At 58.6% G+C, this 57,671-nt stretch carries 52 protein-coding genes, 1 tRNA gene and 1 pseudogene (2 of these 54 only partly in view); 27 read left to right on the forward strand and 27 right to left on the reverse strand.

Going from position 1 to position 57,671, the window contains the following annotated elements; all coding sequences use genetic code 11:
- From yidD to rpmH, 3 genes and pseudogenes are all read right to left on the reverse strand, one after another.
- Positions 1-193, reverse strand: a pseudogene (yidD, locus tag B150_RS23560) (membrane protein insertion efficiency factor YidD); its annotated part reaches 71 nt to the left of the window's first position; the annotation flags it as partial.
- Complete coding sequence (rnpA, locus tag B150_RS21040; protein ID WP_020400405.1) at positions 193-597, reverse strand: ribonuclease P protein component; 405 nt, start codon at positions 595-597, stop codon at positions 193-195. The gene rnpA and the pseudogene yidD, both read right to left, overlap by 1 nt.
- Before the next feature lie 130 nt (positions 598-727).
- Positions 728-862, reverse strand: coding sequence for a 50S ribosomal protein L34 (gene rpmH, locus B150_RS23055; RefSeq protein WP_081611445.1), 135 nt, complete (start codon positions 860-862; stop codon positions 728-730).
- Positions 863-1,239: 377 nt separating this feature from the next.
- On the opposite strand from rpmH, the gene B150_RS0113170 reads away from it, so the two are divergent.
- On the forward strand, positions 1,240-2,556 hold the full coding sequence (locus B150_RS0113170) for a sensor histidine kinase (protein WP_162139701.1): 1,317 nt from the start codon (positions 1,240-1,242) through the stop codon (positions 2,554-2,556).
- A 5-nt stretch (positions 2,557-2,561) separates the two neighbouring features.
- Positions 2,562-3,461 (forward strand): P1 family peptidase, encoded by a 900-nt coding sequence (locus tag B150_RS0113175; protein ID WP_020400407.1) that lies wholly within the window; start codon positions 2,562-2,564, stop codon positions 3,459-3,461.
- Here the strand turns inward: B150_RS0113175 and B150_RS0113180 are convergent, their stop codons facing one another.
- A complete protein-coding gene (locus B150_RS0113180) occupies positions 3,462-3,950 on the reverse strand; it encodes a hypothetical protein (RefSeq protein ID WP_162139702.1) in 489 nt (162 codons plus the stop codon).
- A gap of 201 nt (positions 3,951-4,151) precedes the next feature.
- Here B150_RS0113180 and B150_RS0113185 point away from each other — a divergent pair.
- Positions 4,152-4,228 (forward strand) — tRNA-Arg (locus B150_RS0113185).
- 73 nt (positions 4,229-4,301) lie between these two features.
- On the opposite strand, the gene B150_RS0113190 is transcribed toward B150_RS0113185, so the two are convergent.
- The 6 genes from B150_RS0113190 to B150_RS22500 form a co-directional block, all read right to left on the reverse strand.
- Complete coding sequence (locus tag B150_RS0113190) at positions 4,302-4,640, reverse strand: YciI family protein (RefSeq protein ID WP_020400409.1); 339 nt, start codon at positions 4,638-4,640, stop codon at positions 4,302-4,304.
- Positions 4,641-4,735: 95 nt separating this feature from the next.
- Positions 4,736-6,037 carry a guanine deaminase gene (gene guaD / locus B150_RS0113195; protein ID WP_020400410.1) on the reverse strand — a complete coding sequence of 434 codons (1,302 nt, stop codon included), beginning with the start codon at positions 6,035-6,037 and terminating at the stop codon, positions 4,736-4,738.
- A gap of 190 nt (positions 6,038-6,227) precedes the next feature.
- Positions 6,228-6,746, reverse strand: a complete 519-nt coding sequence (locus tag B150_RS0113200; RefSeq protein ID WP_020400411.1) for a PAS domain-containing protein — start codon at positions 6,744-6,746, stop codon at positions 6,228-6,230.
- Between the two features lie 83 nt (positions 6,747-6,829).
- Entirely contained in the window at positions 6,830-7,855 is a 1,026-nt protein-coding gene (locus B150_RS0113205) for a hypothetical protein (RefSeq protein ID WP_020400412.1), read from the reverse strand.
- A gap of 100 nt (positions 7,856-7,955) precedes the next feature.
- Positions 7,956-9,173 carry a glycosyltransferase family 4 protein gene (locus B150_RS0113210; RefSeq protein ID WP_020400413.1) on the reverse strand — a complete coding sequence of 406 codons (1,218 nt, stop codon included), beginning with the start codon at positions 9,171-9,173 and terminating at the stop codon, positions 7,956-7,958.
- A 227-nt stretch (positions 9,174-9,400) separates the two neighbouring features.
- Complete coding sequence (locus tag B150_RS22500; RefSeq protein ID WP_155860059.1) at positions 9,401-9,979, reverse strand: PAS domain-containing protein; 579 nt, start codon at positions 9,977-9,979, stop codon at positions 9,401-9,403.
- Positions 9,980-10,197: 218 nt separating this feature from the next.
- Here B150_RS22500 and B150_RS23060 point away from each other — a divergent pair, with 218 nt between their 5' ends.
- Positions 10,198-10,389: a (2Fe-2S)-binding protein gene (locus tag B150_RS23060; protein WP_081611447.1), complete on the forward strand. Its 192-nt coding sequence runs from the start codon at positions 10,198-10,200 to the stop codon at positions 10,387-10,389.
- Positions 10,390-10,483: 94 nt separating this feature from the next.
- On the opposite strand, the gene bfr is transcribed toward B150_RS23060, so the two are convergent.
- Positions 10,484-10,963 (reverse strand): bacterioferritin, encoded by a 480-nt coding sequence (gene bfr, locus B150_RS0113220; RefSeq protein ID WP_020400415.1) that lies wholly within the window; start codon positions 10,961-10,963, stop codon positions 10,484-10,486.
- Between the two features lie 316 nt (positions 10,964-11,279).
- Between bfr and trhO the strand changes: the two genes are divergently transcribed.
- The 3 genes from trhO to B150_RS0113235 all read left to right on the forward strand — a co-directional run bounded on the left by trhO (position 11,280) and on the right by B150_RS0113235 (position 13,455).
- Entirely contained in the window at positions 11,280-12,236 is a 957-nt protein-coding gene (trhO, locus tag B150_RS0113225) for an oxygen-dependent tRNA uridine(34) hydroxylase TrhO (RefSeq protein WP_020400416.1), read from the forward strand.
- A 2-nt stretch (positions 12,237-12,238) separates the two neighbouring features.
- Complete coding sequence (locus B150_RS0113230; protein WP_020400417.1) at positions 12,239-12,877, forward strand: glutathione S-transferase; 639 nt, start codon at positions 12,239-12,241, stop codon at positions 12,875-12,877.
- Positions 12,878-13,026: 149 nt separating this feature from the next.
- Positions 13,027-13,455 (forward strand): OsmC family protein, encoded by a 429-nt coding sequence (locus B150_RS0113235; protein WP_020400418.1) that lies wholly within the window; start codon positions 13,027-13,029, stop codon positions 13,453-13,455.
- Positions 13,456-13,460: 5 nt separating this feature from the next.
- Here B150_RS0113235 and B150_RS21050 read toward each other — a convergent pair whose 3' ends face one another.
- Entirely contained in the window at positions 13,461-14,174 is a 714-nt protein-coding gene (locus tag B150_RS21050) for a metallophosphoesterase (RefSeq protein WP_155860060.1), read from the reverse strand.
- A gap of 28 nt (positions 14,175-14,202) precedes the next feature.
- Positions 14,203-15,993: an aminopeptidase P family protein gene (locus tag B150_RS0113245; RefSeq protein WP_020400420.1), complete on the reverse strand. Its 1,791-nt coding sequence runs from the start codon at positions 15,991-15,993 to the stop codon at positions 14,203-14,205.
- Between the two features lie 181 nt (positions 15,994-16,174).
- Between B150_RS0113245 and B150_RS0113250 the strand changes: the two genes are divergently transcribed.
- Both B150_RS0113250 and B150_RS0113255 read left to right on the forward strand, forming a co-directional pair.
- On the forward strand, positions 16,175-18,241 hold the full coding sequence (locus tag B150_RS0113250; protein ID WP_020400421.1) for a S9 family peptidase: 2,067 nt from the start codon (positions 16,175-16,177) through the stop codon (positions 18,239-18,241).
- A 92-nt stretch (positions 18,242-18,333) separates the two neighbouring features.
- Entirely contained in the window at positions 18,334-18,852 is a 519-nt protein-coding gene (locus B150_RS0113255) for a cupin domain-containing protein (RefSeq protein ID WP_020400422.1), read from the forward strand.
- Here the strand turns inward: B150_RS0113255 and B150_RS0113260 are convergent.
- From B150_RS0113260 to B150_RS21055, 7 genes are all read right to left on the reverse strand, one after another.
- Entirely contained in the window at positions 18,849-19,655 is an 807-nt protein-coding gene (locus tag B150_RS0113260; protein WP_020400423.1) for an alpha/beta fold hydrolase, read from the reverse strand. The genes B150_RS0113255 and B150_RS0113260 overlap by 4 nt on opposite strands.
- Before the next feature lie 4 nt (positions 19,656-19,659).
- On the reverse strand, positions 19,660-20,103 hold the full coding sequence (locus tag B150_RS0113265; protein WP_020400424.1) for a protein tyrosine phosphatase family protein: 444 nt from the start codon (positions 20,101-20,103) through the stop codon (positions 19,660-19,662).
- Between the two features lie 19 nt (positions 20,104-20,122).
- Entirely contained in the window at positions 20,123-20,761 is a 639-nt protein-coding gene (locus B150_RS0113270; protein ID WP_020400425.1) for a DNA-3-methyladenine glycosylase family protein, read from the reverse strand.
- Positions 20,762-20,795: 34 nt separating this feature from the next.
- Entirely contained in the window at positions 20,796-21,056 is a 261-nt protein-coding gene (locus B150_RS0113275) for a hypothetical protein (protein WP_020400426.1), read from the reverse strand.
- 168 nt (positions 21,057-21,224) lie between these two features.
- Positions 21,225-22,850, reverse strand: coding sequence for a serine hydrolase (locus B150_RS0113280; protein ID WP_020400427.1), 1,626 nt, complete (start codon positions 22,848-22,850; stop codon positions 21,225-21,227).
- 71 nt (positions 22,851-22,921) lie between these two features.
- Entirely contained in the window at positions 22,922-23,797 is an 876-nt protein-coding gene (locus tag B150_RS0113285) for a MipA/OmpV family protein (protein ID WP_162139703.1), read from the reverse strand.
- A 159-nt stretch (positions 23,798-23,956) separates the two neighbouring features.
- Entirely contained in the window at positions 23,957-25,327 is a 1,371-nt protein-coding gene (locus tag B150_RS21055; RefSeq protein ID WP_020400429.1) for an MATE family efflux transporter, read from the reverse strand.
- A 151-nt stretch (positions 25,328-25,478) separates the two neighbouring features.
- On the opposite strand from B150_RS21055, the gene B150_RS0113295 reads away from it, so the two are divergent.
- The 5 genes from B150_RS0113295 (at position 25,479) to B150_RS0113320 (ending at position 31,101) form a co-directional block, all read left to right on the forward strand.
- Positions 25,479-27,218: an OPT family oligopeptide transporter gene (locus B150_RS0113295; protein ID WP_020400430.1), complete on the forward strand. Its 1,740-nt coding sequence runs from the start codon at positions 25,479-25,481 to the stop codon at positions 27,216-27,218.
- Between the two features lie 14 nt (positions 27,219-27,232).
- Positions 27,233-27,778, forward strand: coding sequence for a hypothetical protein (locus tag B150_RS0113300; protein WP_020400431.1), 546 nt, complete (start codon positions 27,233-27,235; stop codon positions 27,776-27,778).
- A 159-nt stretch (positions 27,779-27,937) separates the two neighbouring features.
- Positions 27,938-28,402: a RidA family protein gene (locus tag B150_RS0113310; protein ID WP_020400433.1), complete on the forward strand. Its 465-nt coding sequence runs from the start codon at positions 27,938-27,940 to the stop codon at positions 28,400-28,402.
- Positions 28,403-28,508: 106 nt separating this feature from the next.
- On the forward strand, positions 28,509-29,792 hold the full coding sequence (locus tag B150_RS0113315) for a Xaa-Pro dipeptidase (protein WP_020400434.1): 1,284 nt from the start codon (positions 28,509-28,511) through the stop codon (positions 29,790-29,792).
- Between the two features lie 25 nt (positions 29,793-29,817).
- On the forward strand, positions 29,818-31,101 hold the full coding sequence (locus B150_RS0113320; RefSeq protein WP_020400435.1) for a M24 family metallopeptidase: 1,284 nt from the start codon (positions 29,818-29,820) through the stop codon (positions 31,099-31,101).
- Positions 31,102-31,267: 166 nt separating this feature from the next.
- On the opposite strand, the gene B150_RS0113325 is transcribed toward B150_RS0113320, so the two are convergent.
- Positions 31,268-32,401, reverse strand: coding sequence for a phospholipase D-like domain-containing protein (locus B150_RS0113325; RefSeq protein WP_020400436.1), 1,134 nt, complete (start codon positions 32,399-32,401; stop codon positions 31,268-31,270).
- Positions 32,402-32,525: 124 nt separating this feature from the next.
- Between B150_RS0113325 and B150_RS0113330 the strand changes: the two genes are divergently transcribed.
- Entirely contained in the window at positions 32,526-33,227 is a 702-nt protein-coding gene (locus tag B150_RS0113330) for a class I SAM-dependent methyltransferase (protein ID WP_155860062.1), read from the forward strand.
- A gap of 84 nt (positions 33,228-33,311) precedes the next feature.
- Here B150_RS0113330 and B150_RS0113335 read toward each other — a convergent pair whose 3' ends face one another.
- Positions 33,312-34,865 (reverse strand): MFS transporter, encoded by a 1,554-nt coding sequence (locus tag B150_RS0113335; protein ID WP_020400438.1) that lies wholly within the window; start codon positions 34,863-34,865, stop codon positions 33,312-33,314.
- A gap of 270 nt (positions 34,866-35,135) precedes the next feature.
- Here B150_RS0113335 and B150_RS0113340 point away from each other — a divergent pair, with 270 nt between their 5' ends.
- From B150_RS0113340 to B150_RS22505, 4 genes are all read left to right on the forward strand, one after another.
- Positions 35,136-36,584, forward strand: coding sequence for an oligosaccharide flippase family protein (locus B150_RS0113340; RefSeq protein WP_020400439.1), 1,449 nt, complete (start codon positions 35,136-35,138; stop codon positions 36,582-36,584).
- Positions 36,585-36,611: 27 nt separating this feature from the next.
- A complete protein-coding gene (locus B150_RS0113345; RefSeq protein WP_020400440.1) occupies positions 36,612-37,169 on the forward strand; it encodes a PAS domain-containing protein in 558 nt (185 codons plus the stop codon).
- A 127-nt stretch (positions 37,170-37,296) separates the two neighbouring features.
- Positions 37,297-38,877: a response regulator gene (locus tag B150_RS0113350; protein WP_020400441.1), complete on the forward strand. Its 1,581-nt coding sequence runs from the start codon at positions 37,297-37,299 to the stop codon at positions 38,875-38,877.
- Entirely contained in the window at positions 38,877-40,601 is a 1,725-nt protein-coding gene (locus B150_RS22505; RefSeq protein ID WP_020400442.1) for a sensor histidine kinase, read from the forward strand. Before B150_RS0113350 ends, B150_RS22505 begins: the two co-directional genes overlap by 1 nt.
- A 47-nt stretch (positions 40,602-40,648) precedes the next feature.
- Here B150_RS22505 and B150_RS0113360 read toward each other — a convergent pair whose 3' ends face one another.
- The 4 genes from B150_RS0113360 to mobA all read right to left on the reverse strand — a co-directional run bounded on the left by B150_RS0113360 (position 40,649) and on the right by mobA (position 46,878).
- The gene (locus B150_RS0113360) at positions 40,649-42,382 is read right to left on the reverse strand and encodes a dipeptidyl-peptidase 3 family protein (protein ID WP_020400443.1); all 1,734 of its coding nucleotides are present in this window, start codon (positions 42,380-42,382) and stop codon (positions 40,649-40,651) included.
- A 29-nt stretch (positions 42,383-42,411) separates the two neighbouring features.
- Positions 42,412-45,684 (reverse strand): S41 family peptidase, encoded by a 3,273-nt coding sequence (locus B150_RS0113365; protein ID WP_020400444.1) that lies wholly within the window; start codon positions 45,682-45,684, stop codon positions 42,412-42,414.
- A gap of 208 nt (positions 45,685-45,892) precedes the next feature.
- A complete protein-coding gene (locus B150_RS0113370; protein ID WP_020400445.1) occupies positions 45,893-46,099 on the reverse strand; it encodes a cold-shock protein in 207 nt (68 codons plus the stop codon).
- Between the two features lie 224 nt (positions 46,100-46,323).
- Positions 46,324-46,878: a molybdenum cofactor guanylyltransferase gene (gene mobA / locus B150_RS22510; protein WP_020400446.1), complete on the reverse strand. Its 555-nt coding sequence runs from the start codon at positions 46,876-46,878 to the stop codon at positions 46,324-46,326.
- Positions 46,879-47,524: 646 nt separating this feature from the next.
- On the opposite strand from mobA, the gene B150_RS0113390 reads away from it, so the two are divergent.
- The 4 genes from B150_RS0113390 to B150_RS0113405 all read left to right on the forward strand — a co-directional run bounded on the left by B150_RS0113390 (position 47,525) and on the right by B150_RS0113405 (position 53,391).
- Positions 47,525-48,127, forward strand: a complete 603-nt coding sequence (locus B150_RS0113390) for an RNA polymerase sigma factor (protein ID WP_020400449.1) — start codon at positions 47,525-47,527, stop codon at positions 48,125-48,127.
- Between the two features lie 35 nt (positions 48,128-48,162).
- Positions 48,163-49,161 (forward strand): FecR family protein, encoded by a 999-nt coding sequence (locus B150_RS0113395; protein WP_020400450.1) that lies wholly within the window; start codon positions 48,163-48,165, stop codon positions 49,159-49,161.
- Positions 49,162-49,215: 54 nt separating this feature from the next.
- Positions 49,216-52,425, forward strand: coding sequence for a TonB-dependent receptor (locus B150_RS0113400; RefSeq protein ID WP_020400451.1), 3,210 nt, complete (start codon positions 49,216-49,218; stop codon positions 52,423-52,425).
- Between the two features lie 63 nt (positions 52,426-52,488).
- Positions 52,489-53,391, forward strand: a complete 903-nt coding sequence (locus tag B150_RS0113405; RefSeq protein WP_020400452.1) for a LysR family transcriptional regulator — start codon at positions 52,489-52,491, stop codon at positions 53,389-53,391.
- Here B150_RS0113405 and B150_RS0113410 read toward each other — a convergent pair.
- On the reverse strand, positions 53,388-53,747 hold the full coding sequence (locus tag B150_RS0113410; RefSeq protein ID WP_081611465.1) for an energy transducer TonB: 360 nt from the start codon (positions 53,745-53,747) through the stop codon (positions 53,388-53,390). The two genes, B150_RS0113405 and B150_RS0113410, sit on opposite strands and share 4 nt — an antisense overlap.
- Positions 53,748-53,962: 215 nt before the next feature.
- Here B150_RS0113410 and B150_RS21070 point away from each other — a divergent pair, with 215 nt between their 5' ends.
- The 4 genes from B150_RS21070 to B150_RS21075 form a co-directional block, all read left to right on the forward strand.
- Positions 53,963-54,508: an NAD(P)H-dependent oxidoreductase gene (locus B150_RS21070; protein WP_020400453.1), complete on the forward strand. Its 546-nt coding sequence runs from the start codon at positions 53,963-53,965 to the stop codon at positions 54,506-54,508.
- Positions 54,501-56,297 carry a glutathione-regulated potassium-efflux system protein KefC gene (locus B150_RS0113420; RefSeq protein WP_020400454.1) on the forward strand — a complete coding sequence of 599 codons (1,797 nt, stop codon included), beginning with the start codon at positions 54,501-54,503 and terminating at the stop codon, positions 56,295-56,297. Before B150_RS21070 ends, B150_RS0113420 begins: the two co-directional genes overlap by 8 nt.
- Before the next feature lie 71 nt (positions 56,298-56,368).
- Complete coding sequence (locus B150_RS0113425; RefSeq protein ID WP_020400455.1) at positions 56,369-56,641, forward strand: hypothetical protein; 273 nt, start codon at positions 56,369-56,371, stop codon at positions 56,639-56,641.
- Positions 56,642-56,823: 182 nt separating this feature from the next.
- Positions 56,824-57,671, forward strand: the 5' portion of a protein-coding gene (locus tag B150_RS21075) for a SulP family inorganic anion transporter (RefSeq protein WP_020400456.1). 706 nt of this gene lie beyond the right edge of the window; only the first 848 of its 1,554 coding nucleotides appear in the window; the start codon lies at positions 56,824-56,826; its stop codon lies off the right edge, out of view.

Genomic DNA, 57,671 nt, shown 5'->3' on the forward strand with positions numbered 1-57,671 from the left:
CGCCACGGAGCGCGCCGTGCGTGCGAATGGCTTCAACCGCATAGGCGCTGCAGGTTGGCTGGAACCGGCAGTTCGGCCCCAGAAGCGGCGAGATAAATAGTTGATAAAACTTGATAATGCCGAGGAACAGCCACCCGAGGGGGGAGGTTTTCTTGGGCGTGCGCACAGGCTTGTCTGTCTTGCGCTCAGCCATCAATTCCCTCTCGTCCTGTGTTTGCGCGGCGCGTCCCCGCGCGGCCGGTTGCCTGACGATAAATCGGCCCCTGATGCCAGTTTTGCAAGGGCCCAGCGCATATCAGCCTGCATTTTCTCGAAATCGTAGGAAATGGCGGCCTGCCGCCCGATAAAGACATAGGCCCAGCCACGGCTGCCATGTCCGTCCAGCGTCAGCCGCGCGGCTTCCTTGAGGCGGCGGCGCGCGCGGTTGCGTTCAACTGCTTTGCCAACTTTCTTCGATACGGTGAAACCGGCGCGTGGTGGGCTGTCTGATTCGCCAACACTGGCTTGCAGGATGAAGGAAGGGGTTACCCATTTGCGCCCTGTGGCGGCAATGGACAGATATTCAGGTCGTTTCTTGACGCGCTCAAGCTTCGTCATGATGTGCCTGTATCTCCCGGTCAGGCGTGCGTTCGTGCAGGGGCCCAAAAACAACGAAAGCCGACCGGATATCTCTCGGTCGGCATTTCATCGTGTGTGGTTGGGTGCGCAGAACGCCCCCAAGAGACCTTTACGCCGAAAGGCGTTTGCGGCCACGGGCGCGACGTGCGTTAAGCACTTTGCGGCCACCAACAGTCGCCATACGTGCACGGAAACCGTGACGACGTTTGCGAACGAGCACACTCGGTTGATAGGTCCGTTTCACTTGTCTTACTCCAGCTTATCGCCTAGCCCAATAGTCATCTGTCTGGCCCGGCGTCCAAATTTCGAGCGCGCTGTATAACCGCAGGTCGGACCCAAGTCAACAGCGCATGGGGGCCCCTCTTAACATAATTTCGTCCCCTTTTCGCGAAATTTTGGTTGTAGACGCCGAATTTGTTGCCAAATTGAGGAATGGGGAGGGCGTCAGCCCATATAGTTTGATCATTCGCGTGCCGATTCGCGGGGTGCGCCTTAGTTTACTTGCAATTCCCTACGGGATGGGATTCAAGACTTTTTATGCCCGAGCATTACAGACCGTTTACATCCAGTCTCAGGTCGCGCCTGCTGATTCTCACCTTTATCTTCGTGATGGGGGTGTCGGTGGTCGTCTATTTGCCGTCGATCGCGACATTCCGGCAGGACTATATAGAGACACGGCTTGAGAACGCCCAGATCGCGGTGCTGGCGCTTGAAGAAGCGCCCGGCAACATGGTGAGCCCCGCGCTTGAGCAGCGGCTTCTCAGCCAATCGGGCGTTATCGCCATCATCGTGCGGCGTGAGGACAAGAGCCTTGTGCTCGGCTTCGACGTGATGCCGGACGAAGTGAACGCCACCTTTGATCTGCGCAACCCGTCCCTCGGTATGCTGATCATGGATGCTTTCGATACGCTGGAGAATGGCGGCAACCGGGTGATCCGCGTCATCGGCGATCCCATGCTGCCCGGCACGCGCCTGCTTGAGGTGACGATGGACGAGGCGGGGCTATACCGCGCGCTCGCCAACTATTCCAATAATGTGCTGGTGCTGGCGATTCTCACATCGCTTTTTACCGGCATTCTCGTTTACCTCGCACTGCACTGGTTGCTGGTGCGCCCCATGCGCCGGGTCAAGGACCGAATCGTTGCCTTCCGCCGCAAGCCGGAGGCAGTGCCGAAACGCTCCCGCGAATCGCGCAGGCCTGACGAGATCGGCCTTATTGAACGGGAACTTGTGCGCATGCAGGATGAGTTCCGCCAGAACCTGAAGCAGAAATCCCATCTTGCCGCCCTCGGCGAGGCGGTGGCCAAGATCAACCATGACCTGAGGAACATCCTCGCGACCGCGCAACTGGCGTCAGATGCGCTGCAACGGGTGGATCACCCCGGTGTGCAGAAGGTGTCGCGCCGTCTCGTGAGCGCGGTCAGCCGGGCGGTGGCGCTGTGTGAAAGCACCATGCGCCACGGCAAGGCCGATGACCCGCTGCCGGAGAAACGCTGGGTCTCCCTCGCGGACGTTGTGCGTGATGTGGCGATGTCGCTTGGCCTGATGGACGATGAGAATTTCACCTTCGAGTTTGGTGTGGCGGAAGACCTGCGCATATATGCAGACCCGGAACAGCTTCACCGCGTGCTGCTGAATCTGTGCCGTAACGCGCATGAAGTGCAGGGGCCAAGTGGCCGCATTGAAGTGAACGCGATGGCGGACGATGACGGCACGGTGCATGTGCGCGTGCGCGACGGCGGCCCCGGCATTCCTGAGCATGTGCGCCCAAGCCTGTTCAAGGCTTTCTCAAGCGCGCGGGCAGGCGGTACCGGCCTTGGCCTTGCCACCGCGCGGGATATTGTGCTGGCCCATGGTGGTCAGATCGGGCTTGAAGATACCGGGCCTGAAGGCACCACCTTCGCCTTCTGCATCCCCGGCGAAGAAGCCGAGGACTAAGGCGCATGCGCATCACCGCCAAGCCCGGCCCCAGCGATTCGCTCACCGATGTGGGGGCTATCAAGGTCGGGCAGGTGCATGACGCGGAGGGAAACACCGGCGTTACGGTCATTGTGCCAGATGCACCCGCTGCCATGGGCGTCGATGTGCGCGGCGGTGGCCCTGGCACGCGCGAGACCGACGCCCTCAACCCAACCTGCCTTGTTGAAAAAGCCCACGCCATCGTGCTGTCGGGCGGGTCTGTTTTTGGCCTTGCGGCGGCGGACGGCGTTGCGGCTGCGCTGTCGGCGCGTGGTATCGGTTTGCCGGTAGGGCCAATGCCGGTGCCTGTGGTGCCGGGCGCGATTCTCTTTGACCTCAAGAACGGTGGCAATAAGGACTGGGGCATGGAACCGCCTTACCGCGCGCTTGGCATCAAGGCGGTTGAGGCGCTCTCCCGCGAGATGGTCCAAGGCCGTGTGGGCGCAGGCTATGGCGCGCGGGCGGGTGGCGTGCAGGGTGGTGTGGGTAGCGCAAGCTATCAGCTTGAGGATGGCAGCATCGTCGCGGCGCTTGTGGTGGTCAATTCCTTCGGTAGTGCGGACGGCGCGGCCGGTTTCACGCCCGGCACGCTTGATATGCCCAAGGTGGGCTTTGTTGGCACCAACACGACCCTTGCAGTGATTGCGACCAATGTGGCGCTCGGTAAAGCTGCGTGTGAGCGTTTGGCGACCATGGCGCATGATGGCCTCGCACGTGCCATCAAGCCGCTGCACACACCTTTTGATGGCGACACCGTATTTGCATTGTCGACAGGCGAGAGGGAGCCCACGGATGAGCTCCCACGCTGTTTGACAGTGCTGGGTGGTTTTGCGGCAGACGCGCTTGAGCGCGCAGTTGCGAAGGCGATCAGCGCGGCGCAGTAATTACTTTGGTTCGCTGTCCGTCAGACGTTGGCGTTCACCCACCACGAATCGTTCGATGATTTCTGATTCCGATGCCACATCGTCATGGATGTTCGGCAGGTCCATCTCCAGCAGCGGATCAAGGCGCGAGGCTGTGCGGCTGAGGCGCGTGAGCGCAAGCTGGGCACTGAACCAGGCATCCTGAAGCTCATCCCCCGTGACGGCGGCAAGTTTGGCAACCGCCTGACGGTACGCGAGCGTTTCTTCACGCAGTGCTTTTTTGATATCCTCGAACAGCGTTTCAGCTTCCGAGGGCGTGTTCGGCAGCGGGTCACCGGCAGGCAGCGCGGCCACATCACCCGATAGGGCAGGGCGCACCGGCACAGGTGGTTTTTGCGCTGGTGTCACGGCACTTTTATCGACCGTTTCGCGCTCTTTTGCATCCGGGATAGGGTCCGAAAGATTCGGCCATTCCTTGTCACCGCTTGAGCAGGCTGCAAGCAAGGTCATTGCGCTAAAAATAGAAACATATTTTAGGTCAATTTTCACAGTAAAAGCCTTATTTTCCGGGCGTTTGCGGAAGCCAAGCTACGCCGGATTTGTGGCAGAAACAAGAAAAACAGATTTCTCTCTTGCAATATAAATTTAATCTGATTAGGTTGCGCCCCACACCGAAACCGGCAGCGGTTGAGGTGGCCGACTTGATGGCATGCGCCGGTAGCTCAGCTGGATAGAGCACCAGACTACGAATCTGGGGGTCGGGGGTTCGAATCCTCCCCGGCGCGCCACTCAAAAAACAAGGGCTTAGCTGAAAAGCGAAGCCCTTTTTTGTTGCCTGAATTTCTTCGCAGAACAATCAGCCTAGTGGAACGGTCGCACCTCAACTGGTGCCCGGCATGCTTTTGCGGCTTTGCGGCCCCATTCGGTGGCTTCTTCCATGTTCGGCAGCTCCAGCACCCAGAAACCGCCGATATGCTCTTTGGTCTCGAGATAAGGGCCATCGGTGATGATAAACTCGTCATCGGCCCCAAGGATGACCGAGCGTGCTTCGCGGATTGATTTGAGGCCGCCGACAAAAACACGGATGCCTGCCGCGACCATGGCGTCGTTCACGGCGTCAATATCGCGCGCCATGGCGTCGTCTTCCTCGACCGAGGGGTCGTAGTTGGTGCGGTGATGAATGGCGACAAGATACTGCATGGTTCTCTCCCTTTCCTTGCCTGTTCCGCCCAGAGGACGAACGGGCCGGGTCAGCCCCGACAGGCTAGCCGCATTTTATGCGAAAAGAGAGAAATTTAGTCGCGCGTGTGCACACATTCGCCCGCCACATACGTGTGGCTGACCGTGCGGTCATCGCCGAGCATCGAGAGCACAAACAGAAGCTCGTCAATCTCTGACGTATTCTTCAACCGGCGTTCGAGAAGCGGTGTCGCGGCGCGGTCGAGCACAATGAAATCCGCCTCCTTGCCGGGGGTGAAGTCCCCCACTTTGTCGGCCATGTTGAGCGCCTTGGCCCCGCCAAGGGTGGCGAGGTAGAAGGATTTGAACGGGTCCAGTCGGTGACCGCGCAGGTGACAGACCTTATAGGCCTCGTTCATGGTCTCCAGAAGCGAGAAGCTGGTGCCGGCGCCCACGTCGGTGCCAAGGCCGACCTTCACGCCATATTTCTCAGCCTCGCGCAGGTTGAAAAGCCCGCTGCCGAGGAAAAGGTTCGATGTCGGGCAATAGCTGATCGCGGCATCGGCCTCGGCCATGCGCTGAAACTCTTCACCGTCCAGGTGAATACAGTGCGCGAACACGCTGCGGTTTGTCAGCAGGCCAAAGCGGTCATAGACATCCAGATAGTTTTTGGCCTCCGGGTACAGCTCTCGCACCCAATCAATCTCCGCCGTGTTTTCAGAGAGGTGCGTGTGCATCAGCACATCGTCATGCTCCGCCAGCAGTTTGCCTGCGAGTGTGAGTTGCTCATCCGAGCAAGCGGGCGCGAAGCGCGGGGTGATGGCGTAGCCAAGGCGGCCCTTGCCGTGATAGGCGGCGATCAGGTCGCGGTTATCGCGGTCGCTGCCCTCTGCCGTGTCGCGCACAGCGTCGGGCACGTTACGGTCCATCAACGACTTGCCGGCCACGATACGCATGTTGCGGGCGTATGCGGCGTCAAAAATTGCTTCCACCGATTGCCGGTGCACGGTGCAGTAGACAAGTGCGCTTGTGGTGCCCGAGCTCAGCAGCTCGCGGATAAAAAAGTCGGCGGCATCAGCTGCGTGAGCTTCACTGGCGAACTTGGCTTCTTCGGGGAAGGTGTAGCGCTCCAGCCAGTCGAGCAGCTGTTCGCCATATGACGCGATCATATCAAGCTGCGGAAAATGGATATGGGTATCAATGAAACCGGGCGTGATGAGCTTGCCGCGATGGTCGGTGATTTCCGTGCCGTCCTTCAGGGTAGGGGCGAGTGCGTCATAGCTGCCGACCGCTTTTACAAACCCGTCCTCAACCACCAAGAGGCCGTCCGGTATATAGCCGCAGGCGTCTTTGGCCCCCACTAGTGCCGGGTCGTCCGTCATATGGAAAAGGTCAGCTCTGAAAGCGACTTGTGACACTGGTGTTCCCTCATCCTTGGCTCAGGCCCGCAGTCTAGCCTCCCGTTTGTGACAGGTGAAGCCGGGGCGGTTTGTTGGCGGAAATGTCAGGGCTGCTCGCGGTACGGTAATCCTGACCATTTGGTCAGCTTATTGTGCCTGAACGAGCCTGCCAAGCCTTAATGTGGTGAAATGTATCGCCGGATACTGCTTAGCGAAAGAGCGAACGCACATCCACGCCGACAAGGATCTTGTCGGTCCGGCCCTCAGCGTCATAGAGCGGCATATAGAGCGCATAAGCTTCCATATACTGCCGGTCGGGCGAGAAGGCTGGTGTGACGGTAAGATAAGGTTCGCCGCTCGCAATCACCTTGGCGCAAATGTGATAGATGCGCTCGGCCGCGTTCTGGTTTTTGAGGTCATGGATATCATGGCCGGTGATCTCACCATAGAAGGTGGTGACATGGGTGCCAATGAGCCTGACCTTGAGCGCGAAGCTCTCGGCCCCGCCGTCAATGTCCATAATCACCGCATGGTCGATAAAGCGGGAGATTTCCATCGGTCGGATATCGGCGCGGGACGGTTTGTGCCCGCCTTCACATTTCGATAGCCAGTAGGTATAGAAAAAGTCCGTCACCTTGTTCTGGCCGCGGATCGCATTGCCACGCAGCTCGGTAAAGTCGCCAAGTTCCGTCTGGGTTATGAGGTCGATTTGTTTTTTTCTAAACACCGGCTGGCACCCTGAACATCTGGAATGCCCAATTTTAGTGCCGAGGTCTCAAGGATTGGTAAACAAGCGGGCAGGCGTTCACCCTAGCTAGACTTTGCAGGAACGGGTTCCTCATCCATCGCCAGATCGCCCGTATTTTCGTCCTCATCCTGCTGCGGGTATTTGTGCCCGCGCCCCACAGGTGCATAGAGCCTGACTGAGGTGGCCAGGAAAGCGGCCAGGTTCATGGCTTGCGACAGGGCACCAGCCGCCAGGAACATGCTGGCAAGCGTTGCCTGCGGTGCGTCCACATAGCCCATGAGCGTGAGGCCAAGGCCCGCAACCAGTAGGTCGGTGTTCGGCAGGAACGGCACGCGGGTGAGCACAAGCTGCGCGGTGAGGAACAGGAACCACATGTTAAAGGGCACTTCGGGTAGCACCACGCTCCACTGCAGTGTCTGCAGGAGGAGCAGGAGGATCATGCGCGCGAAGTGAATGGCGAACACCTTCTTCGCGACTTCGGGTTTCAGCGAAATGATATGCTTGCGGAAGCGCAGCACCACCGGCACGAGGATCACGCCCACCATCACCGCAAGGATGAGGTAGCTTTTATAGTCCGGGTCCGCGTCGGTGATGACGCTCAGCTGCCCGGTCATGAAGAAGATCGCGAGCATCACAACGGTGAAGCTGTTGGACGCAAGGCCCGAGAGGATGTTGCTGTCCTTGATGGTGGAGAAAATCACCCGATCGCGGATATCAAGGCGGCGGCGTGCCCAGAAGGCCATATAGGCCTCGCCCGAATAGCTGAGCACTGCATAGTTATAGACGCGCTTGCGTACAAACACGCCGAACTGGCCTTTGAAATCCACGTTCCACATCAGGCGGTACACCATCAGTTCCGCTATCGGGAACGCGAAAAACATGACGATGAAAATGATATAGAACCAAGGCGTGGTGGGCAGGGCGTCCCATACCTCCCGCCAGCCGACGACGGTAAGTTTGCTGACGAGGTAATAGACCACCGCCCCCATGAAGAGAAACTGCAAAGACTTGAGCGCAATCATCAGCGGCTTGTTGTCTTTCGCCCGTTCGAACGTTTCGGTCGACAGCAAATTCTTGATGGATTGCACGTGGTTACCTTCTCTCGCGCAGGAGCGTTTATTGTCTAAAAATTGCACGCCTTATGGCGGAACTGGTTCCCGCCGTCAAATTGCGGGGCTTTGCCTCAGGTCATTCGGCGGCTGAAAAATCCTGCCGCTGGGCACCTTTCCAGGCTCTGTCCGGGTATTTGGCGACCGCCTCACCGTAGTTTTCCAGCAAGCGGTTGAGTACCGCATCCCATGTGCGGTCCGCACTCATGGCAAGGCAGGTTGCAGACATTGTCTCACGCAGTGCCGTGTCTGTAATTAGCGTCTGAAGCCGGTCCGCGAAGGCCGTGATGTTGCCGGGCTCCACCAGATACCCGTTTTCGCCAGAGGAGACGAGCGAGCGGCTGCCGGTCGCGTCCGCGCACACGGCGGGCACGGCGCAGGCCATGGCTTCAAGGGTCACGTTGCCGAAAGTCTCGGTAATGCTGGCATTAAAGAAGATATCGCTGCTCGCGTAGGCGCGGGCGAGCGCATCACCCTGCAAGTAGCCGGTGAAAACAGCCTCAGGCAGGCGTTCGCCAAAGCGTTCCCTCTCCGGCCCGTCACCCACGATCAGCGCCTTATAGGGCACCCCGCGGCGCTTGAGCTCATCAAGCGTATCGGCGAACACACCAAGGCCTTTTTCAAGCACGAGGCGACCAACGAAAGAGATTACCACATCGCCATCCGCAATGCCGTTTTCGCGCCGCCATTTGGTGTCGCGCCGGCCCGGGTTGAATTGTTCGGTGTCCACACCCCGGCTCCAGATGCGGAGGTCAGGCGCCATATCCTGTTCCGCGAGGATTTCTTTCATACACTCGCTCGGCACATAAACCTGCTCACAGCGGTGGTAGAATTTGCGCATCAGCGCCGTAACATATTTTTCCAGCCAGCCGAGGTGATAGTAGCGACCGTAGGTGTCAAAGCGGGTATGGAAGGATGCAACCGCAGGCACTTTGTGTTTTTTCGCCCACGACAGTGCGCGCCAGCCAAGTATGTCGGGTGCCGCAAGGTGCACCAGATCAGGCTGGAATGCCTCAAGCTGGCGTTTCACGCGCCGCGGCAGGCCAAGGCCAAGGCGGTATTCACTGCGGCTGCCCGGCAGTGCAATAGATGGGATCGAAACCAGCGTGCCCTTGTGCCGGAATGCAGCCTTTTTTGCAGTCGGCGCAAAAACCAGCACTTCGATGCCTTGTTCCTCAAGGAAGCCCACCAGTGTGTTGAGGGCCCGGACGGGGCCATCCATCACATAGTTGTAGTTCCCGGAAAATAGGGCAATTCGTTTTGGACGCAGGTTATGGGTGTCGAAGGGCATATCCATTTCCAAGTGCCAAAGGGCGTCTAACATTACCGCTTCAGCAGTCTAACACATTTTACAGCGCGAGACGGGTGAATAAGCAAAACCATCACTCCCTCCTCGCAACAAAATTTGAAACTTTAATGAACCATACAAAAGAAGCTTTGGGCTGACTGTTCAGTCAAACATGGGGGCATGGCAAAAATGGGGCAAGGGGGTAGCGGGAAAGTTGAGCGAAAGTTTAGGGCTGACTAGGTTTCAGGCCAGCCGAAACCGACATCAATGAAGCCGAAACTATCGATCTGGCGGTGTTCAATCACCGCGCCAGATTTTATCTTGTCTGCCTCAAAACCGTGATTGCGCACCGCATATTGCCCGATGGTGAACCGGGCCTCGCCGTCTTTGGCGGCCAGTGGCAGCACAAGTGCCGCGAGCATGTATTTTTTTCCGCCGTCCGCGCGCAGGGACTCGCTGATGAAAAAGCCGCAGGGTTGCTTCAGCAGGTTGGTGTAGACATTCGCAATCTCTTTGCGCTGCGAGGGCGGGGTGAGGTTAAGCAGGTTCATGCCGGTCAGTGGCCGACCGATGGTTTCTTCCATCGCCGTGCCGGCAAGGCGGATCATCACTTCGTCCTCGCCCAGGCGTTCGCTGATCACGATATGAGGTAGGATGGCACCAAGGCCACTGATGCGGATCTCGGATTTGGCGGGAATCGGTGCATTGCCTTGGGTTTTCAGCCGCAACCAGTAGGACCACAAGCGGTCCAGCGGCGGCACGATGGCCGCGGGAGGTACTTCCCCCATGATGACATTGCTGCGGTTGACGTTCATAAAACCCTGTTCTGCGAGCTGCCCTTCCCGGCAGGCTTTCACGAAGAATAGCAATATCTTAGCAAAAGATCACGGTTCTTTACGCCCATGTGGCGATTTGTGTGCCGAGGACAGATAGCGCTGAGGCCTGCGCTCACTCTCACTTTCGCTTGACCGGGGGTGATAGCTGCGGTATTAATACTGCGAATTGTTCGCAATCGCAGAGAGTTCTGACGTCGATGTATGTTTGCTTGTGTAATGGCTATACTGACCGTGACATCCGCACCGCCGTGCGTGAAGGTGGCGTAAGTAGCGCTGAAGAAGCCTATATGTCCCTCGGTAACGGATTTTGCTGCGGCGCTTGCCGCGACTGCGCAACCAGCGTCGTCGAAGAGGAACTACCCTCGCGCCGGTTATTGGCTGCGGAATAGGATTTACGGCATCAACACCCGCGCGGTGTATGATTGGGGAAAAGAAAAGCCACCGCTTGCGGTGGCTTTTTCTCTTTCAGGTTGAAGGTGCTCCTCAGTCCTCGGCAGGCGGGGTCTGAAGCTGCACATAATTCTGGTAGCCCATTTTCTCAATGAGGCCGAGTTGGGTTTCCAGCCAGTCGATATGCTCTTCCTCGGATTCGAGGATATGCTTAAGGAGATCGCGGCTCACATAGTCGCGTACTTCCTCGGCGTGCTGGATGGCGTCCTTGAGGTCCTTGTGGCCCGCGTGTTCCATCTTGAGGTCGCACTCAAGAATTTCCTTCACGTCCTCGCCGATCATCAGCTTGCCAAGGTCCTGCAGGTTGGGCAGGCCTTCAAGGAACAGGATGCGCTCGATCAACTGGTCGGCGTGTTTCATCTCGTCGATGGATTCTTCATATTCCTTGTCCGCCAGCTTTTTCATGCCCCAGTCCTTGAGCATGCGCGAGTGCAGGAAATACTGGTTGATCGCCGTGAGTTCGTTTTTCAGAATCACGTTGAGGTGCTGGATTACCTTTTTGTCGCCTTTCATGACGAGCCTCCTTCAGTATGTCGTGCAGATCGCAAGTAGCGCTTGGCCCATACTATAGGCCCGCGGGGTCATATTTCCAAGCCTTTTCCCTAGTTGCTAACTCTTCTTAGTATCATGAAAACAAAGGACTTTTTCCTCCATTTCTGCCATTCAGTCTGACAATCATTCGCAAGTTATTAACCATGTTCCGGAACGCTGGTGGGCCAGGTGAAGCGCCACTCGTGGGGGCGGGTTTTACAAAGCCGGTCATGCGGTATATAAGGCGCACGATTTTTGGACCCGGCTTTGCGAGCCGGACAACTGAAACGGAAATGACATGTCGAATTATCTCGTTGCGGCCCTCTACAAATTTGTGAGGTTGCCGGACTATGAAGCGCTGCAAGCGCCCATCGCTGAAATCTGTAACGAAAACAACGTCAAAGGCACGCTCCTCCTGGCGGCTGAAGGCATCAACGGCACCATCGCCGGGCCGGAAGCGGGCCTACGTAAAGTGCTGGCCTATCTTGGCAACATCCCGGCCTTCAAAGGCCTTGTGCACAAGGAAAGCTGGGCCGAGAAGGAACCTTTCCTGCGTATGAAAGTGCGCCTCAAGAAAGAGATTGTGACCATGGGCGTTGAGGGCATCGACCCCAACAAGGTGGTCGGCACTTATGTGAAGCCCGAGGACTGGAATGCGCTGATTTCGGACCCGGACACCATCCTTGTCGACACCCGGAACGACTATGAAGTCGCCATCGGGACCTTCAAGGGCGCGGTCGACCCCAAGACCAAATCCTTCCGTGAGTTCCCGGCCTGGGCTGAAGAGAACAAGGATCTCCTCAAGAAACCCAAGATCGCCATGTTCTGTACGGGCGGCATTCGCTGCGAAAAATCAACAGCTTACATGAAAGAACAAGGCTACGAGGAAGTCTATCACCTCGAGGGTGGCATCCTGAAATACCTTGAGGAAATCCCCGAGGATAAGAGCCTGTGGGAGGGTGACTGCTTCGTGTTTGACGAGCGGGTTTCCGTGCGCCACGGGTTAGAGGAAGGCGACTATCACATGTGCCGCGCCTGCCGCCGTCCGGTCTCCGAAGAAGAAATGGCCATGCCTGAATTTGTTGAAGGTGTGAGCTGTCCTTACTGCCACGAAGAGACCACGGAAGAGCAGAAAGAACGCTTCGCCGAACGCCAGAGGCAGATCATGCTGTCGAAAAAGCGCGGCGAAAAACACATCGGCATCACCCGGCCTCGGCTCGAAAAAGCCGATGCCGAGCAAGCGGTTAAGGAGTAGCTGTGGTTGCCGCGCGCCCCATCCTCTATAGCTTTCGCCGCTGCCCGTACGCCATGCGGGCGCGGCTTGCGATCAAGGTGTCGGGTGTGGCGGTGGACCTGCGCGAGGTGGTGCTTCGGGACAAGCCAGAAGCGATGCTGGAAGCCTCGCCCAAAGGTACGGTGCCGGTATTGGTGCTTGAAAATCAGGTCATTGACGAAAGCCTCGATGTCATGCTTTGGGCGCTGGGGCAGGGTGACCCGGAAGGGTGGCTCGCGCCTGACAAGGGTGACATGCTGGGCCTGATTGCCGCGTGTGACGGACCTTTCAAACACCATCTTGACCGCTTCAAATATGCCACCCGCTATGAGGACGCCGACCCCCTTGAGCACCGCGCCGGGGCGGAGGTGCTCCTCAGGGCACTGGAAGGCCGTCTCGCGCAGAATCGCTGGCTTTTTGGGCAGGAAGCAAGCCTTGCTGACTATGCCATCCTGCCCTTCATTCGCCAGTTTGCGGCGGCTGCGAAGGGCTGGTGGGAGGCCGCGCCATACCCCCATGTGCGGGGCTGGCTTGATGGCTTTACCGGTAGCGATTTCTTCCGTTCCATCATGAAAAAATATCCGCAATGGCAGGCGGGTGAGCCGGGTATTCCCTTCCCCTAGGTGTGTGCGGAACCTGTGCGGAAAGTGCGCGGGATCTGTGCGAAATGTGTGCGGGAAATGGGCAGGTTTTGTGCGGAAAGTGTGCGGGCATTGCGCGGGCGCATCCAAGCCGCTAAAAGCAGATAAATCATAGCATCAGGAGCGTTCAAATGGCAGCAAAAACCGCACGGGTAAAATGGGCAGGCGACATGACTTTCATCGGCGAGAGCCCGTCAGGCCACGCGGTGGTGATGGACGCGGGTGTCGAAAGCGGTGGCCTTAATCACGGCATCCGCCCGATGGAGATGCTGCTTCTGGGCGCTGGTGGCTGTTCGTCCATCGACGTGATGATGATCCTGCAGAAAGCGCGTCAGAAAGTGACCGACTGCTGGGTGGAGCTTGAGGCCGAGCGCGCCGAGGACCACCCCAAGTATTTCACCAAGATCCACATGCATTTTGTCATCACCGGCGTTGGTGTTGACGCCAAGCACGTGGAACGCGCGATTTCGCTCTCGAAAGAAAAATACTGTTCGGCATCGGTGCAGCTTGGCGCGCTTGCCAAAATCACCACGGACTTTGAAATCCGCGAAGCCGAATAGGCATCTCAGTAAAGCTGCGCGATATTGCTGCCGAGGGCGGGGTGCCGGAGCGCTTGGCTGACCGGCATCAAGGTCAGTTGCCCGCCCAGTACCGCGCCAGTGTCAATAAACAGCGCGGTGCCCAGTCGGGTCGCAGATTTAAGTGGCGTGTGGCCATGCACGGTGAGGGCGGCGGACCTGTCCGCCTTTTCCTTGTGTTTGAGAAGCACGGTGCGGCCCCATAACATCTGGTGCTGCATCCAGGGCACTTCCGTGAGGTCCGCCACGTCAGCCCAGTCGTCTCCCGGCCATTCGGCGTGGCAGATGCCGATGCTGCCGCCTGTACGTAGTTCAAGCGTGATGGCGACAGGCAGCGCGGCCGCGATCTCAAGGCAGGTGGCCTGCTCACCCTCGCTCAGTTCATAAAACCACTCACCGCCGTTTTGCAGCCACATCGCCCGGGTGCGTGGGTTCTCCGCTTCCAGCATCATGATCTCATGGTTGCCGAGGGTGGAGAAAAACCAGCTTTCGCGCGCCAGCAACAGCGCGTCGTGTGAACGGGGCCCGCGGTCGATCAGGTCACCGACACAGATGATGCGGTCACGCGCCTTATCAAAATGCGCGAGGGCCATGGCGTTTTCGAGCATGTCGACACAGCCGTGCAGGTCACCCAGCAAAAAGTCCCGCCCCTCAAAGTTGGGAGGCAGGACCATGTGCTGTCTATAGTCGGTGTTGTTCAAGCCAAACTCCTCAGAGGGGAGACAGCCCTTACATCACCATGATCGGGGCTGTTTGTACCTGCAGCCATTCACGTGTGGCATCATCCACATGCGGGCTGACAAGCTCAAATACCTTGGCATGATAGTCGTTCAGCCACTTGAGTTCCACATCATCCAGCAGCGAGGGCTCAATCAGGTTGCGGTCGATCGGTGCCCAGGTGAGGTTTTCAAACTCGAAAATCTCGCGTTCGGTCGGCTCATCCACCTTTTTCACGAGGATCAGGTTTTCAATGCGGATGCCGTATTCGCCTTCCTTGTAGTAGCCCGGCTCGTTCGAGAGGATCATGCCCGGCTCGAGCCAGATATCGCTTGAATATTTGGCGATACGCTGTGGCCCTTCATGCACGGCGAGGAAGGAGCCCACACCGTGGCCGGTGCCGTGGTCATAGTCACAGCCAATGGCCCACAACGGACGGCGCGCCATGGCATCAAGCGCCATGCCCGGGGTGCCCTCAGGGAAACGCACGGTCGAGAGCGCGATATGGCCTTTGAGTACGCGGGTGAAACGGTCTTTCATCTCCGCCGTTGGCGTACCCACAATCACCGTGCGGGTGATGTCGGTCGTGCCGTCCAGATACTGCCCGCCGCTGTCGACCAGATAAATCTCATCCATTTTGAGCGGGCGGTTGGTTTTCTTGCTCACACGGTAGTGCGGGAGGGCCGCGTTTGGCCCCGCGCCTGAGATGGTGTCGAAGCTTTTGTCCTTCAGGCCGCCATGGCTTTCGCGGCATTCCCACAGCTTGGCAACCGCAGTCAGTTCATCCACCGTACCTTTCGGGGCCTCATTGGAAAGCCAGTGCAGGAACTCGGACACCGCCGCGCCGTCGCGGATGTGGCAGTCGCGCGCGCCCTGCTGCTCAGTCGAATTCTTGATCGCCTTTGGCAGGATGCAGGGGTCCGCGCCTTCAACCAGCTTGGCGCCAGCGTCACGCAGCGTTTTGAAAACCTTGGCGTTGTTGGTTGCGGGGTCCACCAGCACGGCTTTGCCCTCCGCACCGAACTTGGCGAGCGTTTCATAGAAAGCTTCACGCGGTTCCACCTGCACGCTGTTGCCAAGGTGTTGTTTGAGTTCAGACGTTACCTTTGCTTCATTGATGAAAAGCGTGGCACTTTCGTCTGCATTCAAAATGGCGAAGGCGTGAGTGACCGGCGTGTTCATCACATCCTTGCCGCGGATATTGAAGGCCCAAGCCACGCTATCGAGCATGGTCACCACAGCGGCATCTGCGCCTTCTTCCCGAAGCGTCTCGGCCACTTTTGCGCGTTTGTCGCGCGCGTCAACACCGGCGTATTTGCTGTCATGCGGTACGGCAGGTGCAAGGGGTGCCTCCGGCTGGTCGGCCCACACAGCGTCAACGGGGTTGCTGTCCACCGCCACGAGCTCAACGCCCTTGCGTGCGCAGGCCTTCAGCGCGTCCTTTTCCCAGCCCACGGTCGCAAGCTCAGGGTCGTAGCCAAGGCGTGCGCCTTTCGGCAGGTTATCGGTCGTCCACTTCAGCAACGGGTATTTATTGAATAAGTGATGTTCAAAAAGCGCGGGGTCCAGCTCGGCCGCGGCTTGAATGGTGTAGCGGCCATCGATGAACACGGCGGCTTTGTCCTGAAGTACCACACCGTTACCGGCAGAGCCGGTGAAGCCGGTCATGAAGGCGAGGCGGCCAGCGTATGCGCCGACATATTCGCTCATATGCTCGTCCGTGAGCGGTACCACAAAGCCGTCCAGATTACGGGATTTCAGCTCGGCACGCAGGGCGGTCAGGCGGTCCTTATAGTCACTCACGGTCTTGTCTCCTTCGGTCTTCACTCACACATACTCAACTATCTTGGCGTCTACATGGCAGGCGGCACCGTCTTTGACAAGGGGCAGCTTTGATGCACTGCGGCAAGAAATCTTCGCCCTTTACAGCCCCAACCCATAGCCCTAGAGCTTGATAACAAAATAAGAGGACGGACCCCATTTTATGCTGAAAACACCCGCAAGCCCAAAAGCCCCTATCGCCGCANGCAAAGACTATACGGCAAGCCACCACGGCTTTGAGCTGAAGGACCCTTATTTCTGGCTCAAGGACCCCGGCTACCCGGAGGTCACGGACGAAGAAATCCTCGGCTACCTCAAGGAGGAAAACAGCTATTTCGAGGCGGTGATGAAACCGCAGGAAAAGCTCTTGGACGCCGTGTTTGAGGAGATCAAGGGCCGCCAGAAGGAAGACGATGAAAGCGTGCCATGGAAGAACGGTGCGTTTGAATATCGCTGGGCTTTTGCGAAGGGCGCGGAATACCGCACTTGGTACCGCCGTGCCGTGGGCGCAGATACATGGGACGTGCTTCTCGATGAAGTCGCGGAAGCGGAAGGCGCGGAGTTTTACCGCCTTGGTGGCCTGAGCGTCAGCCCTTGTGGGCGTTACCTCGCCTATAGCGCGGACAAAAACGGGTCCGAGCGGTTTACAGCACAGGTGAAGAACCTTGAGACCGGCGAGCTTCTGAAGGACGAGATCATTGAGACCTCGGGTGAGATTATCTGGGCGGCGGACAGCAGCGGCTTCTTTTACACTCAGGTCTCGAAAGAGTGGCGACCCTACAAGGTGTGGTTCCACCCGGTTGGGCAGACGACTGACCGCGCGGTGTTCGAGGAAAAGGACACCAGCTTTTTTGTGCATATCAGCCGCACCAGCGACCGGAAATATATGGTCATCAGAAGCGCCGACCATGTGACGGCAGAGAACCATATCCTCGCGCTTGATGACATCGCTGGCACGCCCGTCGTCGTCGCCCCGCGCCGTGACAAACACGATTATACCGTCGAGCACGGTGATGAAGGTTTCTACTTCCGCTCCAACCGCGAACATAAAAACTTCTGCGTTTATCGCGCGGAAGATGGCGCGTTTGGTGAAGACCGGTGGCAATTGGTGCTCGCAGGCGATGACCGGCATTACCTCACCGGCATGCAGGCGTTCAAAGGCTTGCTCGCCATTGAGGAACGCAAGGACGGGCTGGACCAGATTCGCTTGATTGGCACCGATGGTAGCGACGCGTACATTGAGTTCCCGGAACCGGTTTATGAAGTCGGCCTCGGCACCAATGCGGAATACGCGCAGGACCACCTGCGGCTTGGCTACTCAAGCCTCGTCACCCCGCCGACGGTGTTCGACTATGACCTGAAAGCGAAGTCGCTGATCCGCCGTAAGGAGCAGGAAATCCCCTCGGGCTACGACCGCACTGAATACGCATCCGAGCGTTTGATGGTCAAGGCGCGGGACGGTGTGATGGTGCCCGTCAGCGTTGTGTACAAAAAGGACTGGAAGCAGGGCAGCGGTGCGCCCCTCCACCTTTATGGCTACGGCGCCTATGGCCTGGGCATGAGCCCATCCTTCTCCGCCTCCCGCCTGTCGCTCCTTGATCGGGGTTTCGCTTATGCCATCGCGCATATCCGTGGTGGCGATGAGCTTGGTTACGGCTGGTACGAGGACGGCAAGCTTGAAAAGCGCACCAACACCTTCAATGACTTTGTCGATGTGGCTCGCCACCTGACGGACGCGGGTTATGCCGCGAAAGGCGGCATCTCCATCTCGGGCGGCAGTGCGGGGGGTGAACTGATGGGCGCAGTGGTCAACCAGGCGCCGGAACTGTTCGCGGCTGCTGTACTGCATGTGCCCTTTGTGGATGTCTTGAACACCATGCTGGATGCCGACCTGCCGCTCACGCCTATTGAGTGGCCCGAATGGGGCAATCCGATTGCGGACAAGGCGGCCTATGAGACCATTGCCAGCTATTGCCCGTATTCGAACATCGAGGCGAAGGCGTATCCGCCCATGCTGGTCACGGGCGGCCTCAATGACCCGCGGGTGACCTATTGGGAACCGGCGAAATGGACCGCGAAGCTCAGGGCCACCAAGGCCGATGACAACCTGTTACTCATGAAAATCAACATGGGCGCAGGCCATGGCGGCAAGTCCGGCCGGTTCGAACGCTTCCGCGAAGTGGCGGAAGAATATGTGTTCATCCTGATGGCCTTCGGGCTCGCGGGATAACGGCACCAGCCAAGGGTGGTGATGGGGTTCACCTGCTCAAACGCAGTACTGAATATTGTTCCGTATACGAAACAAATGAGGAAAAGCGACAGATGAAACCCATCATCAACAAGGATAGTGCCGAAAGCACAAAGGTGCAGCACGGCGAGCATTTTGAAGCCACCATGACCCATCTGGCCTCCGCCGTGGGGGCCAGCACCATTGGTGCCAATATCACCACGGTGCCGCCGGGCAAGGCGGCCTTCCCGCTTCATCACCACTATGCCAATGAGGAGCATTTTTACGTGCTCTCGGGTACGGGCAAGGTGCGCATAGGCGAAGATGTGTTCGACATCCGCCCCGGCGATTATGTTTTTAACGCGCCCGGCGGGCCCGAGCATGCCCACCAGATGATCAACACGGGAAGCGAGGATCTCGTTTACCTCGCCATCTCCACCAAACAGGTGCCTGAGGTGGTGGGCTATCCCGATAGCCATAAGACCGGCGTGCGCATCAAACCCACGTTTGAGGACGATGCGAGGTTCCTGATTGAAGATGCGAACAAGAACACCGTCACCTACTGGGACGGGGAAGACGGTGCCGAGGTCGTGAAAGTGCTGAAGGGTCGCTAAAGGCCACCAAGGAACGCTGTCAGCGCTTCACCAAAATAGGTGGGGCGCTGCAGCGGCGCAAAATGGGTGACGCCCTCAAGCCAGACTTGCCGGGAGTGCGGGATGGTGGCCGCCAGATAGTCGGCATGCTCAGGCCGGATGAACTCATCATCCCGCGCCTGCGCAACGGTGACAGGCACGGTGATGGCACGCAGGTCATCCGCGGTGAAATTGGGCTCGGTTTTCATCATCAGGCTGACGGCAGCAAGGAGATCCTCAAAGCCGTCCGGTGTGGGCGATAGCGCCTTATAGTCAGCCACATGGCGGCTGAAACAATTCTCAAGCGCTTTGCCGGAAGGCTCGGTATCCAAGGTGCCGGACGGGTCCATATTGCAGGCAAAGAAGAACACACCGCGCACACGCTCGGGCCACAGGCTCGCGAATGTCAGCGCGGTGCAGGCACCGTCCGACCAGCCGATGAAAGCGGCGGTATCAAGCTCAAGCGCATCCATTACTGCGCGCACATCATGCGCCATCAGGTGATAGCTATAAGGCTGCTCGTCGCGGCTGCTGCGGCCATGGCCGCGGCTATCGATTGTGATGACCTCATAACCCGCACGCGTGAGCAAAGGCACCTGATGCGCCCAGTTGCCGCTGTGCCCCAGCCCGCCGTGCAACAGGGTGACGGCAGGCCCCGCGCCAAAACGCGCATACCATATATCCGCCCCGTCCGTGCTCACCTGGCCGCTTGTGTTCGCCGCGGGCAGGGTCGCCCCGCGCTTGGCAAACAGGCTCAGGTCGTCATCGGTGAAGGGGCTAGGCATGGGGCTATTGTGGCGGGTTGGCGCGCAGGCCCGCAAGCGTGGGGGCCATGTGGGTGAGGTCATAGCCTGCGCCCGCGCCGGTGGCGATGATCTCTTCCACCGGCATGTCGCCGCCCATGGCTTCCGCGAGTGACCATACGGTGCAGGAGCGCGTGCCGGAACGGCAGTAAGCCAGTACCCGGCCATCCGCATCCGCGAGGCAGTGCCCCATGGCTTTCACGTCATCAAGGCTCAGCGAGCCGCCGATGATCGGGATGTGCGCCCACTTGATGCCTTTCTCGGCCGCATAGGCCATCAGCTCATCATTTGTGGGCTGGCCCGCTTCCTCACCGTCCGGTCGGTTGTTGATGATCATGGTCACGCCCATGGTCGCCGCCATGTCGATATCGCTTTTGCCGATTTGCGGGGAGACGGAGATATCGTCGGTCAGGATGCGGAAGTCGGTCATAAAAATCCTTCTGCCCGTGCTAGATCGCCGGGGCGTTTGAATAATAGTGCCACGCCAGAAGCGCCATGACGCTGCGGTGCGGACGCCAGCGTTCGCCGATGTCGGCGCACTGTTTCTCGGTCGGCCTGTCTTCAAGCCCCATGATGCGCCCCACACCCACACGTACCGCAAGATCACCCACAGGCCAGATGTCGGGACGACCGAGCGAGAACATAAGATACATGTGTGCGGACCAGACCCCAAGGCCTTTGACCGCCGTGATGGCACGGATGGCTTCTTCGTCGCTCATGCTTGGCAGCGCCTCGATCACCAGTGTGCCGTCATTGACCACATCACAGAGCGAACGCGCGTAGGAGATTTTCTGCCGGCTGAGGCCCGCGGCGCGCAGGTCCTCGTCCGCCACACGGGCGTATTCCTTGGGCCCGGCGCCGGGCCCCACAAGCGCTTCCACCCGGTCACGGATGGTGGCGGCGGCCTTCACGGAAAGCTGCTGGCCCACAATCACGCGCATGAAGGTGTGGAAGCTCTGTTCGCCTGCGGGCCGCGTGTCGGGAATGCCGACAAGGTCAAGCGCACGCGCCACATGGTCGTCCCGGTTCGCAAGCTCACGCAGGCGGCTTTCAATGCCTTCCGCATGCAGGTGGAAATTATCGGTCATGCTGCCCCTCGCTGATGCGGCCGGGGCATATGCCTCACGGCCAGAAATGTTCCAGCCGGGCGTCCATCACCCGGTCATTTTTCTTGAGTGCATCGTGGATAGCACGGGCGTCATCTTCGGCCAAGCGTTCGACGATCACTTTGACGGCAAGCGTTCCGTCCCGGTGGCGGCAGGTGCGAACGGTCGAACGGTCAAGCGGGGTCTGGTCAAAATGGGTGAGGACGGCCTCAAGCGTATCCGGGTTGTGGCCGATCAGAATATCAAAGCGATTTGCAATCTCGGTGAGCGCGGTCATGGTGCGCTGCTCCTATAAACGTATTGGTAATGTCGTGAACAAACGTGTCCCGGCCCCTCAGGGAAGCCGGGGTGATCATTCGACACCACATTCGTTTATAGATGCTGCAATCTGTCATGAGCGCGACCCTAATGCGGCACCATTGTGAACGCAAGGGGGATAATGGGCTTAAAGCGCGGTAAAATTACCAGCAAGCCCTAGAGCGACCGTGATGAGGAAAAGCGCCAGCGCCGCGAAGGTCAGGAGCGCGAGATGCGGCCCTGCGAGCAGGAAGGCTATGCCGCGCTCCGGCATCACACCGCGCCGGGTGAAAGAGATGGCGAGCAGCGGGACCGAGAGGATGAGCATCAGCCCGATATTGAGCGCCACGCGCCAGAGCGTGACGAGCACGGGCAGGTCCCATGTGTACATCACAAACGGCCAGACGAACCATTCAAGCGCCATGGCACCGGTGATAAGTGCGGTGCCCGAAAGTGTGAACCACGCCAGCCGCCGCCATGGCCGCCCGACCGGGCTTTTGATATGAAACACAGCGCTTGCAAGCGCAATCAGCACCCATGGCAGCAGGCTGCCGATCAGCGCCATATGCCCCAGGGGGCCGGTGAAGTGATAGAGTACGCCATTCAGGTAGGCATAACCGCCCATGCGGTAGGGACTGAGGGTCAGGATATCGCCGGTCTTGTTGGCGTAGCGGTAGGGTGTGACCTCATGGAAGGTGCGGTCGAAAGCTTGCGGCGCGTCGCCCACCACTTCGGGCAGGCGTGCGAGCGTGAGCACAAGCGCGCCGTCCGAGTTTTCCTCAAGCATCATCCAGTCGTCACGCATGGCGACCACGCGCTCCCTGAGCCACGCGGACGGCCGGCCCGAGCGCGTGTAACGCCCGCCAAGGTCGCTCACCCGGGCGAGGCGGTTTGCCTCCGTGCGGGCAGGGTCAAAATTGTGCGGCGGGAAATTCTCCCGTGCGACGCTGAGCACGGTGCGCTCAAACGCGGCGGCTTTACCGTCCGGCAGGTTTGGCGCCATGAAGATCACACCTTCGCGCGGGAAGGCGATGATGCCGGGCGCGACCGTCAGCCAGCCAAGGCCGTGGGCGAGGCGAATGCGCCCGACCGCGGTGGCGCTTGGCCCCATGGGATGCAGCCGCCACAGGGTTTCCGCCGCCACAAAGCGGAAGGTATCCGCGCTCAGGAACGCGCCGCCATCTGCCGCTTCGTTGGTGAGCAGCACCCGCCCAAGGGCAGGCAGGGTTGGGCCCTGGAGTCGGGAGGTGACCTCGCGGGTGAGAAGGTCGGCGAGCGGCACGCCAGTTGATTTTTCGAGGAGCGCGGCCAGCACGGCATCGCCTATCAGGCTATCAGCTGCGACCTGCCCCGGTGTGCGCAGGCCAATGGCGTAGGAGCGCAGCGGAATGGCAGGGTTGATGCTGTGGCCGGGAGGTGACGCAAAACCCGATGTGCCGGTCAGCAGGTGACGAAGGGTGAGCGCCACTTTGAACGGGTTGTCGTCCACCACGTCCGGCAGGATGCGCGCCACCGGTTCGTCGAATTGCAGCACACCCGCATCCACAAGGCGCAGCGCCGCCAGCCGCAGCATCAGCGCCCGCGCGCTGGCGTCATCAATTTCGCTATCCGGGCCTTCAAAGCCGTGCACCACCCTGCCGTTCACGAAAAAGGCCTCGGCGTGCACGTCCTTGAGACGCGGCAGCACATCGGTCGCACGCAGCACAACCGCCTGCGCCCCAATGCTGGTGCTGACAAGAAAGGCGGCAAGGATGGCAAGCGCGGCGCGTATCAACGGGGTAAAGCCTTGAAAGGGTTCAGGTTCCGGGCCTGATTAAAACACGGAACGCGGCCTTGTGCTACACCTCAGAACTTGAACTGAATGCCGGTGCCGCCAATGAACTGCGTGGAAGAGCCGTAGCCGCCGCCGGTAAGTGGGCTGTCGCCAGCGTCACCCAGCAGTTTGCCGATAGAGGTAAGCCCCAGCACCCGCACGGAAGGGGTCAGTTCATAGACACCGATCACGTTAAGCGAGATATCAGATACACCGGCACCGGCATCAAAGGCATCAAGCCCACGCGCCGAATTGGCGGCCTGTTGCGGTGTGATGCCGAAGTTGGTTTGCATGGCTTTCTTTGACATCCATTTGGCGCGGATACCCGCCCCCATGGCGAAACTGCCGGACTTGAAAATGCCGTGCCCCGCGGTCAGGCGAATTTGCGTGCCTTGGCCCGCGCCAAGCGCGTGGCGTACGTCCCCGCTGATCAGCATGGCTTTGCTGGAATAGCGTGCAAACACGCCGACATCGAAAGTGGTGGAGATATCACCAAGGCCCTCAAGAGCCTTGTTGGTATCTTCACTGCGGCCGCCATGAAGGTTGAGAAGCGGCCCTGCCTCAAACTCGCCCTTGCGGATCAGGGAGTACGTGAGGTTACCACCATTGAGGCGCCACACATCCTTGTAGCGGATATCAATGAGTGGAATGGCGCGGAAGCGGTAGTTGTTGGAGCCTTCATAATCAGGCGTCCAGCCGATACCGGCACCAATGCGTGCTTTCACGTCTGTGCTGTCAAGATCGCCGGGCAGCAAGAGGTCAATGCCTTCCTGCACAGCTTCAAGCGCGTTGTTGAAACGGTCGGACACGTTGAAACGGTCCGCCGATGCGCCGGTGGTCACTACAAATGGCAGTGCAGCTGTCGCCAGCGCCGCCATCATGCGTCTTGATAAATGTCTGTCCTTCACTTCAGGTCCCCAAGTTCCTGTCATGCGTGCCCGAGCGAGCCTAGCGCAACATCCTGTCCTGACTAAATATTTTCGCAGACAAAAAGGTAAAATTAAGGCGCCTTTGTGCCCGGTTGCGGTCACTTTGCCACGCCGTTGCCGCGAATAGCGTGGTGCCCGTCAGGGTTTGCTGCGGGCGAGGAAATAGAAACGTACCATCTGCAGGATGAAAGAGACAATCACGCCGATGGTCATGCCTTCCATCAGGCCCTGCATGCCACGCTCGAGCGGGAAGGCCAGCCAATAGCACACCGGCAGCATGACAAAGGCGAAGGAAAAACCCTGAAGGGCGGTGGGCCACCATGTTTCGCGGTAGCCGCGCAGCACGGCGGAAGCCACCATTTGCGCGGCGTCAAACACCATGCCCACGCAGTAAACGGCAGCAAACGGCAGCAGCAGCATGACCACCCGGTCATCCTTGGTGAAAATGCCCAGAAGGTCGCCGGTATAAAGATAGATGAAAACCGCAAAGACGCCGGTGACAAGGAAATTGAGCGCGACACCCGAGATGCCTGCGAGTGCCGTGTCAGCCCGGTCACGGCGCGAATAGGCAATGCCGGTGCGCACGCTGGTGGCAACACCAATACCGATGGAGATCATGAGCGGGATACCCAGCACCTGATAGACCACGCCGTGGGCGGCAAGCGGCAAGGTGCCAAGCCAGCCCGCGAACACGGCAAGGGCCGAGAAGGCGAGCACTTCAGCGGCGAGGGAGACCGCGCTTGCATACCCCATATGGCGCTGGTCGCGCCATTCGGACCATTTCTGGCCGTGCGGCTGGCGCGTGCCGTAGCCGCGCACGCTGGGCGCATACCAAACATAGGCGAAGGCCGCACCCGCGAGGCACCAGCGAATGACGGTTGATGTCCAGGCGCTACCCGCCGCGCCCATTTCCGGGAAGCCGAAGGCACCGAAAATAAGCGCATAGTCGAGGACGAGGTTGAGCACATTGGCGCCCATCATCAGGTAAAAGCCCACTTCCGCGCGTTTGATGCCTTCAAGGAACATGGTGGAGTTGAGGAACAACAGGTGCCCCGGCACGCCAATGGCAAGAATGCGAATGAGGTAGCCTGCCTCGCGTGCTTTCTCCTCCGTCTGCCCAAGGAGCTGGAGCCAGAATTCAGCTGGCCAGATAAGCGCGAGGATCACAAAGCCGATCACGAGCGTGAAAGGCAGGTTCCTGCGCCACACACGGCCAGCTTCGCGCGGGTTATCCTCGCCAATCGCATTCGCGACATAGACGGTGATGCCACCCAGAAGGCCAATACCCACCACCAACGCAAACATGATGACCGACTGGTTGGCAAGGTTCAGCCATGCAAGGTGTTCGGTCGCATAGTGGCCCACAAGGGCTGTATCGACCATCGACAGGCCCATAACGCCAATGCGCATCATCACCGCCGGCAAGGCAAGCCGCGTCAGCTCACTGAAGTGCCGCTTCAAGCGGTCCTTCAGCCATTCGGCGCTGACAGGGGTGTTTGCGTCGGTCATTTCATGTGCCTAAACGAAGGGTAAACCTTGGCCGGATCATCTGGACGGTGGCCCGAAAATACTGCTAGGCTTGTTTTAACGTGCATGCAAGTGCTTGCGCATGTAGGGTCAAAAAAAGAAAAAAACTAACCAATCCTCGGGGGAGATTGAGGTGTCTCAAGAAAATCTTGCTAGTCAGGGGCCTATTACGCACGGCGCGTACCCTGAACTTTCGCTCCACGCGATCTTTGTCGGTTATTTCCTTGGCGTGATCATCGCCATGTCCATCGGTTTTGCGGCGCTCAAGCTCGGTTTCTCGATCGAGGGGTCTGAGCTTGCGGCCATTCTCGGCTTCGGTATCCTGCGCGGGCTTTTGCGCCGCCGCTCCATCGTTGAGAATAACGTCACCCAAACGGTGGCAAGCGCCGTCAACGGTGCATCATCGGGCATGATGTTCTCTGTTCCCGCCATTTTCATTCTGGGTTTCGGTAACGACTTCAACCCCTATGTGCTGACGTTCGGCGCCATCGCGGGTGCCTTCCTCGGCATCGCCTTTATCATTCCGCTTCGTAAGCAGATGATCGATTTCGAGCGTCTGACCTATCCGGGCGGGGTGGCGGTTGCCACCATTCTCAAGTCACCGGGTGCGGGGATCGAGAAGGCGAAGCTTCTGGTTATCGCCATGCTGATCTCAGGCTCGCTCCATGCTGTCAGCCTCGCGACCGGGGTTGAGAACTTTGCGCTCTTCGAGATGATTGGCCTGCCTTCCTATATGAACGGTACATGGTACCTGTCGCTCATGACTGTGGGTGTGGGTTATATCGCCGGTCGTGGCGGTGTGGCTTTCATCATTGGTGGTTATGTCTGTTACTTCGTGCTTGCGCCGCTCCTCTCCGCCACGGACCTGTTCCCGGTTGTGAACGGTGTGCTGGTCAATGAGCCGGGGCCACTGCGCACGCTGCTGTTCCGTCCTGTGGGCATTGGTATGCTCATCGGTGGTGCCATCATCGGTGTGATGTTCGCGCTGCCGCTTATCCGCTCCGCAGTCTCTTCCATGCAGTCGGCCGCGAAAGTTGAAAGCGCCATGAGCAAGGATGAGATGCCGATCAAGCTTCTGTACATCGCCATCGGCGGTGCGGCGGTGCTGCTGGGTATCATGGCCGTGACCTCAACCGAGCAGGTGGGCATTGTGCGCGGCCTGATGATGGCGGTGCTTGGCACGCTCTGGATCTGGATGGCGGGTATTATCCTCTCGGAAGCGGTGGGCCGGACCAACTGGTCGCCGCTGTCGGGCATGACCCTTGTGGCAGTAACGCTCCTGATCGTCATCACCCAAAGCTTCGGCGGCATGGACAAGATGCAGTCCATCGTTGCGGCCATCACAGTGGGTGCCGCAACCTGTGTGGCCATGAGCCAGGCAACCGACCTGATGCTTGATCTCAAGACCGGTTACCTTGTGGGCGCAACGCCGCGCATGCAGCAGCTTGGCCAGTTTGCCGGTGCGTGGCTTGGGCCGCTTGTGATCATCGTGCTTGTTTACGTGCTCAACGACGCCTATGGCCTCGGCTCCGACAAGCTGCCGGCACCGCAGGGCCAAGCGCTTGCCAGCATGGTGAACGGTATTCTGGGCGGCGATGTGCCGACCGAGAAATACATCGCCGGTGCGCTCATGGGTGCGCTGCTCTCTGCTGTGCAGGGTGGGCTTGGCATCACTGTGGGCCTTGGTTTTTACCTGCCGTTCAACATTGTGCTGACCTACTCGATCGGTACGCTTTTGCGCGAGATTTCAGACCGCAAGGCGGGCCGCGACTGGTCGGACAACAAGGGTATTCCGATTGCCGCAGGCTTCATCGTGGGTGAAGCGCTTGTGGGTGTGGGGTATGCCGTCAACATCATTGTCAGCGCGAACTAGGGGAGGACAGGACCATGAAAACCATTGCTTATCTCATCGTAGTCCTCGCGTTCCTTGGCGCGGCTTTTCTCGCCAGCCTGCACCCGACCATGATGGATTGGCCCACCTTCCTGCCGGTGATTGCCGCTGGTGTGATTGGTGTGGTGCTGATCAAGCGCACGGAACACGCGGAAGCGCGCTCAGGCGAGAAGCTCGCGCGCAACCGTGTGGTGCTTGAGACCAGCCTCGAGAATATCGTCACCAACCTCAAGGCTATTGATGGCCGCAAGGACAAGGTGCCGACCTACGAGATGCGGTTCGAGATCGACAAGCTGTTGCGGGCGGACCTCACCAACTTTGCCGATGCGCGGGACAGCATGAAGCACCTTTTTGGCCTGCAGGCCTATGCCGACATCATGTCGAGCTTTGCGGCGGGTGAACGCTATATCAACCGCGTATGGTCGGCCTCGACCGACGGGTATGTGGACGAGGTGCTGACTTACGTGGAGAAGTCCCTCAGCCAGTTCGAACACGCGCGGGAGGAATTCCGGACAGCGGCGGCGAAAGCAGCTACTGCCTGACCTCAGCTAACATCAAGCAAGTCAAAGCGGCGGGCCTCGGCTCGCCGTTTTTTTGTCGCATGCCATGGGCGTTTCACCGCATGGCGCTTGTGTGCCACGCCCCGCGCATACAGGGTGCGCTTGCTTTGAAAAGCGTAGTAAATAATGACGAGGACAATCATGAAATACCTGACGACAGCCCTGACCCTTATGGCCCTTGCGGCCCCGGCCTTCAGTATGCCTGTGGCGGCTGACAGTGCACGTGAACGCGCTGATATCATCGTGCCCAAATTCTGGCAGCGCTCCTATGACGACTGGCACTATGCACCGGCGGTGAAGGTGGATGGCCGCATCTACCTCTCTGGCGTGGTGACCCTGCCGCAGAACGGTGACATGAAAGCCGCCTACCGCGGTGCATGGGGGCATATTGACGCCATCCTCAAAGAGGCAGGCGCGAGCCTTGATGACATTGTGGATATCACCACTTTCCACACCAACCTGCGCCCGGACTTTGATGAATTCACCGCAGTGAAGGATGAGTTTATCAAGAAGCCCTACCCGGCCTGGACCGCGATTGGTGTCGACAGCCTCCTGATGCCGCAGGCCAATGTGGAGATCAAGGTCATCGCCCACCTGCCGCAGTAGACGTATCGCTACAGGCAAGGTCGTGACCCGGCGATAATCAGGTTGGACAAGCCCTGATTTTCGGCCTACGGTCACGGCCTGATTTTTTGCATAAAAGGGGACGTTTATGCGTATGTTCATGAAGGCAGCAGTGGCCGCTGCCAGCATCCTTGGGGTGGGTGCATCCGCTATCGCGGCAGAGACCGTTATTACCGCAGACGCCATGGTTGACGTGGTCAAGGGCAAGCTGATCGAGAAGCCGATGATTGTGGTGCGCGATGACCGCATCGTGGCGATTGGCAAGCAGGGCAGCTTCACACCGGGCGAGGACGCCACCTATATCGCGCTGGACGGTATGACGCTGATGCCCGGTTTCATGGACATGCATGTGCATATCTCGGGCGATGCCGAGACACCCTTTTACATGACCATGGGCTACTCCATCCCGCGCCAGACCGTTGTGGCGGTCAAGAATGCGGAGAAGACCCTGATGGCCGGTTTCACCACCATCCGCGACCTTGGCGATGACGGCTATTCCGTCATTGGCGTACGTGACGGCATCAACGCGGGCGAGATTGTTGGCCCACGTATCTATTCGGTCGGCAATGCGCTTGGTATCACTGGCGGGCACTGCGACAACAATTTCCTCGCGCCCGAGATGAAATCCAAGTCGAACGGCGTGGCTGATGGCCCATGGGCTGTGCGCGAAAAAGTGCGCGAGAATATCAAATACGGCGCGAACGCCATCAAATTCTGCGCGACCGGTGGTGTGTTCTCGAAGGGCACCAAAGTGGGTGTGCAGCAATATACGCTTGAAGAGATGAAAGCGATTGTGGACGAAAGTCACCTGCGCGGCCTTGTGGTTGCGGCCCACGCGCACGGCACCAGCGGTATCAAGACCGCGATTGTTGCCGGTGTGGACTCGGTTGAGCACGTGAGCTTCGTGGATGACGAAGCCATCGCGCTCGCGAAGAAGTTCGGCACCTATTTCTCGATGGATATTTATAACACTGAATACACGCTGACTTACGGCGCGGAAAACGGTGTGCCGGAGGAGAATATCAACAAGGAGCGCGAAGTATCCCAGCGCCAGCGTGAAAGCTTCAGCCGCGCGGTCAAGGGCGGCGTGAAGATGGTCATGGGCACGGACGCAGGCATCTATCCGCACGGCGACAATGCCAAGCAGTTCTCCCGCATGGTCGAATTTGGCATGACACCGATGCAGGCGCTGCAGGCCGCCACCATCAATGCCGCGACGCTCCTCAAGCAGGAACGTGACCTCGGTGCGCTGCAGGAAGGGTTCCTTGCTGATATCGTGGCCGTTAAGGGCAACCCGCTTGATGATATCACGCTCACGGAAAATGTGACTTTCGTCATGAAAGACGGCGTGGTCTATAAAGGCGGAAACTAAAAACAGCCAAATGGGAGGCGAGGGCATGACTTTCTCAAAACGTGATTTCCTGAAACTGGGTGCAGGGGTGGCGGCAGGTGGCCTGATGGCCAGTGCGGCGCACGCATCGGGTGAGGGTGGCGGCAGCAGCAAACCGGCAGCGGGTCTCAGCCCCATCACCGGTGACGTCAAGCCGATCACGGTTGAAGAGAGACAGGCCCGCGTCGCCCGCGCGCAGGAACTGATGGGTGACATGGGCATCAGCGCACTGCTGATAGAGCCCGGCCCAGCCATGCTGTATTTCACCGGCATCAGCTGGTGGCGCAGCGAACGGCTGACTGCCGTCGTCATTCCGGTGCGCGGCGATATTGCCGTTGTCACCCCCTATTTTGAGGAGCCGAGTGTGCGCGAAAGCATGACATTCGGTGACGATGTGCGCCCGTGGCACGAACATGAAAGCCCGTTCGAGCGTGTGGCGGGTATTCTGAAAGACCGTGGCCTTGCGGGCGGCAAACTCGCGTTTGAAGATACGGTCCGTTATTTTGTCGTGGAAGGCATGAAAGCCGCTGCGCCCGATTTTGCCATTGTGAGCGCGCTGCCCGTCACCCTTGGCTGCCGCATGTATAAAAGCGCCGCTGAAATCGCGCTGATGAAAAAGGCCAACGAGGTCACGCTCAAGGCTTACGAACATGTTTGGGGTACCTTGCAAGCGGGCATGACGCCAAGTGACATTACCGCGCTTATGGACTCAGCGCAGGCGGCGCTTGGTGGTGGCAGCATCTGGAACATGGCACTTCTGAATGAAGCCAGTGCGTACCCACACGGCACCAGCCAGCCGCAGGAACTGCGCGAGGGCAGCGTGGTATTGATGGACTGCGGCTGCGCTGTTGAGGGTTACCAGTCTGACATCTCCCGCACCTTTGTGTTTGGCGAGCCAACCAAGCGCCAGCGCGAAGTGTGGAACACGGTGCGCAAGGGCCAGGAAATCGCGTTCGAGACCGCCACCATCGGCACGCCAGCGGGCAAGGTGGATGACGCCGTGCGCGCCTACTATGAAAGCCTTGGCTATGGCCCCGGCTACCAGACCCCCGGCCTCAGCCACCGTACCGGTCACGGTATCGGCATGAAGGGGCATGAGAGTGTCAATTTTGTGCACGGTGAAAAAACGCCACTCGCCGCTGGCATGTGTTTCTCGAACGAGCCGGGCATCTATATTTTTGACGAATTTGGCGTGCGGCTTGAGGACTGTCTTTACATGACGGAAAACGGCCCGGCGTGGTTTACCGTGCCGCCTGAAAGCCTTGAAAAGCCTATCGGCAAAATGGGTTAGCGCACGCGCCCATACCCTTATTGTCATGCGTACCTAAATTTTTTCTAGGTAGGCGTACCCCCTAAATCGGGGCACAGTCCTGTCCGTCGACTGGTGATCGACAGACTGCATCTGGGGCGTGCCATCGATGGGGGTGGCATGTCCCGTTTTTTATTCTCCAAAATCGCTACAGATATTTCCGGAACGGGACCAGCAGTGCGCCGGTAAGCTTCTCGCTAAGGGGCCGGTTTTTCCAGTTCCTCATGGTGAAGGCGCGGCTGTGCATCAGGTCACGCTCGAACTGCTCCTGCAGTTCCGCGATGAAATTGCTGTCGCCTGTGGTGACCATCACTTCCTCATTCTGTCGCATGCTGAGGCCATCAAGGTTGAAGCTGCCGATGGCGCACCAGCTGTCGTCAATGACCACCTGCTTCAGGTGCAGCATGGACGGTTCATAATAATAAATCTTTGCACCGCGTTCGATCAGGGCCCCCGCGAGCCTCTTGCCCACCACATAGGGCGCGTATTTTGAATAGTCGGAGAGGATGATCTCGAGGCTCACACCACGGTCGAGCAGTGCATACAAGGGCTCAAGTACGTCGGCCACGGGCGCGAAATACGGCGTGACCAACCGCACCCGGGTGTGGGCATTCTCAAGCTTCTCAATGAACACCTTGGTGAAATCCACATTGTTGGTGTGCGGCGCATTGGCGATGACCGCATAGGCATGCCGGTCGGTAAAGTCCACACCGCCTGCCTCAACGGGTGTGCCCTTGGTGGTGAAATTCCAAGTGGTTTCAAACAGGCGCGATAGCTGGCCGGTGACCTCATGGTCATATTCCACCATGCTGTCGCGCCAGTCGCTGATTTTGTCCAGAATGCAGACACCGCCGGCAAAGCTGCGCTCGCCGTCCACAATCAGCACCTTGCGGTGGTTGCGCGGGAAAAACTTGAGCGGCGCGAATGTCTTGGCCGATGGCGGGCGGTAAAAGCTGACCTCCACGCCGTGCTTTCTGAGGTTTTCCACCTTGTCCGACTTCATCAGTTCGCGGCAACCCCACCAATCGAGCAGCAGGCGCACCCGCACGCCCGCATCGGCTTTTGTTGCCAGCACATTCATGAAGCGGTCGCCGATGTTACCGGGCAGGAGAATGAACTCCTCAAGCTCGATGGAGCGTTCGGCACTGCGGCAGGCGTCCAGCATGGCGTCCCAAGCGCCGGTGACGGTGTGGTGGAATTTATACGGACGGCTCATGCTGTCGCTGCGGGGGGCGGTCATCGCGGGGCCGTTCTCAGCCTCAATCTTGCCGCTGGCGTTCATGTCAAAACTCTCCTGTTTGGATATGGAGGAGTATGCCCGAGAGCGTCATAAATTTTCGATTGGGGCTTGTAATGGCGAAGGTGAGTTTTAGTTATATAGTAACATTTTAGGTAGGGGATTTTTTGTGAGCGATAAAACAGGCGTTATCCAGATGGCTTTCGCGGGCGACCATGCCAAAAACTATGACAGCGCCCGTAAGCGCATGATGCCAATCAAGGGCGCGCTGCATCTGTGTATCGAAGCCGTGCTGGCGGACCTGCCCGAAGATGCGCGTTTCCTTCTGGTGGGGGCGGGCACGGGGGATGAACTTTTGGCGCTCGCCGTCATGTTCCCGCACGCCACCTTCACGGTGGTTGAACCCTCGCCCGACATGATGGCGGTGTGCCGCGAGAAGGCGGAAGCGGCGGGCGTTGCTGCACGCTGTGACTTCCACACCGGTTTCCTTGATAGCCTTGCGGACCAAGGCCCCTATGACGCGGCGACGAGCATCCTTGTCTCCCAATTCTGTGTCGAGCGCCCGGACCGGGTCCAGTTCTTCCGCGAGATGGCCACACGGCTCAAACCCGGTGGCTTTGCCATCACCGCGGATTTGAGCGCGGACCTTGAAAGCAATAATTTCAAACAGATGTGGCCGGTGTGGGCGGCGTTTCAGCACGGGGCTGACATGCCCGCAGGCATGGCGGAAAAATTTCTCGCTGCTGTGGGTACCCACCTTGCGGTCGCGACCGAGGCGGAGATGGAAGAACTGTTGCTGGAGAGCGGCCTCAAAGCACCTGTGCGCTTTTTCCAGACCCTGATGATCCACGCCTGGTTCGCGCGGCGCTGATATGCGCAAGTGAAAAGCCGCCCCAAGCACAGGGGCCAGGGCGGCTTTAGTGATAGGCTGCGCGGTGTGGCGCTGGTCTTTCGGTTAGCCTGTTTTCTGCGTCGCGATGCGGTAGGTCCATTTGCCATAGGCATAGAGCCCGATCGCCGAGACAATGCCTACCGCCGCCATCAGGTACCAGACGGTGCCGATATCATTGGCGGCATACAGACGGGCTGTGAGAGCCTCTGCCGTCTGGCCGGTCACGTCAACAAGCCTGTCGAAGGCTTCGCCGTTCGGGATGGCGGCGATCTGGTCCGCGCTCATGCCCTCGCTCTCGAGCACCCGGCGGGAGATCTGCTCCTTCGACGCCAGCTCACCATATAGATAAAAGCCGATGAAGCTTTCGCTCATCCAGCCGATGGCAAGCGGCAACTGACTGAAGCCCAGATACATGGCCTTTTTCTGCTCGGGCGCGATATTGCCGATATATTCGCTGGCCTTGGGGGCCGCGAGCATTTCCCCGATGGAGAAGCTGACGATCCCGAGGACGATCAGCCAGGCATAGTTGAAACCACCGAAGATCAGGAGCGCAGCGGACGCACAGAACGTACCCACGGCCATGGCGTTCGCGGCCTTGAAACGCGCGCCGACACCCGCCACGAGGAAGCACACAATCATGATCAGAAGCGAGTTCAGGTTGACCATGCCTTCGGGCATGATGCGCGTGCCTTCGTTATTCATGGCGAAGAAGCGGATTGCCCAGTCGCCGGGCCCTTCCGCGCCCCAGACATCGCGGACAATCACGCTGGTATCAACCCAGTCGCGGAAGAAAAGCGGCCCTATATCCCAGAAGATATAGAGCATGAACCAGAAGCCGGAGAAGAGCACGATGTACCAGATCAGTACCGGGTTCGCGAGCTCGGAGAGACTGTCCCGCCACAGGGCCTGCTCGGTGATCTCACCGCGTTTCACTTTCTCGCGGTGGGCAAGACGCGCTTCCTTGTCCACTTCCTTATAGGTCAGCAGCAGCAGGAAATTGAGCGAGATAATGCCCGCGCAGGCATAGAATACATAGGCCCATTCCATTTGCCTCATATAGGCGGCCAGCACGGGCCCTAGGAAGCCGCCGATATTGACGGTCTGGTAAAAGACCCCCCAGGCAATCGAGCTGTTTTGCCTGTTCGTGGCTTTCACAATCGTACCCTGCAGGCCCGGTTTGAAGATGCCTGTCCCGAAGGCGAGGACTACGGCCCCTGCCATGAAGCCCCAGAAGCTGGGGAAAAATCCCATCAGCAGATAGCCGATGATCTTGATCACGGTGGAGGCGAAAATGGTTTCCTTGTAGCCGACCCGGTCGGAGATACCGCCGGTGAACACCGGGACAAAGGTCTGGGTAATCACCCAGACAGTCATGATGATGCCCACCTCGGCCTCGACAAGGCCCAGCCCGCCATTGGAAGCGGCGTCGGTGCCGTATAGCCCCGCCACCTGACGGGTGCCGTAAAACGCCAACCGTTCCACCATCTCCATGCCGCCGCAGATCCAGAAAACATAGGATAGGCTTGCGATGGCGGCGAAGGTGCCCAGTTGTTTGACGTCGGTGATTGAGTTTGTGCGGAGGTCCTTGTCGGAATCGCCGGAAGTGCCTGCTGACATTCCCTTCCCCTTTATATTTTGTTGGCCCACGTGTTGTGTGTGGCTTTTTTATTCATGGCAGTTATCCCGCGGTGCCCAAACCGCCTGCCAGCCCAAAACCGCGCTATTAGGGCCAGACAGAGCCGCAAGGTCAACGCAAAACAGGCAAGGGGAGGGTATCGTGCGGCAAGGCGACACGCTGCAAGTGGTTTTCAGCCTTGTTGTTTGTGCGCGAGCTATCTAGGCTTCACGCCAGTCGCGCATGGGAGCGCAGCATCGCAGGGGCAATATGTGGGTGAGGTGAAACAACATTCGGTCGGCAAGTCCGTTTCATGGATGTTTGCCGCTCGTTTCCTGCAGGCACTGGTCCAGATTGGTGCGTCCGCATGGGTTGCGCGGCTGCTGACACCAAGCGAGATCGGACTTTTTGCGGTGTCCTTTGCTGTCCTCCTTGTACTCAATGGGGTGCGGGGGCTCGGGGTAAACCAATACCTGCTGCAGGTCAGGGACTTTGATACGCCTCACGTTCGCGCGGGTTTTACGCTGGTGTTTGCATTTGGTGTCGCTGTTTGTCTTGCCGTCAATCTTGTTGCCACGCCCGTCAGCAGTTTCTATGGCGAGCCCCATATGGCGGGCATGCTGCACCTGCTCAGCCTCAATTTTATCCTCTATCCTTTCCATATGATCATGCAAACGCGGGGCTCGCGGGAGCTTGCTTTTTCCTTCCTCGCGCGCGTCGAGGTGATTTCTAGCATTGTCTCCGCCGCAGTGACCTTGGGCTGTGCCTATCTGGGCTTTCGCTACTACGCCCTAGCCCTTGGTAACATCAGCTTCCTCGCGGCGACGATCATGCTTTATATGCCGCGCTATTGCCGGCTGTCGGACTTTGCCCTCAGCCGCACCCATACGGGCGAAGCGCTGCGATACGGCGGCTGGATTGCGGGCTCAACTTTTCTGTCCATGAGCGGGAACGCGCTGCCGGATCTTATTATCGGGCGGGTGCACGGCATTCGGGCCGCAGGGCTTTATGACCGGGCTGCTGCCATCAACCGCATGGTCTGGGACCAGCTCTATAGCGCCATTGGTGCGGTGCTTTTCCCAACCTTTGCGGCTGAGAAAAACCGGGGTGACGCGATGGCGCAGGCCTATATGCAGCGGCTGCGCGGTGTTGCAGATTTCCTGTGGCCCATGTTGGCGTGGTTGGTTGTAGTTGGTGATCAGGCCATTCTGTTTCTCTATGGTGATCAGTGGCAAGGTGCCGGCGGACCAGGGCGTGCCCTTGCGTTCGCGGCCATGGCGTCCGCGCCCTTCTTCATCTCGCGCGAGATGTTTTTTGCCCTTGGCCATACCCGCCTTTCGTTCCGGGTTGACCTGATCGTTTTCCTTGTGCGCGCGGCCACACTTCTGATCGCGGCGCCCTACGGGATCACGGTTATGGCGCTCAGCCTGTTTGTGCCTAACCTTACCTACACACTTGTGTCCCAAATCGCGCTGGCGCGGCTGGTGGAGGTGCCGGTTTTTGCGCTCGCGCGGGCAATAGCCGCGCCGTTTTTCATGACAGTGGTATACGGTGGGCTGCTGGTTGCAGCCCGTGAGGTTGGCGTATCCATGGGGGTCGTGGGCACCATGCCGATGCTGATTTTAAGCGCGGCTGTCACCCTTGTTGCGGCCCCCGTTTTGCTTTCGCTCACCCGGTCGCCATTGATCGAAAGCGTGAAAAGCTTCCTGCCGGGGCGCTGATGCGCTATCCTCAGGCTATGGGGAAGAGTGAAAGGGAAGACCGCCATTAATTCACTCAGCGAAAATACGGTAGAAGGTACGCGGGTCGACCGCGAGCTTAGCAACTTCACCATCACCGACGCGGACAATATACGCGCGGACAGCCCGCGCATAGATGAACTGCTCGACTATTTCACCCAAAAGACTGGCGGCAGCCGCCTTGTGTGCCGCGCCGATGTCAGCCCGCGTGATTTGAAGAAATTCCTGCCGGAAATCTTCATGTTCCAGATCATTTATGACGGCAACAAACTTGAGGACCTGCTGGTGCAGCTCATGGGCACGACGGTGGCCAATTTCTATGGCGAGATCACTGGCATGACCGTGCGTGAAGGCGCGCCAAGCCCGCTGGTTACCGAACGCATTCTGGCGGCATGTCACCGCATGCTTGAAACACGCAAACCTGTGGTCGCAGAAGCATCGAGTCTTTCTGAAGAGAAAAACCACCTGCGTGTGCGGGTGCTCTATATCCCCATGTCGGAAGACGGCATCCACATTGACCGCATCTTTGGTCACGCGCATGTTTCGCTGCGCTCCGCCGCGGAATAGTCATTAACACATCGTAAAAGGGTTTCTGTCACGCTTACCTCGGGTGTCGAGTAGTGCTGCGCTACTGTCTCATAGGGGCATGGGACCATGGGGCCGCACGGAAAAACCTCTTTTCCAAGAGATCACAATGTCCGATGACTTTTTGATCATTGAAGACGACGAAACCGATGACGAGGGCAGCCCTTCGCCCCTTGAGCCCCATACACCTTGGCGTATCCTGATTGTTGATGACGAGCCCGATGTGCACAGTGCAACCAAGCTGGCGCTGAAGGGTTTCCATTTCGATGACCGGCCGCTTGAATTTGTCTCCGCCATGTCGGGCGCGGAAGCACGTGAGCTGCTGCGGGGCGAATCGGGGTTTGCTGTTATCCTGCTGGATGTGGTGATGGAGGCGGATGATGCGGGTCTCAAGCTGGTCGAGTTCATTCGCGAGGAGATTGGCGACCACAGCGTGCGCATTGTACTGCGCACCGGCCAACCGGGCCAGGCACCTGAGCGCGACGTGATCGTGCGCTATGATATCAATGACTATAAGGAGAAGACCGACCTTTCGGCCACCAAGCTCTTTACGCTCATGTACGCCACACTCAGAAGCTTCCGCGACATCAATATCATTGAAGCCAGCCGGCGCGGGCTCGAGCGTGTGATCGGCGCGTCGGCACAGATGTTCAAGGAACAGTTCCTTGATAACTTTGCCCGCGGCGTGCTGGAGCAGGTGTCGTCCCTCATCGTCGGCGGGCTTGATGTCGCCTTTACGCTGGAGGAAGCCGCGGCGGCGACCCACGACCGCAAGGAAATGACGCTTGTGGCCGGCACCGGGCGCTTCAAGGGCAGCGTCGGCCACTCCGCCTGGGGTGTGTTCCCGGCACGTATTGCAAGCGCCATTGAAGAACACCGCGAACGCGGCCGCGGCGAATACGGCTTCTGGGTCGACGGGTCCTATGTGGGCATGGTGGTCGGCAACTCAGGCCGTGCCAGCATCCTCTATCTGGTGGGTGAGGGTAAGCCGAAGGAGATCGACACCCAGCTGATCCAGATTTTTGTGCGCAACGTGCTGATCGCAGTTGAGAATCTGTACCTGAGGAACGCGCTTGTGGATACGCAGCGCGAGGTGGTGTTCCGTCTCACGGAAGCAGTGGAGACACGCTCGAACGAGACAGGCAACCATGTGAAACGTGTGGCTGAGCTGTCGCGCATTCTGGGTGAAGCCATGGGCATGAGCCAATATGATGTCGAGATGCTGAAACACGCCTCCCCGCTTCATGATGTCGGCAAGATCGGCATCCCCGATGCCATTCTCAATAAACCCGGCCGTCATACAGACGAAGAACGGGCGATCATGATGACCCATGCCAAGCTCGGCTACGAAATCCTTGAAGGATCAGACCGGGAGATGCTGCGGGTTGCCGCCAACATCGCGCGCGACCACCACGAGAAATGGGACGGCAGTGGCTACCCAAGCGGCCTGAAAGGCGAAGAAATCTCCATGGTCGGGCGTATTACGGCGATTGCGGATGTGTTTGACGCCCTGTTATCGGTGCGCTGCTACAAGCCTGCGTGGGCGGAAGAAGACGTGATCAAGCTCCTCAAGGAAGAGCGCGGCAAACACTTCCAGCCTGAACTGGTGGATGCGCTTCTCGACCACTTGCCTGAAATCCGCGAACTATACGTAAGGTACCGGGACGAGCCAGCCGCGGGAGAAGCCTGATGCTGTCCGGCGATGTGGCGGATGGGCGCTTGGTCGCGGTCTCGGTCGCCTATCTGGTGTATGGTCCCGACAACCGGCTGAAATTCTATAATGAAGGCGCGGCGAAAGTATTCCCGGTTTTTCGCGAACGGGACGTCATTGGCCTGACGCGAGATGACGTGCGCGATATCCTGCGCTCGCAGGATGACTTCCGTGACACCATTGATGAACTGACCCGGCGCTCCGCCGGTGGCAAGCGCCTGACATCCGACATGGGCGGCTTCCGCTTCGGCAAAGACGGTGTGTTCGCGCTGGACGACCTGCCGCTGCCGGACGGCACCACGGTGACGGTAATCCGTGACCTGTCTGGCAAGAAACGCGCGATGGACGCGGTGGAGCGGCTTGATGCTGCGCTCACCCGTTTGGGGCAGGAAGAGGCGATCTATAACGGCACCAAAGCCCGCGCCTATGAAATCCTGACGGAGGTGGCGTGCGGTGCCCTCGGTGCCTCGCGCACCGATGTCTGGTTATTGAATGTGGACGGCACCGCGCTGTATGCGCAGGAAAGTTATTGGGATGCGGGCGGTGAACACCGCGACATGGGCCGGGTGGACGAGGCTGGCTGTGCGCCGCTTTTCTGCGCGATCAAGGGGCTTGAGCCGCTGACACTGCTTGAGCCCGCGGACGCGCCGGAGCTTAAGGGCTTTGACCTTGCAGGGTATTTCCGTTCGGTGCTGCTGGTGCCCATTTGCCGCGGCCCGCGCGCTATCGGGGTTATTCTCGTGGCACAGGCCGACGAAGCGCGGGACTGGAACGCAAGCGAGATATCGTTTGTTTCCTACCTGTGCGGCCTTGTCATGCGCATGCTGGAAGCCCACGACCGGCAGGTGGCGGAAGAGGGGCTGCGCGGTTTCAATGAAATGCTGGAAAAGCGGGTGAAGGACCGCACGCGCGAGCTTGAAGAGGCAATGGAAAACCTGCATCTGGCGCAGGGCGAACTGGTGCGGTCGGAGAAAATGGCGTCGCTTGGTGGGCTGGTGGCTGGCGTCGCGCATGAGATCAACACGCCGCTTGGTGTCGCGCTCACGGGTATCACCCATATGGCGGAAGAACTCACCGCGTTCCGACGCGCGGTGGAGAGCGGGCAGATCAAACGCTCTGACCTGAATGCCTTTATTGAGGCGGTCGCTGAAGGCACCGCCATGGCGGAACGCAACCTCGACCGTGCCGCACATCTTGTGCGCAGTTTCAAGATGGTGGCGGTGGACCAGACAGCCGACGACGTGCGGGAGCTCGATCTCGCCGCCTACCTTGGCGAGATCGTGGAAAGCCTGAGACCCACACTGCGCAAGACCGGGGTGATGGTGGAGGCAAGTGCGGAAGGAGACCTGCATATGCAAACGGTGGCGGGCGATATTTCGCACGTGCTGACAAACCTGATCATGAATGCGGCCCTGCACGCCTTCCCCGAAGGCTGGACGCGTGAGAAGGTGATCAAAGTGCAAGCGCGCCGCATGCCGGACCGGGTCACCATCGAAGTGATAGACAATGGCGCTGGCATCCCCGAAGCCATCAAGGACAAGATTTTTGAGCCCTTTTTCACCACAGCGCGCAACAAGGGTGGCTCGGGCCTTGGCCTCAATATCGTGTTCAATACCGTCTACCAGAAACTGAAGGGCGGCATTGCACTATCGGACGCGGCGGGCGGCGGTAGCCACTTCACCATCCAGATACCCCTGCAATGAAAAAGGCGCCTGGTGAGGCGCCTTTTGTGTTTTGTGACTGAACGCGGTTACAGCTTTTCAGGATATTTCGGCTGGATGTCCACCGGGATATCGGCGGTGCGTTTGATCGCGTCTTTAGCGTCGTCATCCAGTTTGCCGTAGGTGTCGAGGAACGCTTTAGCCGCTGCATAGTCACCATTGCCCTGCAGCACGACCACGTCATGCACAAGGTCGGTCACAGCCTCGGCCAGCCTGTCATAGTCGAGCACATAAAGGCCGGTGTCTTCATCGATTGAGAAAGCACCAGCCTTTTTAAGCCGTGCATACTGGAACGCAGCACCTTGGCCGTGTGCTTCATCGGTACCGAAACGCATGGCGCGGAACATACCGACAAAATAGGTGGCAAGCATGTTGTCACGCTCGGCAAACGGCAGTTCGCACTTCTCCATCATGAAGAGGATATTATAGACGCCCATGACATCTGCCTTGCCTTCTTCAATGGCGGAATAGAGCTCCTTGAGTTCCGCATTCACCGTGGTGTCTTTGCCGTCCTTGGTGATGGTGCCCGGGCCGAGGCTGTGGCTCAGCTCATGGAACAGGGTCTCAAGCGCCATATATTTCGCCATCATCTGTTCGGCCTGCTCAGGCACCAGAATATGCTCTGCCATCGGTGCGAGGATCAGTTTGAACTTGGCCTCAAGCACGTTATTCAGCAGCACCTTCTTGGCACCCTTGGCTTCGCGCACACGCTCGTCATTCGGCAGGTTGAAGGCAATGGTCTGCACGCCCGGCACGTTGTCGCCGCCGCCATGGATTTGTGTGGTGGCTGCAATCGGGCTTTCAAAACCGCGTTTGAAGTTCTTGTAGCTGTCGTCGACCGGCAGGTTGGCTTCCATGTCCTTCAGATAATGTTTGTAGCGCGCGACCGCCTCGCTCTCCTCAGGGTTCTTGATGGTGATGAAGGCTTCGTACGCTGCCTTATAGCCAAAAAGCCCGTCGGTATAGACCTCATAAGGCCCGATCGCGACTTCAATAGGTGTGCCTTCAAGGTCCATCCATGCGATTTCGCTCTCGAAATACTCATCCGACAGGAAGCTGTCCGCACGCTTGGCGAGGAAGTCCTTGAGGCTCGGGTTCGTGGTGATCTCGGACGCTTCGCGCAGCGCTTTGGCCGCTGGCTCCAGCCACTCTTTATAGTGTTCGCGGTAAGGGATGGCGACCAGCTTGTCGCCGTCGCGGCGGATCACGGTATAGAGGCTGGTGAAGGCTTCCTTGTCTTCTGGGTGCGCTTCAATCCAGGCCTCGAATTCTTCTTTCGTCATGTCCTCGGGGTAGAAAGCCGCGCCCACCGGCATTTCCTTATCCCCATAGAAGGGGTGATTTTCATGCAGCGTGTCCCATGGCCCGAAGTGCAGGTCGAACATGTCGAGCACAAGGTCCTTGTTCGCGAGGTCTGAGGACGCGATCTCGGCCCGGATTTCCGGGTTCTGCTCGTAACGCTGACGCAGGTAAATCTCGGACATATAGTTGGCGGCAACAATCAGCTTGTTGATAACCGCCTTTTCTTCGGCCGTCAGGAAGCTGGTGTCGCTTTCCATGTCGATGCGCGCAATCTTGTCGCGCTGGACCTGAATGTCGTAGCCAGCTTCTTCCATAATGGCTGGCTCTGCCGTTTGCGCCATTTCCTCAGCGTGACGTGCGGGTTCCGGCGCACAGCAGGCCTTCTGCGATTCCTGATAATAATAGTAGGCCCCTGCTGCCACAGCGGCGACAGCGACAAGCCCGAGTACGGCTTTAGCCATGATGTATTCCCTTCAGTGTTTACCCGTTTTTATTCTTTTTTGGCGTCTAGGTCCTTGAGCATCACCTCAACCGCTTTTTCAAGCTGGAGGTCACGACCTTCATCGAGGCTGTCCGGGTCGTTCTTGACCTTGATGGTCGGCTCAAGCTGCTTGTTCTCCATATAGTCGCCAAAGCGGTCCTTGATACCAAGCTGCGGGATGCCGAACACAAGGTCACCGCTCATCAGCCGCTCCCACCAGACGTAGGAACAGGTGCCCGGCACCGGCATGCCCACGGTCTTGCCCATTTCAAGCGAGGTGTAACCCGCCGGGAAACAGTGACCGTCGGAATAGTTGCCTTCGTTCATCAGCACGATGGACGGTTTGGTCCAGCGTGTCAGCGGCTCGCCCTGCGCCTCGCGGCCATAGGGCATGTTGGTCATATATTGTTTGCCGCCCAGAAGCTGCACAAGGTCGTCCGTCAGGTCGCCGCCGCCATTGAAGCGGGTATCAACCACGATGGCTTCTTTCGACATGCCGCGGCCAAACATCTCGCGGTAGACAGCGCGGTAGCTCTGGTCCGCCATGAACGGCACATGCACGTAAGCGAGGCGACCGTCAGACAGCTTGTCTACAAGCGCGCGGCGGCTTTCAACCCAGCGGTCATACATCCAGCCGCTTTCATCACGCAGGCTCGCAGGCTTGACCACAATGTCGAAATCCTCGCCCACGCGTGAGGTGAAAGTGAGGCGGGTGCGCTCACCGGCTTTGTTATTCAGCAGGGCGTAGTAGTTGGTCTCGTCAGTAATGGCCACGCCGTCGATGGCTTTCAGCACCGTGCCAGCTGCTACTTTTTTGTCAGCGTCCGCCACCGGGCTTTTGCTCAGCACTTCAGCAACCTTGAGGCCAGCGCCCATATGCTCCGGCTCAAACAGGAGACCGAGGGACGCGGTGCGGTCACCGCCCAAATTCGGGCGGTAGCGACCACCGGTGTGCGAGGCGTTCAGCTCACCCAGCATTTCGTCCATCAGATCGGCGAAGTCGCGGTTGTTGTTCGTGCTCCCAACCTTGCGGGCGTAATCCAGCTTCATCGCCGCCCAGTCCACACCGTGGAAACCGGGCAGGTAGAATTTATCGTCCACCTGACGCCAGATGTGGTGGAACATATAGTCGCGTTCCTCGTCCGGCTTCACCGTCATCATGGCGGAAACCTTCACGCCCTTCGGTGCACCCTTGTCGAGATCAATTTTCTGCAGGCTGCCGTCGGCCAGCACAAACAGCGCCTTGCCGTCAGCGGACATCTGCATGGACGCGCGGTCGGCCCCCAGCGGCACCAGCTTTTTGGTATCATCTTCGCGGAAGTCATGGACCCAAAGGTCATAACCACCCTCAAAGGACGAGAGGTAATAAAGCTTGTCGGCATCTTTCGACAGCGCAGCACCCGCAATATCGGACGAATGGATGGTCAGCCGCTTCTGGCGGTCCTCGATACGGTCCCATTCAATTTTGATGGGCTCGGGTGCCTTGTCAGCCTCGTCCTTTTTCTCGTCGTCTTTTTTGTCTTTTTCTGCGGCCTTTTTGGCTTCCTCGTCCGCCTCTTTCTTCAGTTCAAACTCTTCCTTCGAGAGGTTGAATTCGTCCCAGGCGTCCTTGTTGAGGAAGGCGGCATGAATGTCGAACTGGCTGCCGTGGCTGCCATGGTCGCGGCGGCCGAAGCGCGCTGTCGCCCATGTCACGATGCCACCTGATGAATGCCAGTTTGGTGCCATGTCGGTGTAGCCCGAGAGGCTGATGTCGTGCGGCTCACCGCTGCCATCTGCGCTGACCACCGCAATATTGGTGAAGAACAGGCGGCCGTTTGGCGCGAAGTCGATCGTCAGCCACTTGCTGTCCGGCGACCAATCGAAGCTGATATCGCCGTCCTGATAGGAGTAGTTATAATTGTCCGCAAGCGCTGTGGTGATCTTGCCACTGTCGCGGTCATAGACCTTCAGTGCGTCGCGCCCGGCGATGAAGGCAACCTTCTTGCCGTCAGGCGAGGATTTCGGCTGGAATACATCTTCGTCCGACTTGAACAGCAGTTTTTCATCAAGCTTGGTGGCGGCGAAGAAGTATTTCTCATTCTCGTCCGCGCGTTTGCTCTCATAGATGCGCCATTCGCCGTCGCGCTCGCCCGCATAAAGAATGCTGTCGCCTTCCGGTGTGAAAGCCACATGGCGTTCGGCCTCCGGCGTATTGGTGATGCGGCGTGTGGTGCCATAGTCGGTGGCGGTAACAAACACATCACCGCGCGAAACGAAAGCGATTTCCTTACCGTTTGGCGATACAGCAAATTCAGCAATGTCGCTGGCCGCGGACATGGGCTCAACGTCGCGGCCATGGCTGTCGGTGGTGAAATCAATATCCACCTGTTTCGGTTTGCCGCCATCCTTGAGCGTGTAGAGGTCACCCAGATAGAGATAGGCGAGGGTGGGCTTCTTCTCGCGCGAGGCAGTGAGCGAGCGGGCCGCATGCGGGCCGTGTTTCGTTAGCTGTTTGTCAGCCCCAGCCGCGTCATGATGCCAGACGTTGAAGGTGCCCGTGCGGTCGCTCAGGAAATAGAAACCGCCGTCCGCATCCCACGCAGGCGTATGGTCGCCCGCCGGGTCGGTCGTGACCTGGGTGTGCTCACCTTTCTTGGTGTCATAGAGCCAGATGTCGCGCGCGAAGGCGGAGCGGTCATGTTTGCGGTTCGCAGCTTCATAGGCCTTTTCTTCGCGGTAGAGGATCTTGTCGCCGTCCGGGTTCCAGACCGCGTCCATCGCACCATTGGTGCTGACCTGCACTGGCGTGCCGCCGGTGACCGCGACTTCATAAAGCTCCGGCATGCGTGCGGTCGGGTACTGCACGGTCGCGGCCGATTTTGTGCGACCGCTTGAGAACAGCACACGTTTGCCGTCGGCGCTGAAATCGCTCGGGATATCGTCGGCGCTGTGGAAGGTCAGCCTTGTTGCTTCGCCGCCTTCGGCTGGCATGACGAAAATATCAAGGTTGCCGGTGCGGTCACTCGCGAACGCAATGTGCTTACCGTCATGAGACCAGACAGGGTGGCCTTCCCACGCTGCATTCACCGTCATCGGGATGGCAGTACCACCACTTGCCGGGACTTTGTAGATGTCGCCGCGGAAGCTGAAGAGGATGGTTTTCCCATCGGGCGAGATGGCGCTGTGGCGCAAATAGTTTGGCCCAATCTCGGCCGCACGCTGCGCGTTCGCCGCAAGGCTCGTCGTTGCCATAAGAAATGCGATAGCGCCCGCTTTGCGCATGAAGGAAGTGCGTTTCATGAGGTCCCCCTTGATCCCTGTCTGTTTGCCTGCTCCCCGCAGGCTGATTATTCTTGTGAAGCAGCCTAAAGCTGCCCCGTAATTGTTGCCACCCGGTAGTTTCTTTTGCAACTGGTCATTCGCCAGACCGTGCCTTGGCTGCGCCGAAAGTCGGCAACAAAAAAGGGGCGGTAAACCGCCCCTTTTCCGTAATCCGTGTGCGATCGTCTTAGAGAACGACGATGTCGCCAGCAGACATGCGACCGCGACGGTCTTCAACCAGCTCGTAAGAAACGGCTTGGTTGTCAGCCAGCGATTGCAGGCCAGCGCGCTCGAGCGCAGAAATGTGTACGAATACGTCGTCGCCGCCAGCTTCCGGCTTGATGAACCCGTAACCCTTGGTGGTGTTAAACCACTTAACAGTACCTTTTGCCATAATCATGGTCTCCATATATCGCGAAGTCAGTCATGGCATCGGTGTCGGTTAACAAGTCGGTACCAGGCAGATCAGTCGCAGTCCGCATGCGGAGCTATCCTACCCGGAACAGCTCCATGCGTTGCGTAGATTATAACAACCATGGGTGCTGTCCAGCGGAATCAGGCTACAGTTTCATGAAAGTTTGGTGGCTGTGACGTTATTATCGCACTGTAAACAGAAACTTAGTCCCGAATGTTCAGTTTTGTAACAGTTTCAAGAGCAGCCAGTTCCTGCGGCGTATTGACGCCGGTGAGCTCAATTTTCCAATGATCAGGCACCGGGATGGGTCCGAGTCTCAATATCGCGAGCAAATCTCGCATGCGGGCAACCTGTTCCATTTGCGGGGAAAATACCGCTTTTGGCGCGAAAAATGGCAGGTAGAGGTCGTCATAAAAAGCGCCTTCGCTTCCTTCCATCAGGTGCGCGAGGGGGGCAGGGGATAGCGCCGGCATATCCACTGGCAGCACCAAAAGGTCGACAGGGTACTCTTGTTCCTTCAGCCAATGCACGATCGTGCGGGCCGGGCCGGGGAATTGCTCTGCACCGCGTGGGGTTTGCTCTCGCCCGAGCACTGTCACGCCGCCGAGGTCCAATTCCGCAGTAAGACTGAGGGCATGATCAAGCAGGCTTTTGCCGTGAAACGGGGTGGTGGCTTTGTCTGCCCCCATACGGGCAGATCTGCCGCCAGCCAGAATGACAGCCCAAGTATCCTTGAAGCTATACTTGTCTGTAGTCATATCGACTTCTTTTCCCACCGCTATCTTCAAATTGCCACCGGGAGCTCCGGCCATACATTGAGCGGGGTGTCGGAGCGCGATCGAAACCGAATCACTTTTTCTCGCACTTGTGCTGCGCAAACCCGCCCTATATCTTTGGTTTAAAGATTTTGGCCCAAGGTGGACAAGAGTTCAGTGATGCGCAAAAATAAGCCACTTTTCACCAAAGTGTTGCATATTTGTAACGTGGCGGGAAAGGGCAAAGAAAATAAGAAATATAATTACAAAATAGCTGTATAAAGCTATGGTAATTGCGAGGATTTAATGGAAATGGAAATAAAAAATGGGGCGGAGGAAGTAAAAACCCACTCCGCAACCAAGTTGAAACATGAGAGGAAACACACAAGCGTGTTTCATAGCTTATGACAACGCTGGCTGACCGATCCCTCAAGATTTTTTTGTTGATGGCATATTTCCTTGGACCTATTACCATTCAGATCGAAAGATTATCGCAGGTTTCTGCGGTTTTTCACTGGATGTGTAAGGTGATGACCAAGGAAGCCTCAGGAAAGAAGGTCAGGGCGTTTTGCTTCAGCGGTCTCCGCATCTCAGCCTCGTTACGAATGAGCCTCTTGGTTCATCCCGTGGCGACGCGCGTGAGGGCGGCATGACAGACCTGCTGGATGAGGTCGCCAAGCGGCGCAATATCAAGGCGCTTGAGCGGGCGATCAAGGAACATCACGGTGTGCTTGTTGGCTGGCTCACAAAGAAGCTTGGTTGTGCCGCTGACGCAGCGGATATTGCACAGGATGTATATGTGCGCGTCTACAAGTTCGCGGCGGTCGAGACCATCGACAACCCGCAAGCCCTTCTTTTCAAGACCGCGGCAAATCTTGCGATTAACGAACTGAAACGGCGTGGCCGGGTGCTTCGGCGCCAGGTAGACGCAGACGATGAAAACATGACCGATACGGTAGAGGCATTGCCGTCAGAAGCACCGACACCGGAAGAAGCTATCGGTCATAAACAAGATATATCCGCCATGGTGGCAGCGATCGGGCAATTGCCCGAAAAAGCCAGGGCGGCGTTCGTCAAGAACCGCTTCGAAGACAAGACCTATTCAGATATCGCACGGGAGCTGGGTGTGTCGGAAAGTACGGTCGAGAAATATATGATGGACGCTCTCAAGCGATTGCGAGCGCGCCTCATGCGTAAACCACAGGCCGCTGTCTTGCCGCTACCGCGCAAGGCAAGGCGCGGTAAAAGTTAATAGTAGCTGTGGGGGACAGGCAGAGGGCCTTCGAGATGATGACGATGAATGAACGGTTGGACATAGACGAGCAGGCAGTGGCCTGGGTTGCGAAGCTTCTGGGAGGCAAGACCCCGGACGCAGACAAACGCGCCTACACTGACTGGCAGGCGACAGATGCGCGCCACGCAGAAGCCTCCCGCGATGTGGAAGACCTGCTCGCGAGCCTTGATGCTGCTGGTGAAGAAGCGCTTGAGGCCGAAATGGTGCGCGAGATTGAGGCTTACGCCGAAGAACGCAAGCGTCGCCGCGTCTTTACAGGTATTTCGTCAATTGCTGCGGCTTTCATTGCTGCGGTAATGGTGACGATCACCATGTGGTCGCCGGCGCCGGACGCGCAGTATTACCAGACCAATGTGGGCGAGCGCACGACGGTAACGCTTGAAGATGGCAGCCATGTTCAGCTCAACACCGGTACCCGTATCAAGACCGTGATGATGGATGATGAACGTCATGTCACCATTGAGGGCGGTGAAGCCTTCTTTGATGTGACGCGCGACGAGGACCGCCCGTTCATCGTGACCGCCGGCAAAAGCGAAGTCCGCGTGTTGGGTACCCAGTTCAGTGTGCGCCTTGGTGCATCCTCGAACGTGATTTCAGTGCTGTCCGGCCTTGTGTCCGTGGCACAGCACCAGAACGGCGACAGCGATGTGAAAGAAGTTGCACTGCTGACCGCAGGCCAGCAAGTGGTGCATGTACCGGCGATCAACCGTGCCGTGGTGGAAGACTTTGATGCGAATGCTGCATTTGCATGGCGCGCGGGCAAAGCCTTTTACCGTGACACTCCACTTGCGGATGTTGTGACTGATCTTAACCGTTACTTTGCAGACCCGCTTGAAATCGCTGATAGCAAACTCGCCAGCTTGCCTGTTTCCGGCACCTTCAACCTCAACAATCAGGATGTTGTTATCGACGCACTTGAATCTGCCTTCTCAATCGTGGCAGTTAAGCGCGTTGACGGTGTGGTCCTCCTCTATGCGCGGCAGGAAGACTGAGCCCCGGCAACGGCAGGATAACAAACGTAATGTGTTGGGTTCTGAAGGCTCAGGATGGCGCTAAAAAAGAACAGGATAATCGCAGGGGGGATTCTGGCATCACTGCTGTCCGGTCATGTATCGGCAGCGGAACTTGCTGGCCTGAATACGCTTGTCCAGTTTGAAGTACCCCAAAAGCCGCTATCCCAATCACTGATTGAATTCACTGACCTCACTGGCCTCGCACTTGTGTTCGACAGCCGCCTTGTGGCGGGCAAGATGTCGCCTGAGCTGAGCGGCGAATACTCGGGCCAGGTCGCGCTGGACCTTCTGCTTGAGGGCTCGGGCCTTCGCGTGGTGAATGTGGGCGGTGACACGCTCGCCATCGTGCCGCAGAAAATCCGCCGTGCGGTAGCGGAGAAGGTAGCGCGGCAGGAAGCCATCGCAGCACCCATTGAGCCCATCGCCATCAGCGCCAGCACGGTGGTGGACGAGCTGCTGATTGTTGGCACCCGCACCATCAACCCACCCTATTTCAAATTCAAGCCCAGCATCGCGCTTGAGGGCACCCGCATCCAGTTTGGCGGCACCATCAACGTGTCCGACTATCTGTTCCAGCTGCCTGCGATGCTCAGCGACGTAACGTCTGCCAACACCACGCTTTTTGGTACGCCTGCTGGCCTTAATCTCGCCGATCTCCGCGGCGTCGGGCCGGAACGCACCATGGTGCTCGTGAACGGCAGGCGCTTCATCCCAACATACGGCGGCAATCAGGCGCTTTACGGTGTTGACCTCAACTCCATACCGGCTGCCCTTGTGGAGCGGGTGGAGATCATTGGCGGCGGCGCGACCACCTCCTTCGGGGGTGAAGCTGTCAGCGGCGTGGTGAACTTCAAGCTGCGCGACAATTTTGAAGGTTGGTCAGCCGCGTTCCAGACCGGACTTACCGGCCGTGGTGACCGCGAGGAAATTGTCGCCTCGCTCACCTATGGCACCAAATTCGCCGATGGCCGCGGCAGCCTTGTCGCCAGCATCACGCTGGATGACCAGGCGGGCCTCAATCTCGGTGACCGTGACATTACCGCAAATCCAAGCGGTTTCGCGAAGGGTGGCAAACAGGTTAGCCCAGGCACGCCCGGTGCCGTGTTTCGCCCGGGATACGGCGGTAGTTCGCTTGGTGGGCGCGGTGCCTTTGGCTCGGTCATTACCGCAAACGGCAACGAGGTCGACCTCGGTCAGGCCTATATCTTCAGTGAAGAAGGCACCTCAATCCAGCCGTTTGAAGGCCGGCTCGACCAGCTTTATAACTATGCCACTGACCAGACCCTGCTGACCCCGCTTGAGCGGGTGTTTGGCACCGTGAACTGGAAGTATGACTTTGAAGGCGGTGAGCGGCTGGTGTTCGAGAACAGCTTTGCCTCCACGGCGATTGCTTCTTCGCTCGCGCCCATGCCGCTTTTTCACACCAGCGGGCTTGTGCTTGGCCTGGATGACACCATCATGGTACCGCTCACGAACCCTTATGTGCCGGATGATGTGCGCTCCATCGTGCAAGACATACCGGGTGCGGAAGGTATTGTGCTTCAGCGCCGTATCGTTGAACTGGGCCCGCGTCGGACCGAAATCGAACGCCGTACCTTCCGTTCCATGATCGGTCTTCAGGGCACCATGGCACCTGAGTGGACTTACGATGCCTACTACCAGTATGGCCGCAGCCAGGTGCGGGAGGAGCGTTCGGGCCTGCTGGACCTTCTCAATTATCAGGCTGCGCTTGACCCAGACCGCTGCGCCAATGTGCAGGGCTGTTCGGTTATCAATCCGTTTGGCAGTGAAGGCTTTACCATCGGGGACCTCAAGTTCCTGACGGCCCCCAATGCCGTGCGCCGCCTGCATGCAGACCAGCATATTGTCAGCCTGGCTTTCGCTGGGCCCATTGAATTCCTGACCGACGAAGCAGCACGGGTGTCCTTCGGGACAGAGTACCGCTTCGAGGGGCTTGAGGACGAACCGGACCAACTGCTGAATACCCGTCCCGTGTCGGGCTCGCTCAATTTCCCTGGCTCGTCCGGGTCTTTTGGTGCGCTCGATTTCTATGGTGACATCACCCTGCCACTACTCAGCGACCTGCCGGGTGTGGAGGAACTGACAGCGACTGGCGGCGTGCGCCTGTCGGAGGTTTCCACCGTCGGGACTGTCGTCAACTGGCACGTTGGCGGTATCTGGTCGCCATACGGCGGCCTCAGCTTCCGCGCGTCCTTTCAGTCGGGCAGGCGTGCGCCAAACATTGCGGAACTTTATTCGGCGGGCCCTAGCACCTTCGGCTTCTATACCGACCCTTGCGTGTTTACCGACCTGACGTCCGAGACTGTGCGCGAGAACTGTACAGCGGCAGGGCGCCTGAGTGCGGGTGGCGGGCTTGAATATAACCCGTCCCCGATCGAGAGCCTGATTTTCGGCAGCCCCAACCTCAGGGAGGAGAAATCCTCGAACTTCACTTTGGGGGTGGTGTTCGACACCGAAGAGATGAACGGCTATTTCCCCGGCCGCCTGCGCATTGGCGCGGATGCTTACCGCATGGTGATCGACGATTATATCGTGCCGGTCGATGCAAGCCGGGTTTTGGCTGACTGCTATGAGAGTGAAAACCTCAGCCACGCCTTCTGTGGCCAAAGCGCGTCAACACGCAAGCTGATGATCCAGCGCGATCCCAGCACCGGCCGTCTTATCTCTGTTGAAAGCACCTATATCAACCAGGGCCGCGAAACCCTGGAGGGGCTGGATATCGACCTCCAGTATGTCGCTGACCTCAGGGACGATGGTCTCTTTGGCATTATTGACGAGTTTTCCTTTGTCGGGCGCTACACGCTCAATCACCGGGTTGATTGGCAGCCGGAACCGGGCGGCGAAACGCTTGACTATCTCGGGACGGCCAAGTTCCCGCGGCACCGCTTCCAGTTCGGCATCAGCCTTGGCATGGGTGATGTGACGGTCGATTGGGACACCCGGTATCGGAGCGGGGTGGTGTCGAGTTATGAGGCGCTGCAGGCCATCGGCAGGCTGACGCAAGACGGCGATATACCGGAACTTCATATCAATGAAATCTGGTATCATGACGTCTCGGCCCGCGTTCGTATTCATGGGAATGCCACGCTTTACGGCGGGGTGCGCAACCTGTTTGATGCCATGCCGAGCCGGGTGTTCGGTGGTTCGGTCAGCGACACCTTCCCCGAATATTATGACATTGTCGGTCGCCGCTTTTACGCCGGCGTGGTCATCGACTTCTAAATTTTCAAACACGGTGCGTCTGCGGGCTTGAATTTCAGATATGTGGTTCAGATATGAACCATCATGAACTGGGATGACCTCAAGATATTTCTCGCGGTTGCGGAAGCACCGTCCATGCGCATCGCCGCCAAAGGCCTGCGCATCAGCCACAGCACCGTCTCGCGCCGGATCGAGGCGCTTGAGGGTGCACTGGGTGCCCGTCTTTTTGACAGATTGCCGGATGGCTACCGCCTCACGCGCGCAGGTGAGGAGCTTTTGCCCATCGCGCTAAAGACCGATGAATGCCTGCACACATTTGGGCGAAGCGTGGCCGGGCGCGACGATATGTTATGCGGCCAGCTTCGGCTGACCTTGCCTGACCCGATGCTGGCAACAGGTTATTTTGGTGACATCCTGATCGCCTTCATGCGGCAGTACCCAGATATTCATTTGCGCATCGATGATTCGTTGCAGGTGTTTGACCTCGCCAAGCGCGAGGCCGACGTGGCGATCCGCTTCACCGCCGCGCCGCCGCCGCATCTTATCGGCCGCAAGCTTGGCACCTTGCATCAGGCGGTTTATGGCGCCCGCGACTATGTGGCCCAGCACCGACCGCATGACGCGGATAGTGATGCACGCTGGATTGCATGGGGAGAGCCGGATGGCTGCCCGGAATGGATCAAGGAAACCCCGTTCCCACACCTCAAGCAGCTTGGTCATTTCAATAGCCCGCAAATTCAGCTGGCGATGATCAAGCAGGGAGGCGGGATCGGCTATATTCCCTGCCTGATGGGGGATTGCCAGAAAGACCTGGTGCGGCTGAGCGAACCGGCCCCCACGCTTGATGTATGGCTCCTCAGCCATAGCGATACACGGTCGTCGGCACGCATGCGTGTGTTCCGGCAGTTTATCGGCGACCGGGCGAGCGAAATCGAAGCCGCCCTTGCGGGACGGCTCCATGCGCGGGAAAATACGGCGGTATCCTAGTCCAGTGACCAGGTCAGCGGCAGCACAAAGCTCATTTCATTGTGGCCCGCCGGTAGCGCTGGCAGGGGGCTCAGGCGCTCCATAAGTTTGGGGATCGAGCGGTCAAGCACTTCTTCGCCCGTCGCTTCCACAATCTCGAAATTGCTGATCGTACCGTCAGCCGAAACGGTAAGCCTGACCTTGGCTGACCCTTCAATCTGGCGCGCAACCGCCATACGTGGATAGCCCTGTTTGGCTGCCACTTTCTGCACAACTTCCCGCTGCCAGTCTTCCATGGCGTCGGCCAGAACCGACGTACCGGTAAAGGAGACAAGCGCGAGGCCCATCACGGCCACGAGGCCTTTGGAGATTTTCATGATGCCACCCCATTCCTGTTTGACGCGAAAGTAGGAACACATGTTGGACACAAGGCTCAAATCAATTCCTGTTGATGCTTGAGCGCATCAGCGCACTATGCGCCTCAATCCCTTAATAACATTTTAAGCTCGCGTAAGAGAAAATTTTCTCCTGATGGCTGGCCTCAAAGGCAAAGCGACATTAAGCTCGCACCAACAGTCAACGGCGGGCATCTATGAGCAAGCTACTTCTTCTTTATGCGCATCCCACACCGCGCGGGTCTTACCTGAACAGGCACCTGATTGATGCAGTGCCTGCAAATGAAGGTGTTGTGGTGCGTGATCTCTATCAGCTCTATCCCGATTTTTATATCGATACGGGCGAGGAGCAGCGCCATCTTGTGGCTGCCGAGACCGTCATCATGCAGTTCCCCATTCGCTGGTTCAGCGTGCCGTCGATCCTGCGTGAATGGCAGGACCATGTGCTGACCAAAGGATTTGCTTTCGGCCATGGCGGGCATGCCCTGCACGGCAAGCGATTCTCTGCCATTGTCACCACGGGCGCGCAGCATACGTCCTATGTGCCGGGCAAACCGCACGGCGCACCGATTGAGACCTATCTCGAACCGCTGATGCAAACCGCACGGTTTTGCGGCATGAAGCCGGAACCGGCCTTTGTGGTACACGGCGCGCGGGACCTGAGCGCACAAGCGCGCGATACCGCGCGTGATCGCTATGTGGCGCATTTGCGCTCACTCCTGACGGGGGCGCCGCATGACTGAACAGACATTCCTTGAAAGTGCGCTGGTTTACCTGAGTGCAGCCGTCATCGCGGTGCCGCTGTTCAAACGCCTGGGCCTTGGTTCGGCGCTTGGCTATCTGGTGGCGGGCATGGCCATCGGCCCCTGGGGCCTCAAGCTTATCAGCGACGTTGAAGCGATCCTCGATTTCTCGGAATTCGGGGTGGTCTTGCTGATGTTCATTATCGGGCTTGAACTCAACCCGTCCAAATTGTGGTCGCTCAGGCGCCCGGCCATTGGCATGGGGGGCGTGCAGGTGCTCGGCACCACGCTCCTGATCGCCGCCGTTGGCCTTGGGCTTGGGCTTACCCTGCCGGTCGCGCTTATTGCCGGTGCTGCGATGGCCATGTCCTCCACCCCCATCGCGCTTCAGGCGCTGGAGGAACGGGGGCTGGGCCGCGCGGCTGTTGGCACAAGCGCGTTCGCGGTTCTGCTGTTCCAGGACATTGTCGTCGTGCCGCTTCTGGCGCTTGTTCCGCTTTTTGAACCCGGCATGCACGACAGCCGCACCGAAGGTTGGGTGGCGGCTCTCCAAATCGTGGCCTTCTTTGCCATCATCGTGCTTGGCGGGCGTTTTGCGCTGCGGCCCATTTTCCGCATTATTGCATCTACGCGCCTGCGCGAAATCTTCACCGCCTTCTCGCTTTTCCTTGTGGTTGGCGCGGGCCTCCTCGCTGAAGCGGTGGGCATCTCCATGGCGCTGGGCACCTTCCTCGCCGGGGTGCTGCTTGCGGAATCAGAATACCGGCACGAGCTTGAACTCAATATCGAGCCCTTCAAGGGCTTGCTGCTCGGGCTGTTTTTCATTGCTGTCGGCATGTCGGTGGACTTCTCGCTCCTTATCGAGAAACCGCTTGTTGTCATTGGCCTCGTGTTATTGCTTGTTGTGCTCAAGGTCGCGGTGCTGCTACCTGTGGCACGCGCAGGGGGGCATGTGCCGGCAGAGCAGTTCCTGTTTGCAACTGTGCTTTCTCAAGGTGGCGAGTTTGCCTTCGTGCTGATTTCCGTCGCGCTCGGCGCGGAACTGATCGACCGCGAATTTGCCGCGCTCATGGTGGTGGTGGCCACCTTCTCCATGCTGGTGACGCCGCTTCTGCTTTTCATTTACGACCGCTACCTCTTCTCCCGGCTCTGCAATGCTGAACAGCAGGAGACGGACGTGGTGGGCAACGAGAACCATGTCATTATCGCGGGCTTCGGTCGTTTTGGCCAAATCGTCGGGCGCTTCCTGATGTCCTTCAAGGTGCCGATGACAGTGGTGGACCATGACCCCAACCATATCGAGTTCATCCGCAAGTTTGGCTACAAGGTATTTTATGGCGACGCCGCGCGACTTGACCTCCTTGAAAGCGCGGGGGCTGCCAAGGCGCGGCTGCTTGTGTTGGCGATGGACGATTCTGAAGCCGTGATCGAAGCCGCGCGTGTCGCGCGTGAGCATTTCCCGGGCCTCACCATCCTTGCCCGTGCGCGTAACCGCCCGGCGGTCAATGACCTGCGCGAACTGGGTGTTGTGCTCGTGCGGCGCGAAACGTTCGGCTCCGCGCTCGAGCTCGGTGAGCTGGCACTGCGCGAGCTTGGCTTTGGCGCCCATGAGGCGCACCGGGCCGCGCGCAAATTCCGCCACTATGATGAAAAGATGATCGAAGCATCAGCCGCCTTCCGGGGCGATGAGCAGAAATCGGTCGATTTCGCCAAGAAATCCCGCGCGCAGCTTGAACGCATCATGAGCGCGGACGAGGAAGAAAACACCGGCGACCCCGGCTGGCATTGACACAGGGCCGCATTCGTTGGCAGTAAAGGGCACCGAACGCCCGCACATGACGCCGGAACAGAGGAAAGACCATGCCCCGCAGCCTGCACGTAAGTGTCGTCAAAGACGGCGAGACCTTTCTTCAAGGCACCTTCGACGTGTCGGACGGTGACTATGCCATCGTCAACGGCATGCTGCCCGAGGTGAAGATGGACCATGGTCAGGCCGCCAGCCTGCTCGCCGGATACATGCACGCGCGCGATGTGGGCCATGTGACGGAAGACATGGGGAAAATCGCCATGTTTGCAGTGGTTTACATGCTTGAGGCTGGCGAAACCAACATCGAAATTCCGTTTGAAGGCTAGGCAACGCGCGGCACTGCCACGATAGTTTCACGCAGGTATGCTTGCATTTCCGGCCAAAATGTCGCATTAGGCCCCCTCACTTCGGCCCGGACGCAATGGCATTCCGGCCCTGATGATCCAGACCATCAAGAAAGCCTGCCCCGCTCACGCGCGGGTGCGTCAGGCATGAAAGAGCAAGCCCGATGAACGTGCCTTTGACCCCCGCCCGCATCAAAACGGAACTCCTGTCCGGCCTCACGGTCGCACTTGCGCTTGTGCCGGAGGCGGTGGCTTTTGCCTTTGTGGCCCATGTGCATCCGCTCGTCGGGCTCTATGCGGCTTTCATCGTTGGTCTGGTGACCGCACTTTTTGGTGGCCGCCCCGGCATGATCTCCGGCGCGACGGGTGCGCTCGCTGTTGTCATGGTCACCCTCGTGATCAATCACGGCGTTGAATATCTGTTCGCCACCGTGGTGCTGATGGGCATCATTCAGGTGTTCGCGGGCATTGCGCGGCTCGGCAAGTTCATCCGTATGGTGCCTTACCCGGTGATGCTTGGCTTTGTGAACGGCCTCGCCATCGTTATTTTTCTCGCCCAGCTTGGCCAGTTCAAGATTGCGGGCGCTGACGGTGCGCTCACATGGATGCAGGGCGAGCAGCTTTATCTGATGCTTGGCCTTGTGGCGCTGACGATGGGTGTGATCGTGCTCTCCGGCAAGTTCCTCAAGTTCCTGCCCGCGCCGCTGGTGGGCATTCTGGTAACCACGGCTATCGTGACCTTCATGGGGCTTGATGCGCGCCGCGTGGGCGACCTTGCTTCCATCGCCGGTGACCTGCCGTCCTTCCATATCCCGGCGGTGCCGTTCAACCTTGAAACGCTGGGTATCATCTTTCCTTATGCCGTTATTCTCGCGGCCATCGGACTTATTGAATCGCTCCTGACCCTCAACCTGGTGGCTGAGATCACCGAGACCCACGGTGGCGCGTCGCAGGAATGTGCGGCGCAGGGCGCGGCGAACATCATCACCGGTTTCTTCGGTGGCATGGGCGG

It is taken from the genome of Kordiimonas gwangyangensis DSM 19435 = JCM 12864, from assembly GCF_000375545.1.
GTDB lineage: Bacteria > Pseudomonadota > Alphaproteobacteria > Sphingomonadales > Kordiimonadaceae > Kordiimonas > Kordiimonas gwangyangensis.

What these genes read in the sequence shown, in the direction of transcription:
- rnpA (WP_020400405.1), bottom strand. Translation starts at nt 597, where the DNA reads ATGACGAAGCTTGAGCGCGTCAAGAAACGACCTGAATATCTGTCCATT.
- B150_RS0113175 (WP_020400407.1), top strand. Translation starts at nt 2,562, where the DNA reads ATGCGCATCACCGCCAAGCCCGGCCCCAGCGATTCGCTCACCGATGTG.
- B150_RS0113180 (WP_162139702.1), bottom strand. Translation starts at nt 3,950, where the DNA reads ATGACCTTGCTTGCAGCCTGCTCAAGCGGTGACAAGGAATGGCCGAAT.
- B150_RS0113190 (WP_020400409.1), bottom strand. Translation starts at nt 4,640, where the DNA reads ATGCAGTATCTTGTCGCCATTCATCACCGCACCAACTACGACCCCTCG.
- B150_RS0113210 (WP_020400413.1), bottom strand. Translation starts at nt 9,173, where the DNA reads ATGGATATGCCCTTCGACACCCATAACCTGCGTCCAAAACGAATTGCC.
- B150_RS22500 (WP_155860059.1), bottom strand. Translation starts at nt 9,979, where the DNA reads ATGAACGTCAACCGCAGCAATGTCATCATGGGGGAAGTACCTCCCGCG.
- B150_RS23060 (WP_081611447.1), top strand. Translation starts at nt 10,198, where the DNA reads ATGTATGTTTGCTTGTGTAATGGCTATACTGACCGTGACATCCGCACC.
- bfr (WP_020400415.1), bottom strand. Translation starts at nt 10,963, where the DNA reads ATGAAAGGCGACAAAAAGGTAATCCAGCACCTCAACGTGATTCTGAAA.
- trhO (WP_020400416.1), top strand. Translation starts at nt 11,280, where the DNA reads ATGTCGAATTATCTCGTTGCGGCCCTCTACAAATTTGTGAGGTTGCCG.
- B150_RS0113235 (WP_020400418.1), top strand. Translation starts at nt 13,027, where the DNA reads ATGGCAGCAAAAACCGCACGGGTAAAATGGGCAGGCGACATGACTTTC.
- B150_RS0113255 (WP_020400422.1), top strand. Translation starts at nt 18,334, where the DNA reads ATGAAACCCATCATCAACAAGGATAGTGCCGAAAGCACAAAGGTGCAG.
- B150_RS0113260 (WP_020400423.1), bottom strand. Translation starts at nt 19,655, where the DNA reads ATGCCTAGCCCCTTCACCGATGACGACCTGAGCCTGTTTGCCAAGCGC.
- B150_RS0113265 (WP_020400424.1), bottom strand. Translation starts at nt 20,103, where the DNA reads ATGACCGACTTCCGCATCCTGACCGACGATATCTCCGTCTCCCCGCAA.
- B150_RS0113270 (WP_020400425.1), bottom strand. Translation starts at nt 20,761, where the DNA reads ATGACCGATAATTTCCACCTGCATGCGGAAGGCATTGAAAGCCGCCTG.
- B150_RS0113275 (WP_020400426.1), bottom strand. Translation starts at nt 21,056, where the DNA reads ATGACCGCGCTCACCGAGATTGCAAATCGCTTTGATATTCTGATCGGC.
- B150_RS21055 (WP_020400429.1), bottom strand. Translation starts at nt 25,327, where the DNA reads ATGACCGACGCAAACACCCCTGTCAGCGCCGAATGGCTGAAGGACCGC.
- B150_RS0113300 (WP_020400431.1), top strand. Translation starts at nt 27,233, where the DNA reads ATGAAAACCATTGCTTATCTCATCGTAGTCCTCGCGTTCCTTGGCGCG.
- B150_RS0113310 (WP_020400433.1), top strand. Translation starts at nt 27,938, where the DNA reads ATGAAATACCTGACGACAGCCCTGACCCTTATGGCCCTTGCGGCCCCG.
- B150_RS0113315 (WP_020400434.1), top strand. Translation starts at nt 28,509, where the DNA reads ATGCGTATGTTCATGAAGGCAGCAGTGGCCGCTGCCAGCATCCTTGGG.
- B150_RS0113320 (WP_020400435.1), top strand. Translation starts at nt 29,818, where the DNA reads ATGACTTTCTCAAAACGTGATTTCCTGAAACTGGGTGCAGGGGTGGCG.
- B150_RS0113325 (WP_020400436.1), bottom strand. Translation starts at nt 32,401, where the DNA reads ATGAACGCCAGCGGCAAGATTGAGGCTGAGAACGGCCCCGCGATGACC.
- B150_RS0113335 (WP_020400438.1), bottom strand. Translation starts at nt 34,865, where the DNA reads ATGTCAGCAGGCACTTCCGGCGATTCCGACAAGGACCTCCGCACAAAC.
- B150_RS0113350 (WP_020400441.1), top strand. Translation starts at nt 37,297, where the DNA reads ATGTCCGATGACTTTTTGATCATTGAAGACGACGAAACCGATGACGAG.
- B150_RS22505 (WP_020400442.1), top strand. Translation starts at nt 38,877, where the DNA reads ATGCTGTCCGGCGATGTGGCGGATGGGCGCTTGGTCGCGGTCTCGGTC.
- B150_RS0113360 (WP_020400443.1), bottom strand. Translation starts at nt 42,382, where the DNA reads ATGGCTAAAGCCGTACTCGGGCTTGTCGCTGTCGCCGCTGTGGCAGCA.
- B150_RS0113365 (WP_020400444.1), bottom strand. Translation starts at nt 45,684, where the DNA reads ATGAAACGCACTTCCTTCATGCGCAAAGCGGGCGCTATCGCATTTCTT.
- B150_RS0113370 (WP_020400445.1), bottom strand. Translation starts at nt 46,099, where the DNA reads ATGGCAAAAGGTACTGTTAAGTGGTTTAACACCACCAAGGGTTACGGG.
- mobA (WP_020400446.1), bottom strand. Translation starts at nt 46,878, where the DNA reads ATGACTACAGACAAGTATAGCTTCAAGGATACTTGGGCTGTCATTCTG.
- B150_RS0113390 (WP_020400449.1), top strand. Translation starts at nt 47,525, where the DNA reads ATGACAGACCTGCTGGATGAGGTCGCCAAGCGGCGCAATATCAAGGCG.
- B150_RS0113395 (WP_020400450.1), top strand. Translation starts at nt 48,163, where the DNA reads ATGATGACGATGAATGAACGGTTGGACATAGACGAGCAGGCAGTGGCC.
- B150_RS0113400 (WP_020400451.1), top strand. Translation starts at nt 49,216, where the DNA reads ATGGCGCTAAAAAAGAACAGGATAATCGCAGGGGGGATTCTGGCATCA.
- B150_RS0113405 (WP_020400452.1), top strand. Translation starts at nt 52,489, where the DNA reads ATGAACTGGGATGACCTCAAGATATTTCTCGCGGTTGCGGAAGCACCG.
- B150_RS0113410 (WP_081611465.1), bottom strand. Translation starts at nt 53,747, where the DNA reads ATGAAAATCTCCAAAGGCCTCGTGGCCGTGATGGGCCTCGCGCTTGTC.
- B150_RS21070 (WP_020400453.1), top strand. Translation starts at nt 53,963, where the DNA reads ATGAGCAAGCTACTTCTTCTTTATGCGCATCCCACACCGCGCGGGTCT.
- B150_RS0113420 (WP_020400454.1), top strand. Translation starts at nt 54,501, where the DNA reads ATGACTGAACAGACATTCCTTGAAAGTGCGCTGGTTTACCTGAGTGCA.
- B150_RS0113425 (WP_020400455.1), top strand. Translation starts at nt 56,369, where the DNA reads ATGCCCCGCAGCCTGCACGTAAGTGTCGTCAAAGACGGCGAGACCTTT.